The sequence below is a fragment of the Ammoniphilus oxalaticus genome, from assembly GCF_003609605.1.
Classification (GTDB): domain Bacteria; phylum Bacillota; class Bacilli; order Aneurinibacillales; family RAOX-1; genus Ammoniphilus; species Ammoniphilus oxalaticus.
The window spans coordinates 55,294-111,774 of the sequence record NZ_MCHY01000013.1 but is presented as its reverse complement, the minus strand read 5'-3'; the positions used below and the strand labels follow the sequence as shown (position 1 = coordinate 111,774).

The window sequence follows — 56,481 nt, the reverse complement described above, 5'->3', positions numbered from 1 at the left end:
CGTCGGTGACCCCCAAGACCCCACCTTTTATACGGGGCCTGTGATAGATCAGCAAGCGTATCAAAAAACGCTGGACTATATTGAGATCGGGAAGAAGGAAGGCGTGTTAGTCACAGGTGGCAAGCGTGGAGACGGTCCAGGATATTTCATTCAACCGACGGTCTTTTCCGATGTCCACCCTAAAGCGAGGATCATGCAAGAAGAAATATTTGGACCTGTCGTTGCCTTTACAAAAGCTCGCGATTTTGACCATGCTTTAGAAATTGCCAACCAGACAGAATATGGATTGACAGGATCTGTGTATTCAACCAATCGAGTACACTTAGAAAAAGCGAGGGAATCGTTCCACACCGGAAATTTGTATTTTAATCGGAAGTGCACGGGAGCGATCGTTGGCGTTCACCCATTTGGCGGATTTAATATGTCAGGGACAAACTCAAAAGCGGGCGGCCCTGACTACTTATCCCTCTTTACACAAGCAAAACTTGTTTCTGAAAGGCTTTAATCGATACAGGCTGGCCATCGAATCGTCTGACCTCCAAATTGAGGAAAGGCGATTCTTTTTATTTTTTTTGGTCACACTAAACACGAATAATAAATCTAAAAGGGCGCGGTATAGTATGATTTCGTATGTAGTCGTTTCCCTTTTTACGTTTATAGCCGTGTATCTGTTAATTCCAGTGACCAAAAGATGGGCTGAGCGATTGGGAGTCGTGGATCGACCGAATTCCCGCAAAATCCATAGTCGTCCGATCCCGTTATCGGGTGGGCTGGCTATTTATCTCGGAACCAATGTTACTTTGTTTTTGTTTTTTGACATCACGCCGCTTCATATCGCATTAAGTTGGGGCGGATTCATTTTGTTGTTGATTGGATTGGTTGATGATTGGTACAAATCAAAAGGACAAGACTTTCCCGCTTGGGCGAAATTAATCGGTCAAGTGGCAAGCGCGGCTCTTGTTTATATGATTGGTATCCGTTTTTTCGGAATTAGACAGTTTTGGACGGAAGAGGGGTTGTACCTGTTTCCCAATTGGCTTGCATTTATAGCGACGGTCATTTGGATCGTTGCTTTTGTCAATATGATTAATTTTCTAGATGGGATGGATGGGTTAGCCGGCGGGATTACGGTGATTTCTTCGCTGACGTTATTTACGATCGCGATACTGCGGCAACAAGCCGATGTCGCCGTCCTTGCGGTGATTTTAATCGGCGGTAGCCTCGCTTTTCTCAGACATAATTTTCATCCTGCAACCATTTTTTTAGGTGATGCCGGTTCGATGTTTTTAGGATATGCGATCGGGGTCACGTCTTTATACGGAGCGATGAAAAGCGCGACAGCTGTCACCTTTTTAGTCACCATTTTAGCGTTTGGCGTGCCTTTTTTCGATACGATTCAAGTCGTTTTCGCTCGGTTACGGGCGGGAATTCCCATTTATCACGCGGACAAGCGACACGTTCACCACCGCTTATTAAAAACGGGCTTAACGCAAACACAGGCCGTGCTAGTTATTTACGCGATTGGGATTGGTTTTTCTATCCTCTCATTAGCGTTGTACCTATTTTCCAGTTAAAACGAAACCTATTCGTTGGAACTAACGTAAAAAAGGTTAGCCTATACAGAGAGGGGAAAGTCGCGTGTTAATGACAACGACAAGCACGGTGCAAGGTAGGGAAGTTGAAACCTATATTTCTGTCGTTTCCAGTGAAGTAATCTTGGGAGCGAATGTGGTTCGGGATTTTTTAGCGGGGATTACGGATTTTATCGGCGGCAGAAGCGGAGCGTATGAGACTAAATTATCTGAAGGACGCGAAGTGGCTTTACGTGAGCTGGAAGAAAAAGCGAAGCGGTTTGGGGCCAATGCGGTAATCGGGATTGATCTCGACTTTGAAACGTTGCGTGAAGGAATGATGATGGTCATCGCTACGGGAACCGCTGTAAAAATTAAGTAATGGAACGCGGGCTTCGTCTAATTGCGAGGCCCTTTACTATTTGGTATGATTTAGATTGGTGTTAATTAATGGAGGTGGACGGAAATGAGCGGGATTACCAAAGAGCAAGTGGAGCATGTTGCTGATCTTGCGCGACTGAATCTTTCCGATGAGGAAGCAGAAAAGTACACGATCCAGCTGAATGATATTTTAACTTTCTTTGAAAAGCTTAAAGATGTGGACACAACTAACGTGGAACCGACGAGTCATGTCATGCCGATCTACAATGTGATGAGGGAAGATGAAAACAGACCTTCTGTCAAGCGTGAGGAAGCATTGAAAAATGCCCCGGATCATGATGAAGGACATTTTAAAGTTCCAGCGGTAATGGAAGAATAGAGGAGGCGCGGGGATGTCCATTTTTGATAAGAAGATTACGGAACTACATAATGCGTTAGAGCAAAAGCAAGTGTCTGTTTCAGAATTGATCGATGCCTCTTTTCAAAGAATTAAACAAACAGACGATCAATTAAAAGCCTTTTTGACGCTGAATGAAGAACAAGCGAAACAAAAGGCGAAACAATTAGATGAGCAAGGCAGTCTGCAAGGAGAACGAGGCCTCTTGTTTGGTTTGCCGATCGCCGTGAAGGATAACATTGTAACCGAACATGTCACGACAACGGCGGGCAGTAAAATGTTAGAAAACTACGATCCGATTTACAATGCGACGGTGATGGATCGAATTTGCGCCTCCGAATCCATTTTAATCGGAAAAACAAATATGGATGAGTTCGGGATGGGTGGTTCAACGGAAAACTCAGCTTTCCAAGTAACGGTGAACCCATGGAATAAGGAATATGTGCCCGGAGGATCGAGCGGCGGTTCTGCAGCTGCAGTCGCGGCCCGTCAAGCTTTCTTTGCGCTTGGATCGGATACAGGGGGATCGATTCGACAACCAGCCGCTTATTGTGGCGTTGTTGGATTAAAGCCAACTTATGGCTTAGTTTCTCGTTTTGGCCTTATTTCTTATGCTTCATCATTGGATACGATTGGACCCATCACGAAGAATGTGGAGGACGCGGCGTATCTTCTTTCTGTTTTGGCTGCTCATGATCCATATGATTCCACATCCGCGGACGTGGACGTACCCGACTATATTTCTGCTTTAAACGGGAATGTGAAAGGTCTCAAAGTGGGCGTGCCCAAAGAATTGCTTGGCGAAGGAGTCGACCAAGAAATTAAGGACAAGATTCAACAAGCATTAAAAACGTTGGAAGGGATGGGCGCGATCGTCGAGGAAGTTTCTTTGCCTCATACGGAATATGCTGTTCCTACCTATTATATTTTGGGCCCATCGGAAGCTTCGTCTAATCTTGCTCGTTATGATGGTGTTCGCTTTGGGATGCGCAGTGAAAGCGGAAACGACCTGATTCAGATGTATAAAGAGACGAGAAGTCAAGGTTTTGGAGCGGAAGTGAAGCGTCGAATTATGCTCGGAACGTATGCCCTTAGCTCGGGTTACTATGACGCCTATTATAAAAAGGCCCAGCAAGTTCGAACGTTGATCAAACAAGATTTTGACGAATTGTTTGCTAATTATGATGTGCTGATTGGACCGACAACGCCGACAACGGCTTATAAGATCGGGGAGAAAGTCGCTGATCCATTAAAAATGTATCTGAATGACATCTGCACGGCGCCAGTTAATTTGGCGGGAATCCCTGCGATTAGTGTACCTTGCGGTTTAACGAACGACGGATTGCCTGTTGGATTGCAAATTATGGGTAAACACTTTGACGAATCGACAGTCTTGCGCGTCGCTCACGCATTTGAACAGCAGACTGATCATCATTCAGCGCGTCCGCAGCTGTAAAAGGGGGGAAAAGAAAATATGAATTACGAAACGGTTATCGGTTTAGAAGTGCATGCTGAGTTATCAACGAATACGAAGATTTTCTGTGGGTGTCCAACTGAATTTGGGGCGCCGCCGAATACACATACGTGTCCGATTTGTTTAGGTCATCCTGGCGTATTGCCGTTGCTTAATAAACGAGCCGTAGAGTTTGCGATTAAAGCGTCGCTTGCCCTAAATTGTCAGATCGGTGAAATTTCAAAATTTGACCGCAAGAACTATTTTTACCCTGACTTGCCGAAAGCTTATCAAATCTCGCAACAAGATCAACCGATCGGTCAAAATGGTTGGATTGATATTGTCGTAAATGGAGAAACGAAACGGATTCGGATTAACCGTCTACACTTAGAGGAAGACGCGGGGAAATTGATCCACTCCGATTATGATGACGCCACGCTAGCTGACTATAATCGTTCTGGTGTGCCGCTGGTGGAAATTGTTTCAGAAGCAGATCTGCGCAGTCCCGAGGAAGCGCGCGCTTATTTAGAAAAAGTTCGTTCCATTCTGCAATATTGTGAAGTGTCTGATGTAAGGATGGAGGAAGGTTCCTTACGTTGCGACGCCAACATTAGTTTGCGCCCATTTGGACAAGCAGAATTTGGCACAAAGGCGGAACTTAAAAATATGAACTCATTCCGAAACGTGCAACGTGGACTTGAATATGAACAAATTCGCCAAGCGGAGTTACTCAACAAAGGGGAACTGATCGTTCAAGAAACGCGTCGTTGGGATGACGCCAATGCCCGCACACTATCGATGCGAGGGAAAGAAGAAGCGAACGATTACCGCTACTTCCCGGATCCGGACCTCGTTCATCTCGAAATTAGTCGCGATTGGGTTGAAGAAATTAAAACGACAATTCCTGAACTTCCGGATGCGAGACAAGCTCGATATGTTGAAGATTACGGATTGTCACAGACGGACGCGGCTATTTTAACAAGTTCAAAGGATATCTCTGACTTTTTCCAACAATCCGTGGAAACGGGCGCTGACGCGAGACAAGTGTCCAATTGGATTATGGGTGATTTAATGGGCTATTTAAACGCCGAACAAATCGAATTAAAAAACATTAAAATGACACCCGCTTCCTTTGCCGAAATGATCAAACTCATTGAAAAAGGCACGATCAGCACGAAAATCGCTAAAACCGTGTTTGGCGAAATGTTGGAAACGGGGAAAGCGCCTGAACAGATCGTCGAAGAAAAAGGATTGGTTCAAATTAGCGACGAAGGTGCGATCCGCGAGGCAGCGCTTGAAGCGATTTCGAACCATCCGCAATCGGTTCAAGACTACAAAGAAGGCAAGACCAAAGCGATCGGTTTCTTAGTGGGACAAGTGATGCGAGCGACCAAAGGGAAAGCAAATCCCGGCATGGTTAATCAGTTGCTTAAAGATGAATTGGACAAGCTATAAAATGAATTGACAGAGTAGAGGGGAGAGGACTCGATATGGGTTCCAAAAGTTCCCCTCTATTTTTTATATACAACTTCTTTCTTGCCTTTGGGTAGGATATTATGGAGAGAGACGGACAATAAAGGTGATGATAGAGAGATGAAACGCGCTCGTTTAATTTATAATCCTTCATCGGGTAGGGAAGAATTTCAAAGGAGATTGCCTGAGGTTTTAGATCTATTTGAGCAGGTCGGCTATGAAACATCTTGTCACGCTACAAAAGGAGCAGGGGATGCGTCCCTAGCGGCATCGCTAGCAATTGAACGAAACTTTGATTTAATCATCGCCGCGGGTGGAGATGGAACACTCCATGAAGTCGTTAATGGCATGGCTGAAAGAGACAACCGTCCGCCGCTCGGCATCATTCCCGCGGGAACAACCAATGACTTTGCGCGCGCGTTGGGACTGCCTTTGCGAAATGTACTCGGGGCTAGTCGCAGTATTATAGAAGGACAACCACGCGCCGTTGACATTGGTAAAATAAACAATCGTTATTTTATCAATATTGCTGGTGGCGGAGCCTTAACTGATTTAACCTATGAAGTGCCAACGAGATTAAAGACGCTGTTGGGACAGCTTGCTTATTACATAAAAGGAATTGAGAAACTTCCCTTTATTCGTCCGAGTCGGGTGCGAATCGAAACCGATGAGCAAATCATTGATGAAGAGATCACACTTTTTTTGATCTCAAACAGCAATTCGGTTGGCGGTCTTGAAAAGGTGGCGCCGCATGCGGATTTAACAGATGGATTATTCGACTGTATTATTTTACGAAAGACTTCGCTGCCCGATCTAGTTCGGATTGCGACGAATGTCATTAGAGGGGATCATATTAAAGATCCACAGGTAATTTATTTTCAAACGAAACAGTTGAAGGTGACTTCATCTTCACAAGTAATGTTAAACCTCGATGGGGAGTTAGGCGGACAACTGCCGATGAGCTTTTCGGTTTTACCCCAACACATTGAAGTGATCATGCCGCAGGAACAGGTGAAAATATGAGTAAAAAACAAGTGATTCCGGTAAAAAAAAATGAACAAATAGAACTAATAGTATCCGACCTCAGTCACGATGGACAGGGTGTGGGAAGGTTTGAAGGTTATACCTTGTTTATCCCGCAAGCATTGCCAGGTGAACGGATCAAAGCGCAAGTGATGCAAACAGGCAAAAAATATGGGTTTGCCAAAATGCTCGAGGTTTTACAACCGAACGAACATCGCGTTAAACCCGATTGTCCACTTTTCGATCAGTGTGGCGGGTGCGCTTTGCAGCATCTGAATTATGAAGAACAGCTAGCTCAGAAAAGGATACTAGTAGAGGACAATTTGCGGCGCATCGGGAAAATAGAACACGCCGTTGTTCATCCGACAGTAGGAATGGAGGACCCGTGGCGTTATCGAAATAAGGCGCAGGTGCCGTTTGGCGAGGAAGAAGGTGGGCTTGTCGCTGGATTCTATGCCCCTCGCAGCCATCAAATTATTAATATGGAATCGTGCTTAATTCAGCATCAAAAAAGTGATGAAATCATCGAGTTGGTAAAAGAAGTGGCTACCTCCCTTTGCATTCGAGCGTACGATGAGCAAACGGGAACAGGCCTGCTCCGCCATGTCATTGTGAGAGTCGGCTTCCAAACAGGGGAGATTATGGTTGTTTTGATCATCAACGATGATAAACTTCCAGAAAAAGACAAGCTAGTTAATCAACTGATTAATGAAGTGGACGGCTTAAAAAGCATTGTCCTCAATATAAATAAACGGAAAACGAATGTGATTATGGGCGAACGAACGAAAGTCATTTGGGGCGAACCGCATATACACGACTACATCGGCAACGTAAAATTTGCAATCTCCGCTCGCTCCTTTTACCAAGTTAATCCCGTTCAAACCGAAGTCCTTTACAATCAAGCGCTGGCTTTTGCCAATCTATCTGGAACCGAAACCGTGATCGACGCCTACTGTGGGATCGGCACCATCTCTTTGTTTTTGGCGCAAAAAGCGAGACAGGTATACGGAGTTGAGATCGTGCCAGAAGCGATTGCTGACGCGAAGCGCAATGCGCGCTTGAATGCGATGGACAATGTGGAGTTTGCCGTTGGCGAGGCGGAGAAGATTATACCTTGGTGGTACGCGCAGGGCATTGTCGCTGACGTCGTTGTTGTGGACCCGCCGCGCAAAGGCTGTGATCAACAACTGTTAGATACGCTGATCAAAATGAAGCCGCAACGCATCGTCTACGTATCGTGCAACCCCGGCACGTTAGCTCGGGATCTACGGATTTTGGAAGACGGTGGATATGTGACGAAAGAAGTTCAACCCGTTGATATGTTTCCGCAAACGATGCATGTGGAGTGTGTTGCGTTGGTAGAGTTAAGGGTATAGCCTTAAAATAAAATCTCGGCAAAAGCTCCTGATTGGTATTTTCATTACAAGCCCCCTAACAGACTTCTTTAATAAATAATTATATTACTGTTGACGGTAATGTAAATAGTTGGATCGGTTCTCCCCGATCTCGAAGGTAGTGGTTTTTAATAACCACTACCTTCGAGATTATTTAGCATGTGGATATAAGATGAATGTATCTGTTTTTAGTAGAATTGTTTGTCTTTTGCGCCCCCTCCTTTCTTTCGGGAAAAGGAATGCGGGGCTGATCTCGGTATAGCCAATATATTGTATCATCATTAAATGTGGAGGATATACATGAAACGGTTTGGAGTTATCTTGGGATTAACAGTAGCTATTGTTGCGGCGTTTATAATTGTAAATAAATCATACTATCCTCCTCTACCAATAAATAATTTATCAGCAAAAGAGGTAATTGGAAAATTAAAAAAATCGGATGAAAAGATAGTAAAGATAACAGAAAATGAGAATTACATTTGGTACATTACAAGAACTGAAAATGAAGGTATTTTAATAGCCAATGAAAATATAAAACAAATGATTGGATCAAGGGGATGGAAATTCAAAGAGCAAAATGGCGCTGGTCTGTTCTTTGAAAAAGAGGGAGAAGGATTAATTGTTACTACTCAAATGTGGACTAAAAAATATGTGCTTGTTCAGGCGCAAAATAAATTCATGGAACGGGAAGAATCTGTCCCCGCATATGTTTCGGGATACGTTTTGTAAGTGGATGTTAAAAGCAACGAGCATTGATTATAAAAAGAGTGCGACGATTGGCGGGTCACAGTAACATTACGACCACTTCCCGTTATTTGAAGGAAAGTTATGAGGATAAAGGAAACCTTGATTTCTAATATAAACAAAGAGGGGGTCGTTATCTATGAGCAAGGAAAGGCTCTTCGAGAGGCTGAATGATTATAAACGAGCGACGACTAGATTAAATGAAGCAACCAAGATTCAACCGATTGAGGATATTGTTTATGATGGTGTCATTCAGCGATTTGAATTCACTTTCGAACTGAGTTGGAAGTTGATGAAACAGTTCTTAGAATACAATGGAATTAGTGAAATAAGAAGTCCTCGCTCTACGATCCGAGAGGCATTTACTTATGGATTAATTAAAGATGAGGAACAGTGGATCGATATGATGGTAGATTGGAATAAGACTTCTCATCTTTATGACGAAGAGGAAGTTAAACTCATTTATGAAAAAATAAAAAGTTACTACAGCGATCTTTTATCCAACTTGTACGGGAGGATAGAGGAAGAGATGACAAAGGTAAAGTAAAGGTTTTATACCGCAAAAAGACAGCTTTATTAACGAGGAACTGCGGGAAAACTTTTCTGATTTACTTTTCGTTTACGGCGCCATACCTCTATCGAAATTTAGATCAACATGGGTCGAGCCTTTAAAGTGGAGTTTGGATTCTTCAGGTGCATTAACGAGTGGGAGATCTGAAGGAAAGATGAGTGATTGAAGCGGCTTATATATTTTTTTTCTAGAAAAAAGAACGAGGGATCTCGAAATGGGATTTTATAAATTCGATTATCTGATATGATTTCCTTAAATAAACAATTAGAAGGAGGAGGTCAGGAAATGTTTAAGACCTGGAAAGGGAGAAGGCTGCCATTTTTGGCGCTGGATATTTTGTTGATCATTTTCATTTTTCATGCGATTCTTATTACGCTTATGACTCCACTGTCTTTACTTCCTTTGGTATGGGGCATACTGGGCTTAGCATTTTTGAATCAGGGAGTAGAGATGTTTGTTACAAACAAACGACAGTATTTTGTTTTAACCCTATCGACATCGGTATTTTTAATTTTCGTATCCGTTTACCAATATTTTGGATCTGTTTAAGTAAAGAGATGAGGAATATTCTTTTCTAAAGTAGAGTTTTTTAAAAGATTACTTCTAATCCCGAAGGTGAAGATTTTTAAAATCGGGAATTTCACGGATTTATTTGGCATGCAGATGTACCGATTGATGGCAATCTTTTTTGGTGAGATAGTTCTTCCCTTCCCCGCGCTTTTGGTACAACCGAGGGGAAAACAGGGCTTATCTCGGTAACAGTGTTACTCAGTAACTACGATGGGGAGGTAAGGTTTTCACGAACATTGCTTGCCCAAGGCGGCATAAAAAAAGAGCATTGCCGTAATTGAAAGCGATAAAGCTAAAGCAAAAGATGCAATTAGAACTGTACAACAGGGAGCGAAAAAATATACAAGGCGGTACTTAATGCGTAAAAAATTTGGTAATTACGGTATCCCACATACACTCCAAAGATTAATAGATTTACAAAATATTCTTGGTGATCCTGAACAATTTTATCTTGGTCTAAATTTTTATCTTTGTCTTGGAAACTTCAGGTATTTTAATACACCAAGTGATGTGATCGTATTTGGAAATATTGGTGTAGACGGTATCCATTATGGATTTCTTACTGATTACAGTTCTGTAACTGATCTTGAGGTAGCCCCTATTGTTTGTGTTTGTCCAATGGATTTTGAACGTCCAGCTCGTATAGTGGCAAGAAATCTATGTGAATTTTTAAGGGTCAATCTGACTGACAGTGAATTGTTCTATAACCATTTTCAAGGTGAAGATAATTATTTAGCAACTAAAGAACAATGGATTGCAGAGGCATATCAACCATCTCAAAGTGAAAGATTAGTTCTTGAGAAAGTCAGAAGGTTCTTAATGGGAAATCTCCAAATCCCTATTATTGATAATCCGTATGGGTATGTTCAAAGGATTGGATTAGAAAGGCAAGCAAAAGTAAGTATACAAACACAGGATGGGATAGGAGTTATAACTCCACTTTCTCAACATGAAAAGCACATACCATTCCTAATTCAAAATGATACATATCCTGATTTAGAGTCGTTACAGGAATATCTTCAATCCTCACCGATTGCCTCAAGACTTGCATTATTTAGGGACATTCAGCTTAATTATCTTCCGCAAGATAACCAAGAACTATATAAGATAATGATTGACTCTATGTTTAATTTAGAACTTATTGATGAAGCCAACCGATTATCAGACGATATTTAAAACGTCTGTGGAACTAAAACCTTTAAACAAGCCAGACAAAACCGTTATGTTGTATGTGATTTATTAGAAAAGTCCATTAGTCACGCTTCAAGAACCAAGAATTAAATATTAAAACGAAGATTTATTTTTACAATCATTTCAATAATCGGCGGTGTAAAAGTTTCTGGAATCATCGGTGAGGGTAAATTTCCTGTATGATTTGTTAAGCCAAAGGAGGCTTCTTCTACGTCAATCCAATCTAATTCTGGGACATCTTGAATTTTACCGATAACGCTGAATAAAGGGGGAAAGATATGCTATACTCAGCGCATAAGATTCAAAAAAGATGGTTTTTAACGTTTTTTAAAATTTTTAACTCGGCGCATAAGTGAAAGGGGACGTTCTCATGATTTCAGACTACCTCAACGACCTTCGGCAAAGCGGCAGATCAGCTCATACAGTGAAAGCATATGAAAGAGATTTACATCATTTTTTTGAAGAAAGCCATCTTCAGCCGAACGATTGTATCACCGAGACCGATATTCACAAATGGATTCGGTGGATGATGCGGCCGACCGAAGGCAAGCCCCTAGCGATCGCGACGATCAACCGACGGTTAAACGCGTTGCGCGGTTTTTATGGATGGGCTGTTCGAAATAAAAAGGTGAGTCAGAATCCGATGCTCGACATCACGTATTTAAAATCGGCCGATGAAGATCACGAGAAGATTATGTGGCTGACGGAAGAGGAATTCGAAGATCTGTTGCGGAGGATGAGAGAAACGCCCGTAAGAAGTCGGGGTGTCGATTTTGAGGAAAAATATAGACGGGATCGGGCGATTGTGTATTTATTTACGTACACCGGGCTGCGTGTGGAAGAAGTTTCTCATTTGAATCTGACCGACTTGGACTTAGACATGAAGCGGATCCGCGTCTTGGGAAAAGGACAAAAGGCGCGGATGATTCCTATTTCAAACACCTTGTTTCTCGAATTGCAAGATTGGCTGCGGTTTCGAGCAGAGATAGCAACCAAAAAAGAGCATGTAGCTGAATCGCTGTACGTGTTTTATAGCCAACGGTCTTCTCAGTTTTCCATTCGCGGTATTCAAACGATGATTGAAGGTTACAGTACTTCAGAAAAGAAACTAAGCCCGCATATGTTTCGGCATACGTTTTGTAAATGGATGTTAAAGGCCACGGGGAATGATATTGAGAAAGTAAGGCGATTAGTCGGCCATAGTAATATTGCAACCACTTCGCGTTATTTAAAAGATAGTTATGAGGATCTTGCTGATGCTGTTGATTCGTTACCGTGTTTTTAAGAGGTATAGTCTATTCTCCAACGGGAAGGAATTAGAAGAATTGGAGCTAGTATAGATGTATGGACACCGTTTAGTTAAGTCTCTATCATAAGAAATAGAGAGGACGTGTCCGAAATGAAACCCAAGCATATGAATGCTAGTTTAATAGTAGGCCAATAAAGAGAAAAACGCTGGGAAAAAAGTAGACCACCATAATCAAATGGTGGAAAATTGCTGTGCAGAAACAACCTGAAAAATTATTCCTGGAATTTTAAGAACAAATAATCAGTCTTCCTTGATCGGTGATTGTGTAACCTATGTTTGAAAACTCGAGATACTATTGTAATTTACCTTGAAAGGTATTTTAAAAAATGCCTGAATAATCATATGCTTAGATAACAAGTTAACCAAGGTAACAGTATTATGAAATGTAACTATAGAAAAATGGAGGAAAGAAAAAAATGAAAATTGTAATCGTAGAGTCTCTAGGAATTAGTGAGAAAGAGTTCAATAGAATATCAAAACCATTAGCCGATAATGGTCATGAGTTAGTTGTCTATGATGATGGGAAATTAGATGATGAGACTCTTAAAATGAGGATCAAAGACGCAGAGATTTTAGTGCTCGCTAATACGCCACTGAGTGGTGAAGTGATCGATGTTGCAGAAAAATTAAAATATATTTCAGTAGCCTTCACTGGTTATAATCATATCGATTTAGAAAAGTGTAAAGAGAAAGGAATCCAAGTCTCAAATGCCGGAGGTTATAGCACAAATTCTGTAGCAGAACTTACTTTTGGGCTAATAATTTCCCTGTTACGTAGTATTGTACCTTTAGAAGATGTAGTCAGAGAAGGAGGTACAAAGGATGGCTACAGACAGACTGATTTAAAGGGCAAAACCTTGGGAATATTAGGTACTGGAGACATAGGTAGCGCAGTAGCTGAAATAGGTTTAGCTTTTGGCTGTCACGTCATTGCTTATAACAGAAGCGAAAAGCAAGAACTGATAGATAAAGGTGTAGAATATAAGTCGTTAGATGAAGTCTTAGAGACGAGTGATATTGTCACCATTCATATGCCACTAACAGATGAAACCAAAAGCTTAATTGATAAAGATAAGCTAGCATTGATGAAAGCTAGTTCAATCTTAATCAACACAGCAGTTGGACCAATTGTTGATAATGATGCATTGGCAGAAGCGTTGCGCAATGGGATAATCGCTGGCGCCGGTTTAGATAGAGTGGATATGGAACCACCCATTCCCGCAGATTATCCTATCCTAAATGCCCCGAATACTGTTCATGTTCCGCATATCGGATTTGCAACAGATGAAGCTATGATAAGAAGAGCCGAAATTACATTTAACAATATTATTAAATGGGAAAAAGGCGAACAAGAAAATATAGTTATTTAAAATAGCCCAAAACAAACCTATCGTCACGATAGGTTTGTTTTTTTAAAAATGCCATCTCAAAGACTGCGCTTGTATACTGACTGCCTAAATCGGTATACGCTAAATAAGAACCTCTCTTGGCAGTTGGACTTCAACCGCGTATCTATGGGTATATACGACTCCAAAAGGAATCTTTTTTTGTGGATTGGAACCAGTGAATACGGCCACGGGAGGAGAGGGAGCAGCGGCCCCGGTGGATATGATCGACAATTTCGATATATGGGCGACTACCGCTTTTTACGCTACGCCGGGTGCCATAGAGAAAATGAGTCCCTATTAGCCACCAGAGTATAGCCCAAATTTGCTAAAATAATTCGACAGAATGCGCTATGATAAGTCTAAATACCCAAAGTATGGTAGATATAACTGAAAAGCTAGTTGAAGATATGGAGAATTAACAAATTGATCTATGCTGATTATACGCTGCTAAGTAGTCCTGCAGCCTCGTGATCTTCGAATGGGGGAAGTGAAGAATTGCGACTATGGCACGAAGATTTATTAGACCGTTTACCGAGACAACAATTGTTGGGTCAACATCGAGAGTGTTGCGCGCTGCGTGGAAATGGGTGGATGAAAAAACATGCAACCGTAGATTATGTATTTGCATATTCGCCTTATAAATTATACCAGTACCATATGAAAGTCATTCAAGAAATGAAGCGAAGAGGCTATAACAATGATCCACTATGGGAAGACGCCTCGTATCGCGGAAAAAGCCGTGATCCGCATGAGCAACTAGATGAAATCGAATGGATGACTCCAATTTATAAGGAACATGATCAAGAATACCTAATAGAGTGTATTTTGAACTTACAAACAAAAGGAATTGTTTGTGAAAAGATAAGTCGTTAAATCACCAGCATAAATATAGTAGAATTGGAGCGCATGGCGCGCAAATGAATGTACGATACATATAGGGGAAGGGTACTAGATTTAATTGGTACTTTTCCCTTATATTTGTTTCCTCCCAAATAATCTTATAATAGACTGTAGGCTTAGAGAGTTGATAAGCAGTGGAATGGGTATCTTTACATAGATAGATTTAGAGGGAAAGGTAAAAAGTGGAGGAGATTTAGATGATTAAAAAAAGATTGTTGGCTGTGTTATTGATGAGTATTTTCATCAGTGTCGTTGTTGGTTGTGGAAATAGTGAAAACGAACCTGTCGAAGCTGAGGTGGATGAAGTCGGAGAAATGTCCGATCAAGAACAGAAGGAACAAACGAGCGAGATTCAAGAAAAGGGTGATGAGGATCAGGATCGCAATGATGCTCCGACTAGCGGGAGGTCGACCAGTAACAAGGGATTACCAAACGATCTGGAGGTCAATGAACGGATTAAGCATCCAACTGGCGTAATTATGACTCTTGAAAAGGTTTCTTTTGAAGACGATTATATCGCGGTCGATTTTATGATTCAAAATGGGTATAGCGCGTATGTAAAACTTGATTTAGAGGGTGTGGAGTTAGTAGATGATACGGGATTCGAATATTCTTTTCAGCCTGTTGATTTGAGAGTGGGTAAAAATGAACGAATGGAAGGGACCCTGATTTTTGTTGGGCGTCTTGATGATAAAGCCAACTCGCTTACCCTGTCTTTTAATTCACAATCCACAGAGTCTGATGAGGAAAACGCCAATACGCAGTATCCAAAAATAGTCTTCGATCAGATTCAGATTGAGCGATAGGGTGTAACAATGAAAAGATTATGGATGATGTTATTCATTATATTATTTGTTTCCGCTTGCTCTTCATCGACAGTAAAGGAAGATCTCCAAAAAGAACCCCAAAACGAAATGATTGAGCAAGACGTTAAAGAGGATAGAGCGCCCCCAGAATCTGTTACGTTTACATCCCAGCTGCCGAAAAGCTATGTGACCAAAAGTAGTGTGGACGTATCTGAAGCGGAAAAGACGGTAATCACCGCCTTAAATGAATTTAAAGCGGAGGAGATCGGTGGTAATACGAAGCTTACTTTACCAGAAGGTATTTTGTTCGATTTTGACTCTGAGCAACTACGCCCAGAATCTGGAGACGCCATTCAAAAATTGGCGCATGTCATCAGTCTGGGGGAAGGAGCCGTGGAAATCGTGGGCCATACAGATAGTAAAGGGGCTGATGATTATAATCAACAGCTATCAGAGAGACGAGCCCAAGCTGTTTTTAACGCATTAATCGAGCAGGGAATTCCTGAAAATCGACTGACTACGGCAGGAAAAGGAGCATCTGAGCCCGTCGCCCAAAATGCGCTTAGTAACGGTTCGGACAACCCAGAAGGTAGACAGAAAAACCGTCGTGTAGAAGTAACCATACATGATTTTAACCATTAAGATAAAAATATAAAAATGAAGCTAGCGCTTGTTCAAGCGTGAAACCCCTTGATCTAATCTGAGATTAAGGGTTTTTTTAAATCATGCGCTTGCATATCGATCGTGCAATATTGAAAGACTCATATTATGGTAAAAGGAGCGGGGAAATGAATGAATCGGAAAGGACGAAAAGATGTCGGCAAGAAATGATGAAATCATCTTAAAAGGACTTAAAGAAAATAATCTGAAAAATATTGATTTAACGATACCGAAAGAAAAAATCGTTGTATTTACGGGTCTGTCGGGTTCGGGAAAGAGCTCCGTCGCTTTTGATACGTTGGCAACGGAGAGCAGAAGGCAGATGACGTTGAATTATCCGCTCTATGTCCGCAATCAAATGCCAAGGTATGAGAGACCGCGCGCCGATTTGATGCAGAACTTAAGCCCCGTTGTTGTGGTTGAACAAAGATCGGTTGGAGGGAATTCCCGTTCAACAGTCGGCACGTATATGGATTTAGATCCGTTGATTCGACTGTTATTCTCGAGAATAGGCAAGCCAGCCATCGATTCCGCCACCGATTTTTCGAGCCACAGCTCCTTTGGCATGTGCCCAGATTGCAATGGATTTGGGGAGGTTGTTGCCCCCGATTTAGATAAGATGGTCGATTTCGAGAAGTCGTTGCGGGAGTATGCGGTGCGATTTAAGCCACTGTCTCCTTCGGGTTGGCAAGGCAATTGGATGATGACGGGCGGGTTATTCGATCCGGATCTGCCGATCAAGGACTATCCTGAAGAGAAACGGAATCTGCTCCTATATGGTCCACCTGAAGGCGAAAGGGTTTTTGCTCCATTTCATACGAAAAACGGACCGCAAGATCATGAGTGGGATGGATTGTTGCCAAGGTTTACGCGGCTCTATATTAATAGAGATATTTCCAAGTTGAAGCAAGTATCCCAGGAGGATGTTTTTGCCGTTTCGACGCGCGCGACCTGTCCAACGTGCCAAGGTTCAGGCCTAAATCCGATAGTGTTGGAATGTAGAATCGACGGCCTCAATATCGCGGAATACGGTCAATTAGAATTGACGGAATTGCTACTCGAGCTGAAGAAGATCATCGACCCGATGGGGGAATCGATTGCGTCTCAAGCAATTCCGCCGATTCAGCAGCTCGTCAAAATGGGCCTTGGTTATTTAAGTTTATCGAGAAAGATGGGTACTTTGTCTGGTGGGGAAGCGCAGAGGGTGAAAATAGCGCGTCATTTAGGGAGTAGTCTAAACAATCTTACCTACATTTTTGACGAACCAAGCGCGGGTCTCCATCCGGAAGAAGTGGATTTATTAATTCAGATGCTGAAAGGTCTGAAAGAACAACATAACACGATTATCTTAATCGAACACGATCGCTCCGTGATCAAGATTGCGGATGAAATCATTGAGATGGGACCAGAAGCGGGCGTTAATGGAGGGAAAGTTGTCTATCAAGGCAATCTAGCAGGATTAAGAGGATCTAGCGCCGCAACGGTCCTCGATCACAAGTTAGAAATAAATAAAAGTCCAAGGGAAATAAATGGGCATTTTACAATAAACAGAGCCAATAACAATAACTTGAAAAACGTAAGCGTACAAATTCCCAAGCATGTTTTAGTTTCTCTATGCGGGGTATCGGGTTCTGGTAAAAGTTCGCTCATGTTTGAAGCCTTTACAGCAAGATATCCAGAAACGATTATGGTTGGACAAGGCGCTATCGGACTCTCTAGTCGTTCGACATTAGCGACCTACATGGGGATTATGGACACAATTCGGTCCCTTTTCTCAAAAGAAACGAGACAACCCGCTGGTTTGTTCAGTTTTAATTCACTAGGCGCCTGTTCCGTTTGCAAAGGAAAAGGAGTATTGACGCCAGACGTAGCATTTGCCGATCCTATAACAGTCTCATGCGAAGCGTGTGGCGGCGCGAGATATTCGAACGAATCGCTCTCTTATCGATACCGAGATAAAAATATCGAAGAGATTTTAAAGTTAACAATCGACGAGGCGATTGATTTTTTTGATATTCAGCGGATTAAAACGAGAGCTCGGACGCTTCAAGACGTTGGATTAGGGTATATGAGTTTGGGACAGACGACAAGCTCGCTAAGTGGAGGGGAAGTTCAAAGGTTAAAACTCGCGAGCCACCTTCATAAAGAAGGACAAATCTATGTATTGGATGAGCCATCTTTGGGATTACACACAAAGGATAATCGAAAGTTGCTAGATTTGTTTCAAAACATTGTAAATAGAGGGAATTCGGTTATTATCATCGAACATAATCTGGATTATATCGCGGCAAGCGATTGGGTCATTGAATTAGGCCCAGGCGGAGGGAGGCGAGGCGGTCAGATTATCTTCGAAGGCCCGCCAGCGGAGATGTTAGAGGCGGAAACGTTGACAGCGAAATGGTTGAAGGCTGGAGTTAATGAACAATTTAGGACGTGACATCGATAGTGAGCGATCGATGTCACGTCTTTTTTATGCTCGTTATTGATATAAAGGAAAACGGAAGCTCATGTCGAATAAAAACTATTAATACGCTTACTATGGTTATGAATCGAGTGAAAAGGTGAATTTTACAAACAGGCATGTCAGGGATGACGGAAAATTCCATTTGGATACATTAGGCGGTACGTCGTATTTACATATGCTGGTTTTCGTTTTTGTCGGCATTGTGATGACGATCATCATGCAATCTTCCAGCGCGGCAATCGTGATTACATTATCGGCGTTGACAGCGCAGGCCCTATCTTTTGAGCAGGCAGCGGCGCTTGTGATTGGACAGAACGTAGGTACAACAGTAAAAGCTTTCATTGCTTCAATCGGAGGGGCGGTCCCTGCCAAGAGAACGGCGATGGCTCATATTTTATTCAATCTTTTTTGCGGGATGATTGCTTTTCTATGTTTGCCGTTGATGCGTTTGCTTATTTTTTGGTTGTTGAATTTATTTCAAAGTCAAGATTTGGCGATAGTGTTAACCGTTTTTAATACATTGATTTACGTTGTTGGGGTGTTGGTCATATTGCCTTTGTTACCGAGATTTACGCAATTGCTTGAGCGGCTTGTTCCCGGTCGAAGCGATACACTGACCCAATTTTTAGATCCGAGTGTAGCCACGATTTTACAAGTAGCCCTTGAAGCGGTGAGAAGAACGTTAATCGAAGTGACAAAAGTGATTGCCGCGGTTGGCGCGGAGTTATTTATGACGAAGCAAATGTCAACGAAAATGATGGGGAAGTTGGAAGAGGCCAGTCACGCATTAGCGGAAGTAAGAACATTTTTATCCCAAACAAATAACAAGTCATTAGCAGCGACGAACCAAGACTATGAAAGACAGGTTTCGCTTATTCACGTGATTGATCATCTGGCTCGGTTGTTAAGGGCGTTAGAAGAATCAAGCTCGGCTTCTTTTTGTAAATTAAATAAAGAAATAAATAACCTAGTCGCGAGAACGGAAAATGTGTTTAAGGAGTTTGACCGTTTATCGAACGAGGGCTTTATCGAGTTAGTGGAACAGGCGGAAAAAAATGCGCATGAAATGGCCGAGATGAGACGTAAAAATCGGAAAGTCATTATTGAAACAACGGTTCTTAGTCAGACGGACATTGATGATGCGATTCAAATTGTCCACACGATCCATTGGATTGATCGCATTGCTTATCACCTGTGGAGGACGATGCGCCACTTGAAACAGTCTCAAGAGGGTATAATGGAAGAAGAGGAAATCACTAGTGTGATATAAAATGGTTTGTTATTCGTCATGATGACCTAACGTAATCTGAATAAAATGGATGACGAGGTGAAAATATGATTATTCAATGTACAAGAGCCTTGCTTAATCAACTAGGCATCAAAGTAAGCGAGCTCGCTCCCGCAGAAGGGTATGAGGCGTTTCCGCAAAGTTTTATGGCTTGGCATGCTAACATGATTATAGATGACGACAACGAAAGAACGATTGTTTTGATGAACAATGAAACAAAGTTTCCAGCCGTTATCTGTCTCCCCAGTCATCGTGATCCTTCGCTTTCTGAAATAAGCCAGCTGATTCGTGAAACCATTACTGGGGTATTTCGAACGGAAGGGATTAGCCAGGAAGTCATTGACGCCTATTTTGAAAAAGCTGGCGAACTCTCATTTTCAAAGACAGCGAATAGAAGTTTGGTAGCCAGATTAAATCGCTCGGTTCAAGAGGTAGAAGTGATGTGGGAATATATAGACAAAGATGTGAGCGCGCAAAAGTATATTAGTATGATCACAGGTAGAATGATCCAAATGGCCGGGAAAAATGAAGGATTCTACCCCATTGAAAAAACCATCGCTCGTTTTCGTGAATTGTTCGGAGAGAACCAGGAAATTTTTGATGTGGATCTGTATCAATTGAAGATTCAACTTACTATTGGGAATCACGAGATTTGGAGAAGGGTGCTCGTTCCGTCAACTTATTCGTTTCAACATCTACATAATATTATCCAAACTGTATTCGATTGGCAGAACTCTCACATGCATGAGTATTTTGTCAGTAGACCAGTGGAGAAGAAGCTCAGAATTATGATGGATGATAATCCGGAAATGATGGACTTTGTAGATTTTGAAAGAACGGAAATTTGTTACGAACGATTTGTCGCTTTAGAAGAGATCTTACCTGAGTATAGCGGGCTTCTTTATGTGTACGACTTTGGCGATTCGTGGGAGCATACCGTCACATTTGAAAAAGTGGTGAAATCAAATCTCTTTCAAGCGACCTTTGTAGAAGGGATAGGGGAAAGACCTCCTGAAGACGTCGGTGGAGAAGGGGGTTTCCAGTACTACTTGGACATCATGGCGGATGAGAATGATCCAGAATACGAAGAAATGAAAGAGTGGGCCGAAGGGCAAAGAGAAAGAAAATTCAGTAAGGAAACGATTAACCGACGGCTTAACGATATTTACAAAAGTTACAGCTACCATGTTCCGACATATGAGTTCATAAACAATTAGCTATACTAAATGTCGAATAAACGATATAATGACCGCATTAGCGCAAATCAGGAGGTACTACATTGGAACTTACGATCGATATGTTAGATGAACATTATTTCGAAGGATTTTTCAGCCAGTATAATACCCTAAACGCAATTAGAGAAGCTCGCGTTTCAATGGAGGAAGAAATTAATAAAATTGACGCGCCGATCGATGAAAGACTCGACGCTATTTTTATGTTAGAGTGTGTGTTCAGAGTTTATGAAGATCGTATTGGGCGTATGTTTTAATAAAAAAAGTAGACCGTCGTATTCAATCGGTCTACTTTTTTTTATTTTGCTTTTGGGACCATTGCCTTAAATCCACAAGCTTTGCAAGCTTTGATTAATCGACTGCTGCCAAGGAAGCCTAGCAGGGCGCTAAGCGGCAGAGCGAGAATGCCAATACCTTTAATAATCGCCATTGTTGCCGCTGCTGGCGCATCGTCCAAGTCGCCATCAATCGTCTTTACGACTAAGATATCTGTTTTAATCCCGATATAATAAAATACAAGTAAAAATAACATAAGACCAATCATGTTTCCTAATGTTCTGAACATTGTAGGCAAGCTGAAGCCTCTTTTATTCATCTCCACTTGCTCCGATTTACATTTTTGACAAGCCACCGCCATGTAGGTGGTTGTTCCTATTGAACCTTGCACGAACCCAGCTCCCTTCTAACATAACTAACTAAGATATTTCGGCGGAATAACTGAAAATCCTCTTTTTATTACTAATTCAAAGTTTACAATGGTGTTTATATGCTAATTTTGATCTGAAAGCAGGTGATTTGTCAATTGAAAAAGCAGCCGGAGGAGTTCTCCGACTGCTTTCGTTTATAAATGAGCATTACTTTCCTAGGAAAGCGTTTAACATCCAAACATGCTTTTCTAGCGACGAGTGAATGGCTAACAGCATGTCGCCAGTGATTTCATCGTTAACCGATTCGGCAAGTTCCATGCCTTGCTTCAATTCGCCAATGATTTGGGTGAAGTCTCTAACTGTTTCTTGCACCATTTCTTCTGCTGTTTCAATACCTGCCGCATCTCTTACAGAAGATTCTTCTTGGAATCCACTCATAGTTGCTACAGGTTTTCCGCCAAGGGCTAGCAACCGTTCCGCTAATTCATCAAGGTGCGTGGCGGCTTCTGTGTAAAACTCTTCAAATTTTGTATGCAAAGTGAAAAATTGCTCCCCCTTTACATACCAGTGAAAGTTGTGGAATTTAATGTAAAGCACACCCCAGTTTGCGACTTGCTTGTTTAGCATTTCTGTTAGTGTCATAAAAAAATCGACTCCTTCACTAAAAGTTTTGGTTACCTATTTATTGTGCCCAATGAAACAATTACAATTTTAACAAAAGATAGTTAGACTCGACGCGGATATCGACAACTTTTGTTACAAGCAACAATGTTTCGTTACTTGTTTGTAATATTTAAACATAAACGAGAAATTTGTCAACAGGGATGGCTTTGGTTAAATGTCATTTATATGCTATAATCTTGAACAGCCTTACATACGGAAATGAAGTGAACAGGGGGATCGTCGATCATGACTGACCATAATAAATTACATGATGACGCGATGGACATGCTTCTACGCACGAGTAGAACATTTTTTATTCCGATCAGTCGTCTATCCGGAAAATTGCAGGGAGCTGTTGCCGCTGCTTATCTGTGTATGAGAGCGATCGATGAAATCGAAGATCACCCGCAGCTTTCAGCTGAAGTAAAGATGGATTTATTAAGAAGTGTTAGTGAGATGTTAACTTCTTCTCAACAAAAAAAACCGGACTTTCCCCGCTTGTTTGAACCCTATCAAGCTCAATTAGCCGAAGTGACTTTAAGGTTAGCGGATTGGGTCCAATTAATTCCTTTAGCTGCGGCCCCCAGTGTCTTGAAATCTACGGCCGTGATGGCAAGTGGGATGGCAGACTGGGTAGATAAAAATTGGGAAGTTCAGACTGAGTTCGATCTAGATCAGTATACGTATTATGTTGCGGGGCTAGTCGGAATTTTATTATCTGACTTGTGGCAATGGTACGATGGAACTGAGACAGATCGGGACCAGGCGGTTGCCTTTGGTCGGGGATTGCAAGCTGTTAATATTATTCGCAATCGACAAGAAGATTTGGATCGTGGGGTAGATTATTTCCCCGAAGGTTGGGATTATGAAGAGATGTTTGCTTACGCTAAACGAAATCTTGCGGTTGCTGACACCTATTCGAATCGTTTAGAAGCGGGCGAAATTCAAACATTCTGCAAAATCCCATTGATGCTTGCTCACGCGACGCTTCAGGCGATTGAAGACGGTCATGAGAAGCTAACCCGTCAGGATGTGACCGAAGTGGTGAGCCAAGTGGAGCAGGAAGCCACTCAGAAGTAATATCTATCGTCGTTTTCACCGTTTCGTCATTCTTTGTGTGACTTATGTCATAGTGGACAGAAAATTGTAATGTTAACATTGTATTAAGAGTTAATACATTACAATTTGTTTCACCGAGAAAGGATGAATGCAAATGACGATGGATTTATTATTGCCGATCTTTCGCTCCCTTCAAGATGATACGAGAAATCGTATTTACCGATATTTAGTGGAATCTCAAGAGACTTTTAATTGTCAAGAACTAGCAGGAGTGTTTTCAATCCATCCCAATGTGATGAGGGATCATTTGAAAACGTTGGAACATGCTAATTTAGTGATTGAAGAACGAAATGCGGTTAGAACAAACAAAACAGGCAGAAAGCCAATGCTCTACAGAGCGAATCTGAGTTTATCAACGGTTCTTTCCAAATGGAATCAAGAAGTGTACACGGCTGTAAGCTTATGAGCAGCGCCCTTGCGATGAAAAAGATGGTTTATCAAATCAAGCATGATGTTTGGTTTGAAAGCCATCTTTTTTTTGTTTAAAAAATAGGGACTTGGGTATAAATCGTAAGGGATAGCGCGCTTGGTGGGGGGGGGGACGGATCGCGAACGCGAAGGAAAGAGTACTCATTATTGAAGATGAAGAAAAGATTGCCCGCGTCTTAATGCTTGAACTCGGTCATGAAGGATATGAAGTCCACCATGTCGCAGATGGGCGGGAAGGTTGGAAAGTCGCCAAGTCAGAAAAGTGGGATTTAATTTTGCTAGATATTATGCTGCCGCAATTAAATGGGTTAGAAATATTACGCAGAATCAGACAAGTAGACTCGACGGTTCCGATTATATTGCTTACGGCGCGGGATTCGATCCCGGACAAAGTAAGCGGACTCGATTATGGCGCCAATGATTATGTAACTAAACCCTTTTCTATCGAGGAATTATTGGCGAGAATCAGGGGGCTCTTGCGCCAAACCAAAATAGTGGAATTAAAGACGTCTCCGACGCTGCATATTTCCAATCTAACACTGGATAGCCAAACAAGAATCGTGACGCGTGATCAACAATCGATCGAACTTACGACGAAAGAATACGAACTCCTTTATTTTCTGCTTCAAAACAAAGGAACGGTCATGTCCAGGGAGCAGATTTTATCTGACGTGTGGGGATATGAATTTATCGGAGACACCAACACAGTAGATGTGTACATTCGCTATTTGCGCCAGAAAATAGATCGCGATTTTGAACCTAAATTAATTCATACGGTTCGCGGCGTAGGCTATGTTTTACAGGATTCAAATCAATGAGTGTAAAAATTCGGTTAACCTTGCTTTCAACGTTATGGTTGTTGTTATTGCTTATTTTCCTAAATTCGTTTATTTACACGTATTTCGAAAAAATTACGACGCAAAGTGAGATCCAGTTGCTGCTAAATAAGGCGGATTCTATTTTGCAAAAAGAGAAGCTTCACGATACGACGGATTGGGATGATCCGTCGGTGCTGAAAGAATCTCTCATCTACAACGAGATGTTACGGATCATCGGTCATGATGGACATATTCGCAACGTAGTTTACTCCAATAAAGAGCTGTTAAAAATCAATGGAAAATTCACAACGCGCGCCCAATCGGATATTGTTGAAGCAGATGGTCACCGCAGCATTATCGTTCGCGTACCGATCTATAACGGGCAAGAGGTCGTTGGTACACTCGAAATTGCAAAGCAATTGGTTTCACTTGATTATTATGGATCCATTCTCGTAAAGGGCTTGCTGATTGCCTCGGGGATCGCTGTCATCCTCTCGTTTATTGGCAGTTACTTCTATACGAAGCTTGTTTTTAGACCTGTCAATCGCTTAGCGGACACGATGCAAGAAATTGAACAAAGCGGCAGTTTTCAGAAATTAGATTTAGGCAGTCATTCGATGCAACCAGATGAATTGGATAAATTGGGTCTGATCTTTAATAAAATGATCGGCAAGTTAGAAAAAAACTTTCATCGTCAACACCAATTTATAGCTGATGCCTCCCATGAACTCAGAACGCCGTTAACGATTATTGAAAGTTACGCCAGCTTATTAAAGCGTTGGGCGAGAAATGATCCAGCGGTGAGAGAAGAGGCGGTAGAAGCCATCTACTCGGAGTCGATCCGTTTAAAGGGGCTTGTGAAATCGTTGTTAACCTTAGCGGAGGGTCAAGAGGCGCCGCTACACTCTGAAACGTTTTCCTTCCTCCCATTAGTTCAAGGGATTACGAGTTCACTCCAACAAACGTATGGCAGAGTGATTGAAGTGGACACGGATCAGACAGAAATTTGGCTGGTCGCTGATGTGGAAAAGATGAAACAATTGTTGATTATCTTACTCGACAACGCCCTGAAGTATAGTGAACAAAAAGTGGAGATTTTCATCGAAGAAAGGGCAGATCAGGTTCGATTTACCATTCAGGACTATGGGATTGGTATTCGGGAACAGGACTTGCCCTATTTGTTTGAACGGTTTTATCGTGTGGATCAAGCGAGAAGCCGCAAAACGGGCGGGACTGGACTTGGGCTTTCGATTGCAAAACGAATCGTGGACCAGCACAAAGGGACGATTGAAGTAAACTCTCGTTTGAATGAAGGGACAAGAATCTGTGTGCAACTACCTAAACATCAGGGCTAAAAGCCCAATTTACAAAAAAAGGTTGATAATCTGACAGAAAATTAATATAATTGAAACTATTCCCCTAAAATACACTTCAGGAATGAGGAGAGGAGTGAGTGAAAATGACTACTTCACAACCAGTCGTCATTATAACAGGCGCGGGAACGGGCCTAGGAAAAGAACTGACTCTTCAACTCGCTAACGAAGGAGCGCGATTAGCCGTCTGTGGAAGAAGGCAATCGAAAATCGAAGAGTTAAAAGATAGTTTGTCCGACTATAGGGATCAGGTAGTTACCCTATCCCTCGATGTATCACACGAGATGGGCGCTAAACAACTTGTGCAAACAGCTGTCGATACGTTTGGACGAGTGGACGTGTTAATTAATTGCGCGGCGGTCTTTATTAATCATTCGATCGTGGAAACCAGTCTGTCAGCATGGGAGTACCATTTCCAGAACAGCTTAACGAACGCATTCCTCGTTAGTAAGGAATGTTTGCCTATTTTTCGGAGGCAGGGGAGAGGACAGATTGTAAATTTTACGTCCAGTTTAGCGCGGACAGGGGCTTCGGGATATGGCGCGTATAGCGCGACAAAAGCGGCTCTCGAGGCATTCACTTACACTTTGAACGAAGAAGAAAGAAAATACGGAATTCGCGCTCATGTGGTCAATCCTGGAGTGATGAAAACGGCTATGCATGCAAGGGGATGCAATCCAAGAGATGTGGCTGCAAAATTAAGCAAATTTATTCGAGAAAATCAGGATGTAGACGCGCAAGCAGTTTATTTAGAAGCATTATAATCGGATTTACGCACGGGAAAGAGAGGACCTCATTTGGATCCTCTCTTTCCCATGTTTAGTTAACTTCGACGAAAATACTATCAAAGTAACGATCCTTTATGTAAACACTTATTTTCCATAGCCCTGGCGAAGGTAACGATAACATGGATGGGAAATGATTATCGGCTCCGTTACTCGGCGCTGCGGGTAATATATAGACTTTTTGAATAAGGACAACGGTCTTTTTCACATCTTGTTGTTCTGCCATTACGGTTAATTTTCCTGTAACCTCATCTAGGTGACCCCAAAAGTGCCATGAGAAATCTTGTTCTTCGCCCGCTTTTAACGGCGTATCGATGATCGCTAACCGATCAGGAATTCCTCTCATGACGACGCCATTTGACTGAAAGGTCGGGCTCTCTTCCCATACGATCTCATCCGCGGGGGGCTTGTCCTGATTTACGCAACCTGTTAGAAGGAGAACAAGCGCAAACAGTGAGGTCAGTAACGATTTCAAATTTAGAATCCCCCTTTTTTTTATCATTCATCATCATATCAAATTGGTCCACCAAAGAGAATCTATACATCTATGTATAATTGGTTGGAAAACTAAGAGAATATGTGATAATGGTGGATCAGAAGGGGTTGCTATGGTTTTTAATATATCTGTCATTATTGTATTGCTGTTTATGATTTATGTGGTTTTCTTTCGACCGCGCTGCATTTTGAGATATTGGAACGGCAGTCACGAAGGATATTACTTCCGCATTACTCGTGACCCTTGGCCAGCTGCCGTTAGGCATGATTAGAAGCGTTGCTTACAAAGGACTAGGTAGGGATATCCATTTTATGGTATGATGGAACCTAGTAATTAAGATTTATAAGCAACCCTTGGGAGGTAAATGATAAGAGTGGCTATTCATTTTGACTATTCTAACGCGCTTTCATTTGTTACAGAGGAAGAAATTTACCAATTAACTCCATTTGCGCATGAAGCTCATCGGATGCTCCATGAGGGAACGGGAGTTGGCAGTGATTTTTTAGGGTGGGTTGATCTACCGACGCGTATTGATCAGGAGGAACTATCCCGTATTAAACAGGCGGCCCAGCGCATTCAAGGAAATTCGCAAGCTCTCGTCGTTATCGGAATTGGCGGATCCTATTTGGGCGCGCGAGCGGCGATTGAAATGTTGAACCATAGTTTTTACAACCAAACGACAACGAACACGCCACAAATCTATTTTGCGGGTCAAAACATGAGTTCTACCTATCTTACACACCTGTTTGAGCTGCTGGATGGCAAAGATATCTCGGTGAATGTCATTTCAAAATCGGGGACAACGACCGAGCCCGCCGTTGCTTTTCGACTCTTTCGAAATTATATGGAAAAGAAATATGGTAAGGAAGAAGCGAGAAAGCGCATTTATGCCACGACAGATCGCGCAAAAGGGGCGCTGAAGACATTAGCGGATGAGGAAGGCTATGAAACATTCGTTATTCCTGATGATGTTGGTGGAAGGTATTCCGTATTAACGGCTGTGGGATTGCTGCCAATTGCGGTCAGCGGTATAAATGTTGATGAAATGATTGCGGGAGCAGCCAACGCTTATCAGTCGTATAATAACCCAAATTTGGCCGAAAATGAATGTTATCAGTATGCCGCGATTCGAAATGTACTGTATCAAAAGGGAAAAACGACAGAAATCCTAGTCAATTATGAACCTGCCCTGCATTATGTAGCGGAATGGTGGAAGCAATTGTTCGGTGAAAGTGAAGGCAAGAACAACAAAGGACTGTTCCCCGCTTCCATGAGTTTTACGACGGATTTACATTCGATGGGTCAATATGTGCAAGAAGGAAGACGAAATTTGATTGAGACGGTGCTCCAAGTTGAAAAGCCGAAGGAGCAGATTACAATCGAAGCCGATCCTGATGATACGGATGGATTGAATTTTCTAGTCGGAAAAACAATAGATGAAGTTAATAAGAAGGCTTTTGAAGGAACGCTCCTCGCTCATATCGATGGCGGCGCGCCAAACCTCATTGTACGTTTGGATGAGATCAAGCCCTATACTTTTGGTGAGATGGTTTACTTTTTTGAAAAAGCATGTGGTTTGAGCGGCTATTTATTGGGTGTAAATCCTTTCGATCAACCGGGTGTTGAAGCGTACAAAAGAAATATGTTCGCTTTACTTGGAAAACCAGGTTTTGAAGAGGAGAAGGCGGAATTGGAAAAGCGATTAAGAAACTAATTCAGGTCGATCTAAATAGAATATAGAGGGGGAGGGTCCTCAATTGAAGAAAAGAGAGGTCCCCCTGTCTGTTTTTCCAATTTAAATAGGTGGAATCAGTCCCATATAGCAGGCCAGTTGCTGCGATCTTGAACGATAGTGTCTGCAAGAACGACGTACTGGAGAATGGGGTTGGGGCGGTATGATCGGTCCTTGTTGATAAGGTGGGGTTGGCTGTGGCGGGAGTGGCTGCGGTAGTGTGGGTCCTTGCTGATAGGGCGGAAGTGGACCGTAATAAGGGTTGACCCCTGTGAGGTCACTATAATGGTATTGAATAAATTCGCGCCGTCTACCGCCAGGTCGATAAACCCACAGACCGACCATTCCGTTGATGGGGTTAAAATCAGCGACATGGGCGACAATTGGCCCCATGTTTGGGATCGATGCTGTTATCCATTGTCCGACATAAGGCGAGGGCATATTTGGGGGCGGGTACTGCCATGCTGGCAGCTGCCTATGAGGGGAATATCCACGATTTTTGCTCATGGTTCACACTCCTTTACAATTAGTCTATCCGCAAATGGGGAGAACGGTCCTGATGCATTCACCCAATTATTTAAGGATCAACCGCGATAATTTGCGTCGATGTTGCGTATAGAATGGTAGTAAAGAAGTGACTGCGTTGACTATAAGGAGGCAGAATGAGTTATATTGAGAGAAGTAAACAAGTAATTCTATCTCATCAGGATGCTAGCGGCGCTTTTGTCGCTTCTCCTTCCTTCGAACATTATCGTTACAGTTGGTTGCGGGATGGAACATTTATTGCGTATAGTCTCGATTGCGTAGGCGAACAACAAGCGGCGGAGCGATTTTATCGGTGGTGCGCTGAATCGATCGAACGATACCGCGCGAAGGCAGAACAGGTCATTGCGTTGGCTGTCGCTGGTCAGGAAGTGCCACAATCGTTGTTGCTTCATACGCGATATACGGTAAAGGGAGAAGAAATTAACGCGGAATGGGGGACGTTTCAGCTCGATGGATATGGGGCTTGGTTATGGGGCTTGTCCGAGCATATTACGAAATGGAACAATCCTTCGTTGTTAGAGGAATGGAGACCGACGATTGAGCTGATCGTTGACTATTTAATGCCTTTGTGGAAGATGCCCAATTTTGATTGTTGGGAGGAATTTGGAGACGATACCCATCCTTCCACCATTGCGGCCATATACGGCGGGTTGCGCTCGGTAGCAGGGTGGATGGATGCTGCCCGTTCGGAAAAAATAAGCAGGACATTGGACGCGATCAAACGGTTTATGCAAGAGGAGGCAACGATCAACGGGCATTATATTAAAACGGTTGGCAAAGATGAAGTGGATGCGAGTCTGCTTTGGTTGCATGTTCCATACCGTTTGGCTGATGGTCATGATTCCATTATGCAAAACACTGTGAACTTAATCGAGCAAAAATTAGTCGTAGAGCAAGGTGTCCATCGTTACCCGCAGGATGTTTATTACGGGGGTGGGCAATGGGTGTTATTGACCGCCTGGCTCGGTTGGCATTACGCGGAGGTCGGTAATCAAGAGCGGGCCGAACAGATTTTAAGTTGGGTCCGAGCGCAATTTAACGATAGCGGGCACTTGCCTGAACAAACACCCGCGCGCTTGTTAGCTCCAGACCATTATCAACCGTGGCTGGATAGGTGGGGCCCGCCGGCTTGTCCGTTGCTCTGGTCGCACGCGATGCACCTTGTTCTAGAACAAAAGTTGGCAGAATCATAACGAAAGCAGAGGAGAAGGCTTCCGCGTGATAGTGGAGGCCTTTTTCGAAAATCGGGGAGGGAAGTCATTGTTTGACCCGACCATTTTTGATAATTTAAAAGTCGTGCTCGAAGGGGCCGTCTATGATCTGGACGCAATCGGGATGATCGGTGTTACAAATCGCTCGGATCGGGTCGATCTTGCCCATATGTCGCGGGATTACATGTTGCAGTTTCGCGAGCAAGCCGTTGAAGACGGCGGTTTGGCAGAGCTTCGACTGGCGGTCGACTCCACCGATCTGATGAACGAAATTCTTGAAAAGGGCGATCGGTTTACAGGATGTCGTTTGACGCTGACCGTTGAAATAGAGACGATGGACCCTGACCAATTGTGTCCGCGCATTCAGGAAACAATGCAAGAAATTTGGGAAAACAACCCGAAAATCACGCAACGGCTCACTTTTATTTTTGGAACACGTGTTTACCGTAATCGAGTTACGTTAGATTTTGAAAGAAAGATCAATGAGGATCTCGAAACCTTTGTTGACCACGCCCTTCTTTCTTTACAAAATATGAATCAGTTAAAGCAGAAGCTAGAGGGAGATTTATAATGAAAACGATGCAAACGTTACAGTCGTTCATACAGAAGGCTTGGAAAAAGGCGGGGTTTGACGGACTCACCGCTGTTCAAGAAGAAGCGATTCCGCTTATTCTTGAAGGAAAAGATGTGATTGTCGAGTCGGCGACAGGCACAGGTAAAACGTTAGCTTACCTGATCCCGTTGTTAGAGCGGATCGACCAAGATAACCGCAATCCACAGGTTGTTATTTTAGCGCCAACGCGTGAATTAGTGATGCAGATTGGACAAGTTGTTCAGGCGTTCAGCGCGGGAACGGAGATTGAAAGCATCACATTAATCGGCGGCGCGGATATGAGGCGACAAATCGAGCGTTTGCGAACTCGTCCTCAGATTATTGTTGGCACACCGGGGCGGATTAAAGAGTTGATTGAAGCGAGGAAATTGCGGATGCACGATGTGAAAAGCATCGTCATTGATGAAGCGGATCAGACGTTACAACCCAGATTGATTGAGACGTCGCAAGCAATCATTAAAACAACGTTGCGTGATCGTCAGCTCCTATTTTTTTCGGCAACGATTCCGGCGGAGGTTGAAAAGTTAGGCAAAGAGTGGATGGATGAGCCTAAGGTAATTCGAGTCAGCCGCGCCAATTTGCCAAAATCGCAGGTGGAGCACGTCTATTTAGTCTGCGATCGTCGCGATAAAATCGACCTGCTCAGAAGGATTGTCAGGATGGATGAGGGGAAGTATATCGCCTTTGTGAATGATTCCATCCAGCTAGACGAAATAGCCCAAAAGTTAGGTTATCGAGGCATCAAAGCGGGGACGCTGCAAGGCTCCGCTTGGAAAACGGAACGGGAAACAACCTTGAATCAATTTCGCGAAGGAAGAATCGATTTGTTGATTACGACGGACTTAGCCGCGAGAGGTCTAGATATCCAAGACGTCACCCATGTGATTCACTATGATTTGCCGGAAGATCCAGGCGCCTATATTCATCGCTCAGGAAGAACAGGGCGCATGGGCAAAAAAGGGATGGTCATCTCCCTTGTCACGAATCGCGAGCTAGGGGGAGTCAACCGATTATCTAAGGCGGTGGGCGCGCCGCTCAAAAGGAAATCGCTGTATATGGGACAGCTAACGGATGAAATACCAGCAGCGAAAGCGCCAGCTCCTAGGCAAGGGCGAAAGCAAAGGCAAACGCAAAGGAAAAGAGGCGCCAAAAGAACATAGCGCCGATGCGGGCGCTATAGGTCAACTATGTATAAACTTTTCAATTTGCTTAATTCGAACACGGATCAGGAAATCTTTTTGGAATAAAGCGATCATTTCATCTTTGCCTTGCGATTCGTACAGCCCCCTTTGCACCGATTCTAATGCGTTCTCTAAGACAGGTATACTGTTAATCGTAAAAATTTCATTCATATCCATATTCATTTGACCCAAAACTCCTTTTTCAATTCATCCTGCAATGTATTCTACGGATGAATAGTGGAATCCTTCTGGTAAAAAGTGACTAAAGCCATGGAATGTGTTTCATTCCATGGCTTTGTTGTTTTATGCGGCCCGTTGCGCATTGTTATCTTCAATCTTCTTCCAGATGTTTGCGACCAGGATCGTAATGATCAGGGCGACAATGAACCGAATTAGAAATAGCGGTAAAATATTAACCCCAAGCGGGATAAAGATCAGCGTATCTTCCACCACCGCATGACAAGCGACTAAAAAGATGGAGATCAGATAGAGGTCTCGCTTAGAGAGATCTTCTTCTTGCGCTGCTTGAATCATAACCCCCGCCCCGGACACCAGACCAAAAGTGAGTCCCGCCATTAAGGTAAACGATGTCTTTTCAGAAACTCCCAACAGGCGAGTGAGAGGTGTCAATGCTTTCGCTAAGTATGGAAGGGCTCGAATATCTTTTAACAATTCGATTGCGATCATAAGCGGGATGATGATGGCCGCGATTTGCAGGATGCCCCATAGGGATGTTTGAATCCCACTTAGCGCGATATCACTCCAGCGATCGATTTCTGGCGCTTGTTTTCCTGGCATCATGCCGTATTGGGCCATCGTTTGCCCACCTTTCCATAACCAGTTAATGAGCAGGGCCGACACAAAGGCGAGCGACAACCGAATCAATGCCATCAGCCACGCTTTGACCCCAATTTTAGAGGCAACAGCCGTTTCAATCGGCAAGGAGTGTGAGAAGCTGAGCATAACCGATAAAATAAAAACTTCTTTGACGGTCAAGTCCATGGTCAAAATGGCTCCGATCCCCGCATATAGATTCAGTAAGTTTCCGAGTGTCAAGGCGATCGCCGCGTCGCCGGGTAAGCCAAACCACTTCATAATCGGAGCAAAGAAGGACACAATGAGCTCAAGCAAAGGGGTATGTTGCAGGATCGTGACGACCAATGTAATCGGAAACACGATTTTCCCTAGTTGCCACGTTGTCCGTAATCCACTTTTTATTCCGTTAATCCAGGTGTTTTTAGTGATCATGTTGAACCTTCTTTCGTATGAGAAGACTAGTAAATGGTTAACTCTACTTGCTAGATTTGTGAGAGAAAGAAGAACGATTTGTATAAAAATAAAATAGTCCCTTGTCTATCGCAAAGGGACTGTATCGGGACTATTTTACGTTTGATTTAGTTTAATCTCTTTCTAAACATAAAACCAAGGCCCGGTGTCACCACAGCGCCAAACACACAAATTAAAATACCCGCCAAGTTCGCTTCAGCAATAAAAATACCGATTCCACTTAAAAATAAAGTAGTCACTATGGCAATAACGAGTGATATCTTTTTCCACTGAGTCATGACAGGCTCACCTCACATGCATTATATCACAGAATATGGAAGGGAGCAGGCGATACTTAATTTTTCTGTTCTGTTAAACTCTCGATTTTCAGTCCGATTTCGACGGCGAGCGCCTCAATTGAAGTGAAATCAGAGTCATCAAAAGCGATCGCGCGGCTGTTCGTCACAGTTAATTTTCCGTATAACTCCCCGCTGGAACTGCTAATTGGAACTTGAAGAATCGATTTGCGCGCCAGTGAATCGGGCGTTTGGTCTCCAGCTGAAGCCGTCAGCTTATATTGATTATCATGCAATAAATAAAGACCAACCCACTCAAAATGAACAACTTGCCTATGTAATCGTTCTACCAGTAGTTCATAAACAGATTGATCCATTACGGTAACTTGGTGAACAGCCGCAATTAATTCTAGTGTTGTAATATCCGCGGCTTTTGACATCTGATAACGCCCCCGTTCTCTTACAGTTTCATTAGTATGATTGTATCAGAAAAACGTTGAGAAATATTGTAGTAACTTAAGGAATAACAGTTAGAAACAAGCCAAAACGTGTGGAGAAATAGACAGAGCTGGAATTAACTAATCTGAAAATGGAGGATGGTGATTTCCGGTGGAAGCCCTATTCAAAAATTTCTTTTTAGCCTTATCATCGAATCGGATGTTAAACAAGATGGCCAAAAGGTGGGGGCTGAGGTTTGGCGCGCATCGTGTAGTAGCGGGCCAGACGATCGAAGAAGCGATTGCTACGGTAAAAAAGTTGAACGAGCAAGGTTTAGTATGCACATTGGACCATCTAGGCGAGTTTATTTTTTCCGAAGAAGAGGCGCAGCAGGCGACAGACGACTGCATTCGAACATTAGAGGCGATGGCCGCGTCGGAAGTGGACTGCAATCTCTCTTTAAAACTGACGCAGCTTGGCCTCGATATCAGTGAACAACTGTGCATGAACAACATGACCAAAATTTTAGAGATGGCGAGCAAACACCACAACTTTGTTCGGATTGATATGGAGGACTATGCCCACAATCAGATGACATTAGAACTTTTGCGGGAACTGCGAATTAAATACCGGAATGTAGGTACGGCAATCCAAGCTTACTTGTATAAAAGTGAACAAGATGTACGCGCGTTGGGCAGAGACCGTGTAAATTTGCGGCTCGTCAAAGGAGCATATAAGGAATCGCCAAAAGTGGCTTTTCCGAATAAGGCGGATGTCGACGAAAATTTTAAAAAATTAATTGCCTTGCAATTAAAGAGCGGTGTCTATACAGCCATTGCGACTCATGACGATCAGATCATCGCCTATGTAAAAGAGCTGGAGAAACAATTCGGATATTCTCGCGATCAGTTCGAATTTCAAATGCTTTACGGGATTCGAACGCAGACACAATTAATGCTTGCCAAAGAAGGGTATACGATGAGGGTTTATGTGCCTTTTGGGAATGACTGGTACGGTTACTTTATGCGCAGACTTGCGGAACGCCCAGCCAATGTCGCGTTTGTCCTTAAGGGATTAATAAAAAAATAACGACAGCGCTCGTGGATACCGATCCAGTATCAGAATCCTCTATTCCAAAGATTTACCTGGTATGGTATAGTAGAGGTGGCTATGCCAATCGATCTCAATTAAAAAATAAACGAGGGACCGATCATATTTATATCTTCTTACAGCCAAGCAAGCGAATATTCCTCTTTATAAGGGACCGCTTCACGTCTCCTGATAAAGTTTAGGGGATCCACATTTAAAACGACTAAAAAAGTTGAGGGGGTTTTTAAATATGCCTATGTATAGAACTCATAGTCAACCTGTAATTGATATTAAGGAATCAGTGAGTAAGCATCTAGCAGCTAAAATGGAGAATGGCGAGGAAATCACTGCTTTACTTTGTAAAATTATTCAACTAGATACGTTGTTACAAGCCTTCCCTTATAATGGAACCTATCGAACAGAGCTTAATCAGGCTCTTGAGGAACTTAATCCACATCTCTCTTCCAAAACGACATAAATCAAGTTCATCTCGTAAAACCGCGTGGTCTAATGAGAAAAGGGGATCGCTGTGTTTCTAAGCATGGCTTAAGCATGGGTGAAAGGGAACTTTAAATAATCGATCGACTTAGATGGCATTCATACTGTTTTTAACAAAAAGGCTGTCTGGAAAGTTCGTGATACTTGAACTTTTCAGACAGCCTATTTTTTTTCGACTAGATTAGTTAGTAGTTGTGGTGGTTTTCTGCTGCTTCCGCCTCTGCTTTTGTTCGTTGGACTGTACCGCGTGGATGATGTGGCGGCGCGTAAATGGTATATAATTTTAGCGGTTTATTTCCTGTATTAATTACGTTGTGCCATGTGCCGGCGGGGACCATAATCGCGGAGTCATCACGAACTTGTCTTTGAAAATCCAATCGATCTTTGTTTTTTCCCATTTGCACAAGACCTTGCCCATCTTCAACGCGAAGGAATTGATCTGTTGTCGGGTGTATTTCTAAACCGATATCATCTCCTACGTTAATACTCATCAATGTTACCTGAAGATGTTCGCCCGTCCAAATAGCAGTCCGATACGTATCGTTTTGTTTTGCGGCTTGATTAATATTGATTGTAAATGGATTAGGTCCATAATCCCTTAAAGTAGGAATCGATTCAGATCTTGAAGATTCGTTCCATGACTCTGTTGAGGTGTGATGGGAACATGGGAGATACTGCAGGCCATATGGATTTGCCCAATATGATTGAGGTTGGATCGGGTAAACATATGGGGAAGGAGCAACTGGATAAGGGTATGGATAGGGTCTATACGGATTATACAAAAAGAATCATCCTTTCATAGGCTTATGACCTTAGTGTATGTCGTGGTTATAAAAGTGTGCTTTTGCTATGGGAGAAAATACCCGGGGATGAACGCGCGCGTTGGCGCTTGATGGAACTGATCAGGAATCTAAGCCCTGCGATTCATCGGGGGCTGAGTTAAGTGGACTTTTGACATCTAAATAGAGTCAATCTGGCCTATCGATCGAAATAGATGGACTTTCGTCAACTATTCCCGCGCGCTGATTGGCTTATGAATTTATTTCGTATCTTTATTTCCTGTCAACCTGTGGATAAGTTCATAAAAGGTGATTCCGATTGAAAATATCGCATTTGATTTGTGTTAGCATTGTGGATAATCAGCCGCGTTCTGTGGATAACAGGAAGGAATAACTGAACAAAAAAAGAGTAGCGGGTCAATTTATGTCGACGCGCCACTCTTTTCTATCGTTGCCTCTTAAAATACTCTGAAGAAGCGCGGCAATCTACCAGTCCGTTGCAGGCGACGTACTTGCGCTTCGGAAATGTGGAAGTTTGCCATGACAAATGATTCCATGTCATCGATGTTTCTGATGTTTCGGTTGCCTCTGATGATTCTAAAGGATCCGTGGAAGTTTTTTTCTGAGAAAATGACGAGTGTGGCATTTGGATTGGTAGAGAAGAAGCGGAGACTATCGGTGTCGAAACGTCGTTCTAAATCGCGTACAGCGACAGCGCCTCGAACTGTGACGCTTCTGCCTCTATAGTTTTCTTCGGAAAACAATCTAAGGACGGGGAACACGCGGTGTTGTTTTTTCTTTGCCATTTTATATCATCCTCCCTTTTGCTATTATTCTATGAGAATATAGCGCGCGCGCTTGTTTGGGAGTCTAGCAAATCAATAAATGGTTGAAAACCATTAGTGGACTTAAATGGCGATAAAGAGAAGCAGGATCGATTTCCTTACTCCTCTTTACGCATGATTTTTAAATTAGTCGTTTTCTTGCTCGACCTTGATTACTTGGCCTGTATTGGCGTTAATTTCTACTTCGTACACTTGATCTTTATCTGTTAAAATGATGACCTCGTATTTCAGAACCCCATCGTCTCGATCCAAATCCACGTAAAGTACGCGTCCTTTTACTTGTTTCTGCGCAATTTCTTTTGCTTCTTCCTTGCTAATTGTTTTTTGTGCGGTAAGTTGTTGATCTACGGCGGCATGGCCAATCTCAGGGGGTGTGAAAGCCATAGTTGATAAGCATAAAGCGGTTAATGCAAAAATGGTAGTCCATTTCTTTTTCATTTTGGATCCTCCCGAATCGTATTAGGGCGTAGAGTCCCATGAGATAGTTTGCAAAGAATCTGAATATATATACATTCAGATAAAAAGGACCATAAAAGGGTTCTCCTTTTATGGTCCTTTAGGGAATTAATGCGGATTTCCACGGCCGAATCGGATCCCGCTTTTGCGAAATATTCTGCTTAATTCGGGAATCATTCGGGTACCGCTACTCATGTGAGATTGACACAAAGGACATGCTGGCGAAGAGTCGAAAGAATACTCTTTTCTCATCCATCCGTTACACAAATCAGATACACATTCCCATGTTTCAGTTGGGAGTAGCTCACCTTCTTGCGGCGGTTTGATGATTACAGGCTGTTTTTCAACAGTCGTGTCCAGCTGCTCAGTCATGAAGATCCCCCCTTTTTATCCTCCATGCTAATTAGGAAGACATGCCATAGTATGCCCGAGTTGAATGGAACTTTTCATGAAATGACGCAGTTGATCGGATCGGATTAGCGTAATCGCTTAGCCCAAAATCCGCCGCGAAAATACCGCGGGTCATAAGAGATCGTAAAGGCTCTTGGCGCGAGTTCTTCTAGCGTCTTCAAAAGCTTCTTTTCATTGCTGCGTTTTACTAAGACAAGCATGACCAAGCGTCCGCCTTGACGCCCTTCCGCAAACCAGCTGGTGACGCCAAATCCTTCTTGGCGCAACGTTTCCGCTAAGCTGCCTTCGGTGGAATCGACGACAATTTGGAATGTTGTGTAGCCCAATGCTAACCACTCTTCAATTTTACTTCCTAAATAAACGCCTGAACCCCATCCTAAACAGTAGGCGAGTAAATTTATTGGTTTATCGATATTAGCTAACGCAATATTTAACCCCATTAAATAAATGAATACTTCAACCGTGCTTATAACAGAGGCGAGTACGCGTTGGCCCTTCATAACGAAAATGAGCCTAATGGTAAACAGGGAAACATAGATAATGTTGATTACAATTATGGTAAGTATGATTCCAATACCATCCATGGAGAAAATCCCCCTTCCCATCAGGAATCGTATCATAGTTAATTGTCTTTGCCAAATATAGAATTAGAGTTATACACATGAAGTGTTTATAAGATGTTAGTTACTTGTGGGTATGTGGATGTGATTGTTGATAACTTTGGGGATAACGATGGGCCTGTTTAGAACACGGGGGTATAGCAGGATAAGAATTTGGCATGGTATGATATGGATGAAAGTTTTTAGGGATGATAGGGGTGAGAAGATGAATAAAATTTTTGTCTTAATCGGTAGTTTGAATATGCTTATTTCAGTGGCGTTGGGGGCATTCGGAGCGCATGGTTTGAAGGAAAAACTTTCAGCTGATTTGTTGGAAATTTATCAAACAGGTGTTCAGTATCATATGATCCACGCTGTTGGCATTTTGCTCATTGCGATTTTTTCAGAAAAATTCCAGGGAACCTCACTTGTTGCATGGTCGGGTTGGTTATTGTTTATTGGTATCATTATTTTTTCAGGAAGTTTGTATGCTTTAAGTATGACTGGAATCCGAATGTTAGGCGCAATCACCCCGTTTGGAGGGGTCGCCTTTATTATCGGTTGGTTACTGTTAGCGATCGCTGCTCTGAAAGCATAAGCGCAGCCATCTGATGACCCATTTTGTCAAAAACAGGAGGAACGATTTGTTTCTCCTGTTTTTTTATGTTTAAATATCCCGAAAGGTGGGAGTTAGTTAATGGACTAATGAAGAGTATCGTGATAAGAAATGACCTCATGATCCAGTCCCTGACCGTCTGTTCCGAACAGCTGGTCATATAAATAACTTTCTGCTTCCGCTTCACTGTCAAAGGTGAGGACATCCTTATCAATCCAGTCTGGAGCGGCTAAATAACCTTCCATATCAAGTAAATCCCCAGTAGGGCTATATTGAATAGCAAATTTATCCATTGCTGGCATCCTCCTTTCTTACTTCCTCTACATCATTATTTCCTTCATAAAACGATTTTTATGTAGATGTTTTCGAACTGGATAAACATTCATTAGAAGTGTTATAGTATCATGTAAGAAATAGCTTGTTGAGATTAAAAATTGAGGTGGGATTATCGTGGATTTATCTATGATTCAAACATTGTTGGAGACGGTCGGAGACGCGCTGCCGAAATATATGCAGACGATAGAACAAGAATTTGAGCAAGAGCATGGAGAAATTACGGAAGAACAACGCAAGGTTTTTGAGTTCGTTCAGAAAAAGGCGAAAGATTTTATCTCCCAAGTAAATCCGTTGGGATAAAGGGGGTTGAGGACTGTCCATCGCGTGTGGGGAGTCCTTTTTTATTAGGTTTGAACCTGTCCTTCACTTTCATCATGCGTTAAGGGTGATAAATGTTTGTGGGTGTTCATATTATCAACGTAGATGCTCGAAACATTATGATGAAAAAGGTGATAAAGTGGATCAGAACAGGCCCAATAAACCAGGTGATAGGGATCGTAAAGAGGAACAGATGGACCAGTATAAACATAAGAACACGGGTCCCGGAAAAAAGATGACAAGTGATTCTGGATTTAAGGTTTCTAATGACCGCTGGAGTTTAAGAGCGGGAAGGCGGGGACCGACATTACTCCAAGATTTCCACTTCTATAGGAAGCAATCTCGTTTTAACCGAGAAAGAATTCCCGAAAAGGTGGTTCACGCGAGAGGATTTGGACTGTATGGCGATTTCGAAGCTTACAAGTCGATGAGTCACGTCACCAAAGCGCGCTTCTTGCAAGAGGCTGGCTGTAAAACACCTGTATTTTGTCGGTTTTCTAACTTTATCGGAAGTAAAGGTTCGAAAGATACAGCGGTAGATATTCGCGGTTTTGCCGTTAAATTTTACACGCAAGAAGGAAATTATGACATGCTGTCACTTCAATTTCCCGTCTTCATTCTTGCTGATGCCATGAAATTCATGGATGTTACACATGCCGTTAAGCCAAATCCGACGACAGATGTTCCGCAAGCGACGGTCGCCCACGATCGCTTTTGGGATTATGTCGCAAGTAATCAGGAATCCGCTCATATGACGATGTGGCTGATGTCGATGCGCGGTCGTCCGAGAAGTTGGCGAATGATGGCAGGCTGGCCAATCAATACGTTTATATTCATGAATGAACAAGGTGAAGGAACCTATGTCAGATTTAAATGGACGCCTAAACTTGGTGTTCATTCCTTGTTGTTGGACGAAGCCAATATCATTGGGGGAGTTGATCCAGACTTCCATCGTCGCGATATCATCGAAGCGGTTGAAAAAGGGGCCTACCCAGAATATGAACTTGGCGTACAGTTAATTTCTGTAAAGGATGAATGTAAGTACGATTTTGACGTATTAGACGCTACGAAACTTTGGCCTGAAGAAGAAGTTCCTGTTGAAATTATCGGAAAATTAACGCTAAATCGACTTGTTGATGATTTCTTTGCGGAGGAAGAGCAGTCGTCGTTTGATCCGGCTACACTTGTTCCAGGTATTGATTTTTCGAATGATCCTGTTTTGCAGGGCAGAGCTTTTGCATACAGAGATACAGATTATCATCGGCTTGGCAGCACAGGTAATATAAATGAAATCCCCGTTAACAAACCAATCTCAGAGGTAAACACGAATCATCGGGATAGCTATTCAAAATATCGCATTGATGTCGATTCAATAACCTACCATAACAATTCATTAGCTGGAAATACTCCTGCAGAGACCCCACCAGAACAAGGCGGCTATAGCCACTATCCCGAAGAAGTGGAAGGACAGATTACGAGGGAGCGCCCTAGCGAATCATTTTTCGATTATTTTACGCAAGCCAGATTATTTTGGAACAGTTTGTCTGGACCTGAAAAGCAAGACCTTGTCGACACATTCATTTTTCATCTCCAATCCGTTAAAAGCAAATCGATCAGGCAAAAAAATGTCGATATGTGGGTGAATGTAGATCAAGAGATGGCCTGTATTATCGCTGATAATATCGGTGTAGATCGTCCAAAAGGGACTCATGTTCCCGTTACAAAAAAGTCCGCGGCGATTAGCCAGCTTCATACACCAAGTTCTGCCTATACGCAAAAAGTGGCTGTGTTAATAGGCAATGGATTTAATGGAAAAGAAGTAAAACGAACGCTTGATTCATTGCATAAAAATGGCGTTTTTATAGATATTATCAGTGAGAAACTTGGGACTGTCACGGGAGATGACGGGACAAAAATTAACATAGAAGAGACGTTTATGACAAAATATCCCGTCTTGTATGACTCCATTTATGTCGTTGGTGGAAGCGCGGATAACCAACAAAAATTCAATCAAAACATTCAAGAGTTTATTCATGTTGCCTATAAGTACTACAAACCGATTGGAGTTGCAACGACGGGACAGTCGTACATTCAAAAATCTAGCAGTAATAACTTGGCGGGGGTCGTTTTTGCGGCAAATAACCAGAATTTTGAGCAAGAATTTGTTAAAGCGATTGCCCATCAGCGTTTTTGGGATCGGACATAAGTAGGGAGAGATGCGAATTTAAAATGTGTCTATATTACTTAAGCAGGAAGTGAGGGATGGGACATGAATGAATGGAAAGTTCATGTCCTGTCTGCTTTCTTAACTTAAGGGAATAAGGTTTTTGTTTGTTGGTCGATTTGTTATAATGATTACAAATAAGTCGTTGAAAAGGGAGAGAAAACAAGATGCGATATTTTGCCGCAATTTTATACATGTTGGATGAAAGCATTAACCAAAAATACCGACCACAACACCTTGCTTATCTAGAAAATTTGGAAAAGGGAGGAAAAATCCATATAAGAGGTCCACTTGCTGGGGGGGCTGGCGGGCTGGTCATTTATAAAGCGGATTCTTTTGAGGAAGCGAAGGAAGTCGCTGAGAATGATCCATACATTATTCATGGCGTGCGACGTTTGGAATTACACGAATGGTTGATTGATTAATTGGGACAAGCGCCTTCAAGATAGAGGCGCTTTTTAATTTGTCGAAAAGGGGAGGAAAATGAAACCAATTGCTGATCTGAAACGTCCTAATAGATAGAGAACACATCAGACAGTGACAATACATAAATAGAGAGGAGAACCCATGAAAAAACAAACATATTGGATAGCGTTGGCCTTAATCCTGTTGTTGGTCGGGCAAACTGTCGCTTATGCCTTGTCAAGTTCAAAGCTTCAACTTGGCGATGATTTACTCATTCCAAAATACCATCATTTAATAGATGGGAAAAGAGTGGGTGTGATTACGAATCAAACGGGCGTGAACAGTCAAGGCGTACATATTATTGATGAGTTAAAACGGTATCCCGAAGCCGCGTTAACCGCCATTTTTGTTCCCGAACATGGGCTGGATGGCAAAGCGAAAGCGGGGGAATATGTGCAATCGTATACGCATCCAGAGTTAGGGATTCCTGTTTTTAGTCTTTATGGGAAGACAAGAAAGCCTTCTAAAGAGATGCTGGATACAGTTGATGTGTTAGTTTACGATATTCAAGATATCGGGGCTAGAACGTATACTTATATTTCGACATTGAATTATTGCATGATTGCAGCCCAGCAACATGGTAAAAAGGTGATTGTTCTAGATCGTCCAAATCCTTTGGGAGCGGAGATTGTCGATGGACCTGTGCTGGAGGAAGGTTACCAAACGTTTGTTGGTGTCGATTTGTTACCGATGGCTCATGGGATGACAGTCGGGGAACTTGCTCAATTTTTTAACCGAAATATACATGCTGATTTAACGATCGTGCCGATGGAAGGGTACGAGCGGGGTATGTTGTTTGAAGAGACGGGCTTGCGCTGGATTGCGAGCTCGCCAAATATTCCAGATTTGACTTCATTAAAAGGTTACATGGCTACAGGACTTGGGGAAGGAACGGGAATTGTTCAGCGGGATCAATTTAAGTGGATCGGCGGTAAGGGGATTGATTCTGTTCAGTATGCGCAAAAGATGAATGGCTTGCTATTGCCTGGAATTGAATTTATCGCTGAGACCCACGGGTCCTACGGCGGAGTTCGCCTTCAGATTACCAATCGTAAATTGTTTAATCCCGCTAAGACAGGGATTTATGCTTTAGCTGTCGCTAATCAGCTGGGCTCATTCGAAATTCCGCAAAGCGGCAACCAACTGGTTATGTTTGACAAGATTATGGGAACTCGTTTAATTGGAGATTCTTTGCGTTTGAAATTAGCGCCGCAAGAAATTGAGCAAAAATATGCGGAAAGCTTAAACCAATTTAAAAAACAACGGGAAGAGTATCTCATCTATGGCAACGGAAAGCAAGCGTCTCCCGTTCTTCAACCACAACTTAAAAAAATAAGCATGCAAGGCGGTCTGGTCTATAACGGGAAGTATTTTGCGCCGCTGCGTCCTGTTATTGAAGCGTTAGGTTATACCGTAGGGTGGGAAGAAACGACGAAAACAGTCATGGTCAAGGCTGAGGGACGGGAAATCCCATTACAACCGGGCAGTGACCCGACTCAGGACGATGCGTTTATAAAAGATGGTATTACCTATATTCCAACAGATATGATTATGACAATTGTTCCGGATACAAGTGTTCAGCTTAAGGAAGATCAAGTAATTATAACAAGACCGTTGCTCGAATTGTCCATCCATGTTGTTCCTTATGTCCCTCCTGTTGTGAAACCCGTTGGAAAAATAGCTTATTTAACGTTTGATGATGGCCCGTCTCCGTTAACGAGTCAAGTTTTAGATATATTGATGGAAAATGATGTTAAAGCGACTTTTTTCTTAGTGGGTAATCAAATTACGGGGCATGAAGCCGTTGTAAAACGGATGTATGACGAAGGCCACAGTATAGGAGGCCATTCATACTCTCATGACTATGGTCATATTTACCGGAACTCAACTGTTTTTTTCGAGGATCTAGATAAAGGATACGATGCCATTGCTCGTGTGATTGGGGTTCGCCCGACCATTTTTCGATTTCCAGGCGGTAGTAACAACCTTGTTAGTAAAAGGGCTCAAGATCGCAACTTATATCGCTCTGATCAGTGGATTATGAAAGATTTAGTGAAGCAAGCGAAGCAAAGAGGAGAAGATTATTTCGATTGGAATGTATCAAACGGGGATGCGTCGGGATCGTCTTACACGGTTCGCAGCGCTGTAAATAAAGTCATAGAAGGGGCGTCGGGAAAGCAAGAAATTGTGATCTTAAGCCATGATTCCGCGCCAAAAGTAAACACAGTCAAAGCGTTGCCAGAGATCATTGAATATTTGCGGCAAGAAGATTATTCGTTTCACACATTGGACCAGCAAGTTGAAGGTTTTAAATTTTTACAGTAAAAAGGGGGGCAGGAGGCCCCTTTTTTTTATTTCCTAAATGGGAAGACACTTCGCCAATCCATGTTCTTCTTCGGCTCTGTTTTATATTCGTTAGAGGGAGGGGGAGGGGGAGTTTGATAGACGAGTGGAATCCCCGTAACTTTACTAGTTACTTCATCTAATGCGATCAGATCCCCTGTTTGTACTGCATGTATACTGTCTTTGCCAAGAGAGCGGATGGCTACCTTCATTTCTTCCACGTAGGAGTTAAAGAAGTTTTCAAGACATTTTGCAGATTTATCAATGTCTAATTCTTTTGTTAAAGAGCCGGGATAAAAAGCGAGCTCGGTAGGAGGTTCCCATGGCGCTGCTTTAGTTACCTGATCATGAGTCATTGCCCACAGTGGAATTGTCCCCATAAATACGGCATCCGCGCCGAGAGAAATGGCTTTTAAGCATTGGCCTGGATTGCTAAAACCGCCGCCAATCAACAAACTGATTTTATTTTTAACGCCACGTTGCTCCAAATAACGAACCGCCCGACAGAGCGCAAAAATTGTTGGTATCCCGAAGTCATCCTCTAGGATCGGCGGCGCGCCCTTTGTTCCTGCTTGACCCCCATCAATACTTATAAAGTCGATTTTTGCTTGAATTGCAATTTCGAGATCATCCTCTAATTTGCCGCTAGGCGAAATCTTGATCCCGATGGGTACACCATCGGTTATTTTTTTTAGTTTTTCGACTAAAGGTTTTAAATCCCTAGGTTTTTGAACCTGTCTATGTTTTGAAGGGATCACGAGTGTCTCCCCTGGTTTCACATTAAGTATCTCACGGGCTTTTCCTTGTAAAAATTCAGGGGGAATTCGACTTGCCGTAGCTGCGGAAGCCCCTTGTCCAAAATGGATTTCAATCGCATCTGCTTGACGTAAAATATTGGGATCTTTGTTCCAGTGACCTGAACCATATTGCATGATCATGTATTTCGACAGCTCGCGATCCTCGGGTAAAAACCCGCCTTCGCCCGTGTTTGTCGCCGTTCCGACAGCTGCGGTTCCCTTTGCTGCGGCGAGTTTGATCTGCTCGCTCACCCCAATCCCGTAGCCCCAGCCTCCGAGTAATAAGGGGATCTCAATCGTTAGAGGTTTTTTAGCTTTGGGCCCGATCGTAACTTTCATATCGACTTCTGTGTCTTCATGGGCCGGCATCACGGCAATTTGAGCGGGTGAAAAAACTAATCCATCAAAATTTAAAAACTTGCGCGGACTACCAAACGGCCTTTCTAATAATTGACCGTCTGCGGCGCGAATGCTATTTTCAACCACCGTAATTGGGCTTGTTCGGGTTAAAGCGGTGACCATCTCCCAAATGTTTTCGGGATATCTTTTGTTCATAATTCGTTTCGTAAACAACCCAACCACTAATTTTACAAAGGGTTTAAAAAATAAAATGATGAGCGCGCAAATAAGGAGTAGGGCTAGGAGAGCGCCAGAAAATGAACCAACGATAAATAAGATCCATGTTTTTTCCATGTCAAGCCAACTCCCCTTTCGTATTCATAGTATTTTTCCTAATACCTGGTTTTTATTCCAAGTAATTATGAGCATACTAGTTAGCACTAGTGTAAATATAGGTGGGATTGGAATGTTTCGGTTCATACAAAGAAGATTAAAGACGGATTCAAGCGATGATGTTGAAACGAAGAAATCTAACGAGTTTCCAATTGAATTGTTTACCTCGGTTCAAATGAATGTGGAAAATATTAAAAATCTGCTTCAATCTCCAAGCGATCTTGTCGTTCGCGAATTTACCTTGGGGAATACAACACATCCATGCGCGGTTATCTGTATCGATGGTTTAGTCGACATGAATTTAGTTAACGATAAAATAATAAAAAATATTCAAATAGGGATATCGACCGCTAATAAACCAATTTCCTTCTTTGGGGATGAAGTTCTAACTGAGTTGGAACGAGGCGTCTTGTCGACGAGCGAATTAAGTAGGACAGATTCGCTAGATGAAGCGGTTTTGGGTATTTTATCTGGAGATACATGTGTTTTTGTGGAGGGGATAGATGAGGTTTTAATTATTGGCTCTAAAGGGTGGGAGAGTCGAGGTGTAGAAGAACCGGTTACCGAGGCGCTTGTGCGCGGACCGCGCGATGGATTTATAGAAAATCTGCGGACCAATACAGCCCATATTCGTCGTCGTGTGCGCGACCCTAACCTTCGCATCGAAAATCATAAGGTTGGTCGACGGTCTAAGAAAGATCTGGTTGTTATTTATGTCGATGGAATTGTACATCCAGAACTGGTAAAAGAAGTAAATCGTAGACTAAAGACAATTGATCTTGATGATGTCCAAGAAACAGGCTACATCGAAGAGTGGATCGAGGATAGTTTTTTATCGCCGTTTCCGCAACTACAATCGACTGAGCGACCTGACAAAGTTGCGGCCAATGTTTTGCAAGGAAGGGTAGCAATCTTGCTTGATGGAACTCCGTTTGCTTTATTGGCTCCAACGACACTGATTTCTTTATTACAATCGCCAGAAGATTATTATGAGCGCTGGCAAATTGGGACGTTGTTGCGTCTTTTGAGATTCTTTGCCGCTTTTATTACTCTTTTTTTGCCGGCTCTATATATTGCTCTTGTTTCTTATCATCCAGGAATGATTCCTTCTAAATTAGCATTCTCGATTGCTTCCACCCGAGAGGGAGTGCCTTTCCCAGCAGTGGTAGAGGCTTTAATTATGGAAGCGACCATCGAATTATTACGGGAAGCAGGGGTGAGATTACCAAAACCCATTGGACAGACGATTGGGATTGTTGGCGGTTTAGTAATCGGTGATGCGGCAGTATCTGCAGGCATAGTAAGCCCTGTCATGGTCATCGTCGTAGCGGTGACGGCCATTGCCTCCTTTGCTCTACCGCATTATAGCGTCTCGATTTCGTTGCGAATGTTACGTTTTGTTGTGATGATTGGCGCTGCAATATTTGGTCTTTACGGAATCATTCTCGTTTATATAGGGATCAATATTCATCTTGCAAATTTAAAAAGTTTTGGGGTGCCCTATACGACCCCATTCGCTCCGATGTTCTCAAGGGATTGGAAAGATGTCTTGGTGCGCGCTCCGTTGACCATGATGAGAACGCGACCCGCATTTCTAAAAACAAAGGATGAGGACCGAATGAATCGAGGGAGGAGATCATGAAGTCTTTTGACTATGGAGATAAGATGATTGGCTCCAAAGAAATGGCTGTTGCTGTCGCATCGATGATTCTTGGAGGCGGAATCATTACTTTGCCGCGTGTATTAGCGGGCAAAACGTTCGGAGCTGATGGCTGGCTATCCATTTTAATTGCGGGAATCTTTGTCTGCTTATTCACGCATATCGCTGTGAAGCTTGCCATTCGGTTTCCTCATCAGAGCTTTTTTCAGTATACGTCGTCGATTGTGTCGAAGCCGATTGCTTATGCGCTCGTATTCGTGTTTGGTGTATACGCAATGAGCATTGTCGCATTTGAAATCAGATTAATGGGCAATATCGCCAAACTGTATTTGTTTAGTAGGACACCGACTGAGGTGCTCACGCTCAGCTTCTTATTGGTCATTGCTTATGCTGTTGCGGGGACAAGAGCGGCGATTTTCCGCTTAAATTTAATGTTTTTTCCGATCGTCATGATCGTGGCCGCTGTCGTTGTGGTGATGAATTTGGGGGCCTTTGATTTTAAAAATTTATTTCCTATTTTTACAACAGATTGGAAAGGATTATACTCAGGAGTAAAAGAGACGGCTTATAAAATGTTAGGATTTGAAATCGTGCTTTTTTACATCATGTACATGACTCGACCCCAGCAAGCGTATAAAGCAAGCAGGATTGGCGTCGGGCTCGTGGTTATGCTATACATCCTGATTTACATAACATGTATAGGTGTATTTGCCAACGAGGTGACGCAAACGATTGTTTATCCCGCGGTTGAGTTGGCTCGACAAGTGGAAGTGCCTGGTGAGTTTTTCGAACGATTTGAATCTATCTTTTTTACGGTTTGGATTATGACGATCTTTAATACGAGCGCGATGGCTTACGACATTGCGTTAATCTCTGTTCGTTCTATGTTCAAACAAGGAGGAAAGCTTGTTTATTTGTCTTTTATGTCCCCTATTATTTACTTGATGGCAATGTATCCACCTACACATGTCGATGTGATTCGGTATGGACGATATATCAGTTATACGGGGTTAACGCTTGGGGCGGCCTTGCCTGCTTTATTATTGCTAATTGCCGTATTGAGAGGGGTGAAAGGCGATGGGTAAAGTTTGGTGGAAAGCGCTTTGGATGCTGACTGTGCTATTGGCAGCCACAGGATGTTGGGATCGCGTGGAAATTGAGCAGCGCGGTTTCGTTGTCGGGGCGGGGATTGAATTGCCTGATGAAACGGATCAAGAGGAAGAAGACTCGGAAACGCCCGACAGACCGAAGGGAAAGCAACGGTATGCATTGACCTATCAATTTGTTATGCCAGGGACATTGGGTGGGCAAGGCGAGGAAGGCAATCAGTCGCAATCATTTTTCAACTTTACATCAACGGGAGAATCCTTGCTAAAGATTACAAGGGAATTTGCGACAAGAACGGGGCGTTCCCCATATTTAGAACATCTAAAGGTTATCCTTGTATCCGAAGAGTTAGCGAAGCGGAGGGGTGATTTCGCAAATGCGGTTGATTTTTTTATTCGTTTTCACGAGTCAAGGCGCAACACGAAAATATTCATCGTAGAAGGTTCACCATTAAAGGCGTTTGAAATTAACCCTAGGACAGAAAAGCTGAATGTCAATTATATTGAATCTATTTCGAAAAACCACTTAAAAACGGCGCGCATGTTAGAGCCATATGCTATTGATCAATTAGAAGAAAAGCTATTACTTGAAACGAGCTATACGATTCCACGCATCGTCGTTCGCAAGGGTGATGTAAAGGATGCCGGGGCAGCCGTCTTTCACGCAAGAGGAAATTGGATGCTTGGCTGGTTAGATGAGGAAGAGACGCAAGGACTAAATTATTTGCGCAATGAAGTGAAGGAAGACGTCATTACGGGGCAGGTTCGGGACAATCTCATTGTTTACGATGTCACGCGAGTTGATCGGAAGATAAAGGTGGACAGTCGTGACCTGGATCACATTAAGTTTACGATTGAGTTAGATGTGGAGGGAGAAATAGGCGAATCGCTAGAAACAATGAATTACATGCAAAAGGCCGCGGTAAATCAAGCAGAGGAAAGTATAAAAAATGAAATCATCCGCCTCTGCAATGCTACTTTGCATAAATTACAGAAAGAGTTTGAGGTCGATGTGGTCGGATTAGGAAATCATCTTAAGCGCTATTACCCTAAGGTTTGGGCTAAGGTTCGAAAAGACTGGGATACTGGGGAGAATCATTTTGCTAAAAGTATAGTTGAAGTAAGGGTCAATCCGATTATTCGCAATCCGGGTGTAGTCACGGAATCGGAGTCCCGTTATTGAGGACGGATAACGAACAATGAAGTCTTTCCAAAGCGGAAATCATGAGGTTAGTCCGAAGGTCATTGCGATCGCCGTCGCTTCAACCACCTTAGGGATCGGGATTATTACCTTACCTAGGACATTAGCGGAGGCAACATCCGCGGGAGATGGCTTGCTTTCTATTTTTATAGCGGGGATCGTCATTTGCATATTTGCGGCTATCGCCGCTAAATTAGCAAGTCGATTCCCAAGACAAACATTTATTCAGTATGTATCTCAGGTTGTTCCCAAACCGTTTGCCAATGTCATAACCTTCCTTGTGGGAATATATGCTCTGATCAATGTCGCTTTTATAGTGAGGTCTGTTGGCAATATTTCCAAAATGTATTTATTCGCCACAACGCCCATCGAAGTGATTATGTTGTTTTTTCTACTTGTCGTCATTTATGCTGTTTTTGGGAAAAGAATCGCTATTTTACGTCTAAACATGATGTTTTTTCCAATCATCTTAACAGTAGTGATGGTGATCGGGGTCATGAACTTTCGTTTTATTGATGCTGAAAGGCTAAGACCCTTTTTAATGTCGGACTGGCAAGGAATTTTAACGGGGGCAAAAAGCGCTCTGTTCTCGTTCCTCGGCTTTGAGATTGTTTTGATTTATGTTATGTATATGAAAAAACCGAAACAGGCTGCGAAAGCAAGTGTGTTCGGGGTGTTTCTCGTTACTTTTTTATACTTGTTTATCTATTTTTTTAGTATCGTCGTGTTTGGCAATGAGGTAATAAGAACGTTTGTTTATCCGACGATTGAACTGGCAAGGCATGTCGACATTCCGGGTGGGTTTTTTGAGCGATTTGAATCGATCTTTTTTACAATATGGGTTATGACCCTCTTCAATACGGCAACAATGTCTTATGATATTGCGCTGCTTACGTTTCGCTCTGTTTTTAAGAAAGGAAAAAAGATTGTCTACCTATCTATTTTGTCACCGCTTATTATTTTGTTGGCCAGGGTGCCGGCGACACATGTTGACTTAGCAAAACTTAGCGCAATCTTCAGTTTGTATGGGTGTTTTATCGCTATGATTGTTCCATCTATATTGTTTCTAATTGCCAAAGCTAGAGGAGTTAGGGCGGACAAATAATTTAATGCGATACTAGGAAGGAAGTGGATAGGATAGATGGGGGAATTCGCTAAAGCATGGGGTTACATTCCGCCAATTGGGATTATTTTTGCGGCGATTGGTTCTTCTGTTATTCCATTGGGCATTTATTTCATCAACCAATGGCTTCATAAAATCGGGGATCCTCCTTGGAAGACAAGCGAGGAGCAAGATGAGCGGGAAAAGTAACCAACTAAAACGATAGGCGGGCGAAGTAAGTAATGAACGATTACATCTTCGCCGACTATCCTATTTTATGAACTTAGCATAGGCGCAAATGACAACATCCTCAAATACTTGCTCTCGTCTAATCTGGTTGCGGGTCAGGATGCCGATTGTTCCCTCATTTTTATGAATATTTGCGCCATTTGCCCAGCGGTCAATCACGGTACCTAATTCATGTCCCTTGCGCAGTTCTTTCGCGATTTCTTCAGGTAATTGCAGCCGATGTCCGCCGCTCACCCCAATTTCCCCTATTTGATCGATAATAGCCCCCCAATTGCATAAAAAAAGGCCATATGGCGGTGTTTCAACAACGCCTCCTTCTAGTCCAATCGCAAAATCATATCCGTTGCTTATCGCAGCTTTTGCTCTATTTATCGCGCCCGTTAATGTTTCATTGTCAGAGAACGGTTGAGAGGAAACGCCTGAAGGAACGGTGACTCCCACGACCTCCGCCGCAATTCCCATTCTTCTAAACGCCGCTTCTACTGCTCGCAATTTTGCTGGGTTTTTTGATCCTACCGCGACACGTATCATCATGAGTCGCCTCCTATACCTTACTGTTTAAGCTAGTGTATCCATTTTAGAAAATATATCAATATGCTTGATTGGGAATAAGATGGTATGATTGAAGGTAGATGTGGAGCTAGGTAACAGTATATCGCTCGGGGGAAATTTGAAATGTTAGATACGTTGATGATTTTTTTTAGCGAGATCGGCAATGGGGGAGCTGTATGGTTTTTGCTCGTTGGACTCTTACTGTTGTTTAAATCGAGTCGCAAGGCGGGAATTTATACGGCTGTCGCGATTTTAACCGCTGCCTTGGTCCAGTATGTCTTGAAAATTTTGTTCGCTAGACCACGACCGTTGGTGGACCCGATTGATCTTTTGATCGAGATGCCAACATCGTATTCGTTTCCATCTGGACATACGTTGATTTCCTTCAGCGCGGCGGCGGCGCTTGCCTTGTTTTTTCCGCGAATGGGCGGCGTGGCTTTGGTAATCGCTTTGATAATTGGGATTTCGAGGGTCTATCTGCGGGTTCATTTTGTTAGCGATGTATTTTTCGGGGCGTTGTTTGGACTCGCGATCAGCTACGGGTTAGCTAGACTTAAAAAGTGGGACGAAGCGAGGCGGGGAACCGTCTTATAAATGAATAGCAAGTAACAGTGACGCTTCACTTCGACGAGGGGTCACTTTTTATGTTAAATGGGGTGATGAAATGATTAAAGTATTTATGGAATATAAAATTAAACCAGAATATAGAGCGGCGTACGAAGCGATTATGCCAGAAGTTAAAGAGTGGATGGCGCAACAAAAGGCGCGTAACTATCAACATTTTGAAGGTATTCACCAGCCTTTATTGTTTGTGGAGATGTTCGATGTAGAGAGTATTGAAGAGTACAACCGTTTTAAAAAGTTGCGTTGCGAGGAAAAAACGTTTTTTGCGGAATGTATAAGTGGCGGCGCGCAAAAAATCAACATGTGGGCTTTTGCGGAGACATCCAATGATACGTAATTTCGATGTCAAAACGTTTCAAGATCAATTATTGCATTGGTTCGAAAGGAACTTGCGTGATTTGCCCTGGCGCAAGGATAAGGATCCGTATAAAGTGTGGGTTTCGGAAATCATGTTGCAGCAAACGCGGGTGGATACTGTGATTCCGTATTTTGAGCGATTTGTGGAAAGGTTTCCGACGCTAGACGCGCTAGCGGCTGCCGAAGAAGAGGATGTCTTGAAAATGTGGGAAGGCCTCGGCTACTATTCAAGGGCTCGAAATTTGCATACCGGGGTGAAAGAAGTTCAGGCCACATATGGTGGCCATGTGCCGAATGATCCTACTGAAATTATTAAGATAAAGGGAATTGGTCCGTATACGGCAGGGGCAATTTTGAGTATCGCATATGACCAGCCTGAACCAGCTGTCGATGGCAACGTGATGAGAGTGCTCTCGCGTTTATTGAATATAAAAGAAGATATCCAAAAGGTAAGGACGCGGCGTCAGTTTGAAGAGATCATTAGAGAGATGATTGCCGCGCATAATCCGTCTTATTTTAATCAAGCGTTAATGGAACTCGGGGCTTTGATTTGCTCGCCAAGATCGCCGAGTTGCCAACAATGCCCTGTTTCTTCTCATTGCGAAGCGAAGCGGTTGGAAATTCAAGAGGAATTACCTGTAAAGGGGAAAGCGAAACCACCTCGACCCGTTGATCTGTCGGTTGCATTCATAAAATATAATGAACAAATCTTAATTCGCCAACGTCCTGATCAAGGGTTATTGGCTAGCCTTTGGGAATTGCCAAATGCGGAGGGGAATCAACACGATTTACAACACCATCTAAAGCAACAAGGTCTTAGGGTTCTTTCACTCATGCCCATTTTAGAGCAACAACATATCTTTTCACACTTGATTTGGAATATGGTTATTTTTTATGTAGAGGTGGAGCAGATGGAGGAACAGGCAGGCCATTGGGTGGATTGGGGTCAATTGGATGACTATACGTTCCCTGCTTCCTATCAAAGGATTTTTTTTAGATTGACTGATTTTTTTACTTAAATTGGATAATACTTAGAGTTAGACGGTTCAAACGTTGTTCAACGATCTGTCACCGTTAATTTAATTCCTTATTGAAATAAAAAGGGCTGTCCATGCGGACAGCCTCTCTTATCTATTATTTCGCAGCAGCGTAACGCTTGCTCACTTCATCCCAGTTAACAACGTTCCAGAATGCGGAAACGTAGTCAGGGCGCTTGTTTTGATACTTTAAGTAGTAAGCGTGCTCCCAAACGTCTAAACCTAGGATTGGCGTTTTGCCTTCCATGATTGGGCTATCTTGGTTTGGAGTGCTTGTAACAGCTAGCTTGCCGTTATCAACGATCAACCATGCCCAACCAGAACCAAAACGTGTTGCAGCAGCTTTTGCGAATTCTTCTTTGAACTTGTCAAAGCTCCCAAAAGTACTGTTAATATCGTTAGCTAAATCTCCAGTAGGAGTTCCGCCGCCGTTTGGACTCATGATTTCCCAGAAAAGCGCGTGGTTAGCATGTCCGCCACCATTGTTGCGAACTGCCCCGCGGATGTTCTCAGGTACTGCGTCTAAATCAGCAATTAGATCTTCAATACTCTTGCTGGACAAGTTGTCATGTCCTTCTAAAGCAGCGTTTAGGTTATTTACATAAGCTTGGTGATGACGACCATGGTGAATATTCATTGTTTCTTCATCAACGTGCGGCTCAAGCGCGTTTGCCGCGTAAGGTAGAGCTGGTAATTCATACTTAGCCATAATTAAATTCCTCCTTCATTAATATGTATATTGCTTCCATTTCTAATTATAGCCAATATTGAATACTAAATCAACTAAAAAGTATCATAAAGTTGTTTTTTAGTATATCAAAATTGTAAATGAGCGGTGATTTCGATTTATTCGGGCGACACTAACGGATGTTCATTCGACAAAACCTCTTACCCTTCTTCAAGACGCTTTCATGTATAATGAGGGATGCCACGTTTACAAATCGGAAACTTTTGCATAAAAGGGAATACTCGTTTAGAAGGCAGACAATTGGTGACTAAATAGTGTAAAATTGAGAAAAGATCAATCAAGATAGGGAGGTCGAAGCCGTGAGAATCAGATCTTTTCGATTAGGCGATTACGCTGCGATCACCTTTATATGGAGAGAGACAGGCTTAGAGGCAAATAAGGAGACAGTGTCTCTTGACGATCTAGCTAAGCAAGTTGCGTGGGATAGTGAACTGGTGTTAGTTGCCGAAGTAGAAGAAAAAGTCGTCGGAGTGATTGTCGGTTCATTAGATGGCTCCAAGGCCTACTTTTATCGTTTGGCCGTGGATCCTACATACCAAGGACATGGTGTTGGCAAACAATTGGTACAAGCTTTGGAAGAGCGTTTCAAACAAAGAGGCGCGACAGAAATTATTATTATGATCAATCAGGATAATCAGCAAGTGATTCCTTTCTATCACAGTTTGGGATATGAAGCGCAAGAGTATATTACACTTTCCAAAAAACTTTCGAATCATGATTAATCATGTGGAAGGAGGAAAACAGTGGCTACCCAAGGCGCATGCGTGCGAGTAGAGAGTTATAAGCATAACAAGATGTTGCATCGAGCATGGGATCAGACAATGGTTCTTCATTTGAGTGATTCAGTTTTAATCGGCGCAAACGATAATGTCAAAGTCACAGAATCGGATGGCAGGGAATGGCGCACGA

Annotated in this window: 64 protein-coding genes and 1 pseudogene (2 of these 65 cut by a window edge); 48 read left to right on the top strand and 17 right to left on the bottom strand. The window is 42.8% G+C overall.

Features of this window, described 5'->3' with window-relative positions:
- The 22 genes and pseudogenes from pruA to BEP19_RS16910 form a co-directional block, all read left to right on the top strand.
- On the top strand, positions 1-505 hold the end of the coding sequence (gene pruA, locus BEP19_RS17015; RefSeq protein ID WP_120191145.1) for an L-glutamate gamma-semialdehyde dehydrogenase. It extends 1,043 nt beyond the left edge of the window; only the last 505 of its 1,548 coding nucleotides appear in the window; its start codon lies off the left edge, out of view; its stop codon occupies positions 503-505.
- A gap of 115 nt (positions 506-620) precedes the next feature.
- On the top strand, positions 621-1,574 hold the full coding sequence (locus BEP19_RS17010; protein WP_120191144.1) for an MraY family glycosyltransferase: 954 nt from the start codon (positions 621-623) through the stop codon (positions 1,572-1,574).
- Between the two features lie 64 nt (positions 1,575-1,638).
- Entirely contained in the window at positions 1,639-1,953 is a 315-nt protein-coding gene (locus BEP19_RS17005; protein ID WP_120191143.1) for a YbjQ family protein, read from the top strand.
- An 84-nt stretch (positions 1,954-2,037) separates the two neighbouring features.
- Positions 2,038-2,331, top strand: coding sequence for an Asp-tRNA(Asn)/Glu-tRNA(Gln) amidotransferase subunit GatC (gatC, locus tag BEP19_RS17000; protein ID WP_120191142.1), 294 nt, complete (start codon positions 2,038-2,040; stop codon positions 2,329-2,331).
- A gap of 13 nt (positions 2,332-2,344) precedes the next feature.
- Positions 2,345-3,805: an Asp-tRNA(Asn)/Glu-tRNA(Gln) amidotransferase subunit GatA gene (gene gatA / locus BEP19_RS16995; protein ID WP_120191141.1), complete on the top strand. Its 1,461-nt coding sequence runs from the start codon at positions 2,345-2,347 to the stop codon at positions 3,803-3,805.
- An 18-nt stretch (positions 3,806-3,823) separates the two neighbouring features.
- Positions 3,824-5,257: an Asp-tRNA(Asn)/Glu-tRNA(Gln) amidotransferase subunit GatB gene (gene gatB, locus BEP19_RS16990; RefSeq protein ID WP_120191140.1), complete on the top strand. Its 1,434-nt coding sequence runs from the start codon at positions 3,824-3,826 to the stop codon at positions 5,255-5,257.
- Between the two features lie 138 nt (positions 5,258-5,395).
- On the top strand, positions 5,396-6,298 hold the full coding sequence (locus BEP19_RS16985; RefSeq protein WP_120191139.1) for a diacylglycerol kinase: 903 nt from the start codon (positions 5,396-5,398) through the stop codon (positions 6,296-6,298).
- A complete protein-coding gene (gene rlmD / locus BEP19_RS16980) occupies positions 6,295-7,674 on the top strand; it encodes a 23S rRNA (uracil(1939)-C(5))-methyltransferase RlmD (RefSeq protein ID WP_120191138.1) in 1,380 nt (459 codons plus the stop codon). The genes BEP19_RS16985 and rlmD overlap by 4 nt, the downstream gene beginning before the upstream one ends.
- A 318-nt stretch (positions 7,675-7,992) precedes the next feature.
- A complete protein-coding gene (locus BEP19_RS16975; RefSeq protein ID WP_120191137.1) occupies positions 7,993-8,421 on the top strand; it encodes a hypothetical protein in 429 nt (142 codons plus the stop codon).
- A pseudogene (locus BEP19_RS18060) lies at positions 8,381-8,549 on the top strand (tyrosine-type recombinase/integrase); the annotation flags it as partial. The gene BEP19_RS16975 and the pseudogene BEP19_RS18060, both read left to right, overlap by 41 nt.
- 26 nt (positions 8,550-8,575) lie before the next feature.
- Complete coding sequence (locus tag BEP19_RS16965) at positions 8,576-8,983, top strand: nucleotidyltransferase substrate binding protein (RefSeq protein WP_120191136.1); 408 nt, start codon at positions 8,576-8,578, stop codon at positions 8,981-8,983.
- 309 nt (positions 8,984-9,292) lie between these two features.
- Positions 9,293-9,556: a hypothetical protein gene (locus tag BEP19_RS16960; protein ID WP_120191135.1), complete on the top strand. Its 264-nt coding sequence runs from the start codon at positions 9,293-9,295 to the stop codon at positions 9,554-9,556.
- 378 nt (positions 9,557-9,934) lie between these two features.
- Positions 9,935-10,753, top strand: coding sequence for a hypothetical protein (locus BEP19_RS16955; RefSeq protein ID WP_120191134.1), 819 nt, complete (start codon positions 9,935-9,937; stop codon positions 10,751-10,753).
- Positions 10,754-11,138: 385 nt separating this feature from the next.
- Complete coding sequence (locus BEP19_RS16950; RefSeq protein WP_120191133.1) at positions 11,139-12,053, top strand: tyrosine-type recombinase/integrase; 915 nt, start codon at positions 11,139-11,141, stop codon at positions 12,051-12,053.
- Positions 12,054-12,493: 440 nt separating this feature from the next.
- The gene (locus tag BEP19_RS16945) at positions 12,494-13,447 is read left to right on the top strand and encodes an NAD(P)-dependent oxidoreductase (RefSeq protein WP_120191132.1); all 954 of its coding nucleotides are present in this window, start codon (positions 12,494-12,496) and stop codon (positions 13,445-13,447) included.
- A gap of 513 nt (positions 13,448-13,960) precedes the next feature.
- Entirely contained in the window at positions 13,961-14,338 is a 378-nt protein-coding gene (locus BEP19_RS16940; protein ID WP_120191131.1) for a TIGR02328 family protein, read from the top strand.
- A 224-nt stretch (positions 14,339-14,562) separates the two neighbouring features.
- Positions 14,563-15,171: a hypothetical protein gene (locus BEP19_RS16935; RefSeq protein WP_120191130.1), complete on the top strand. Its 609-nt coding sequence runs from the start codon at positions 14,563-14,565 to the stop codon at positions 15,169-15,171.
- Between the two features lie 9 nt (positions 15,172-15,180).
- Entirely contained in the window at positions 15,181-15,813 is a 633-nt protein-coding gene (locus tag BEP19_RS16930) for an OmpA family protein (RefSeq protein WP_120191129.1), read from the top strand.
- A 172-nt stretch (positions 15,814-15,985) separates the two neighbouring features.
- Positions 15,986-18,268 (top strand): ATP-binding cassette domain-containing protein, encoded by a 2,283-nt coding sequence (locus BEP19_RS16925; RefSeq protein ID WP_120191128.1) that lies wholly within the window; start codon positions 15,986-15,988, stop codon positions 18,266-18,268.
- Between the two features lie 124 nt (positions 18,269-18,392).
- Positions 18,393-19,565, top strand: coding sequence for a Na/Pi symporter (locus tag BEP19_RS16920; RefSeq protein WP_147393820.1), 1,173 nt, complete (start codon positions 18,393-18,395; stop codon positions 19,563-19,565).
- Positions 19,566-19,630: 65 nt separating this feature from the next.
- Positions 19,631-20,800: a plasmid pRiA4b ORF-3 family protein gene (locus BEP19_RS16915; protein ID WP_120191126.1), complete on the top strand. Its 1,170-nt coding sequence runs from the start codon at positions 19,631-19,633 to the stop codon at positions 20,798-20,800.
- A 62-nt stretch (positions 20,801-20,862) separates the two neighbouring features.
- Entirely contained in the window at positions 20,863-21,072 is a 210-nt protein-coding gene (locus BEP19_RS16910) for a hypothetical protein (protein WP_120191125.1), read from the top strand.
- A 41-nt stretch (positions 21,073-21,113) separates the two neighbouring features.
- Here the strand turns inward: BEP19_RS16910 and BEP19_RS16905 are convergent, their stop codons facing one another.
- Both BEP19_RS16905 and BEP19_RS16900 read right to left on the bottom strand, forming a co-directional pair.
- Positions 21,114-21,482, bottom strand: a complete 369-nt coding sequence (locus tag BEP19_RS16905; RefSeq protein WP_120191124.1) for a hypothetical protein — start codon at positions 21,480-21,482, stop codon at positions 21,114-21,116.
- A gap of 187 nt (positions 21,483-21,669) precedes the next feature.
- On the bottom strand, positions 21,670-22,104 hold the full coding sequence (locus BEP19_RS16900; RefSeq protein WP_120191123.1) for a Dps family protein: 435 nt from the start codon (positions 22,102-22,104) through the stop codon (positions 21,670-21,672).
- 267 nt (positions 22,105-22,371) lie between these two features.
- Between BEP19_RS16900 and BEP19_RS16895 the strand changes: the two genes are divergently transcribed.
- The 5 genes from BEP19_RS16895 to BEP19_RS16875 all read left to right on the top strand — a co-directional run bounded on the left by BEP19_RS16895 (position 22,372) and on the right by BEP19_RS16875 (position 26,628).
- Positions 22,372-23,205 (top strand): squalene/phytoene synthase family protein, encoded by an 834-nt coding sequence (locus BEP19_RS16895; RefSeq protein WP_120191122.1) that lies wholly within the window; start codon positions 22,372-22,374, stop codon positions 23,203-23,205.
- Positions 23,206-23,338: 133 nt separating this feature from the next.
- On the top strand, positions 23,339-23,650 hold the full coding sequence (locus tag BEP19_RS16890; RefSeq protein ID WP_170145420.1) for a helix-turn-helix domain-containing protein: 312 nt from the start codon (positions 23,339-23,341) through the stop codon (positions 23,648-23,650).
- Positions 23,651-23,852: 202 nt separating this feature from the next.
- Complete coding sequence (locus tag BEP19_RS16885) at positions 23,853-24,491, top strand: response regulator transcription factor (protein WP_120191120.1); 639 nt, start codon at positions 23,853-23,855, stop codon at positions 24,489-24,491.
- Positions 24,488-25,846, top strand: a complete 1,359-nt coding sequence (locus tag BEP19_RS16880) for a sensor histidine kinase (protein ID WP_120191119.1) — start codon at positions 24,488-24,490, stop codon at positions 25,844-25,846. Before BEP19_RS16885 ends, BEP19_RS16880 begins: the two co-directional genes overlap by 4 nt.
- A 104-nt stretch (positions 25,847-25,950) precedes the next feature.
- Positions 25,951-26,628: an SDR family NAD(P)-dependent oxidoreductase gene (locus BEP19_RS16875; RefSeq protein WP_120191118.1), complete on the top strand. Its 678-nt coding sequence runs from the start codon at positions 25,951-25,953 to the stop codon at positions 26,626-26,628.
- Between the two features lie 55 nt (positions 26,629-26,683).
- Here the strand turns inward: BEP19_RS16875 and BEP19_RS16870 are convergent, their stop codons facing one another.
- Positions 26,684-27,124, bottom strand: a complete 441-nt coding sequence (locus tag BEP19_RS16870; RefSeq protein ID WP_170145419.1) for a DUF4871 domain-containing protein — start codon at positions 27,122-27,124, stop codon at positions 26,684-26,686.
- A 394-nt stretch (positions 27,125-27,518) separates the two neighbouring features.
- Here BEP19_RS16870 and BEP19_RS16865 point away from each other — a divergent pair, with 394 nt between their 5' ends.
- Positions 27,519-28,859 (top strand): glucose-6-phosphate isomerase, encoded by a 1,341-nt coding sequence (locus BEP19_RS16865; protein ID WP_211329381.1) that lies wholly within the window; start codon positions 27,519-27,521, stop codon positions 28,857-28,859.
- 81 nt (positions 28,860-28,940) lie between these two features.
- On the opposite strand, the gene BEP19_RS17420 is transcribed toward BEP19_RS16865, so the two are convergent.
- Positions 28,941-29,384: a hypothetical protein gene (locus BEP19_RS17420; protein WP_147393819.1), complete on the bottom strand. Its 444-nt coding sequence runs from the start codon at positions 29,382-29,384 to the stop codon at positions 28,941-28,943.
- Positions 29,385-29,539: 155 nt separating this feature from the next.
- On the opposite strand from BEP19_RS17420, the gene BEP19_RS16860 reads away from it, so the two are divergent.
- The 3 genes from BEP19_RS16860 to BEP19_RS16850 all read left to right on the top strand — a co-directional run bounded on the left by BEP19_RS16860 (position 29,540) and on the right by BEP19_RS16850 (position 32,407).
- Positions 29,540-30,616, top strand: coding sequence for a glycoside hydrolase family 15 protein (locus BEP19_RS16860; protein WP_120191116.1), 1,077 nt, complete (start codon positions 29,540-29,542; stop codon positions 30,614-30,616).
- A gap of 67 nt (positions 30,617-30,683) precedes the next feature.
- Positions 30,684-31,205 (top strand): hypothetical protein, encoded by a 522-nt coding sequence (locus tag BEP19_RS16855; protein ID WP_147393818.1) that lies wholly within the window; start codon positions 30,684-30,686, stop codon positions 31,203-31,205.
- An 8-nt stretch (positions 31,206-31,213) separates the two neighbouring features.
- On the top strand, positions 31,214-32,407 hold the full coding sequence (locus BEP19_RS16850) for a DEAD/DEAH box helicase (RefSeq protein WP_425452801.1): 1,194 nt from the start codon (positions 31,214-31,216) through the stop codon (positions 32,405-32,407).
- 21 nt (positions 32,408-32,428) lie between these two features.
- On the opposite strand, the gene BEP19_RS16845 is transcribed toward BEP19_RS16850, so the two are convergent.
- From BEP19_RS16845 to BEP19_RS16835, 4 genes are all read right to left on the bottom strand, one after another.
- Entirely contained in the window at positions 32,429-32,611 is a 183-nt protein-coding gene (locus BEP19_RS16845; protein WP_120191113.1) for a hypothetical protein, read from the bottom strand.
- 120 nt (positions 32,612-32,731) lie between these two features.
- Positions 32,732-33,676 carry a nucleoside recognition domain-containing protein gene (locus tag BEP19_RS16840; RefSeq protein WP_120191112.1) on the bottom strand — a complete coding sequence of 315 codons (945 nt, stop codon included), beginning with the start codon at positions 33,674-33,676 and terminating at the stop codon, positions 32,732-32,734.
- A 146-nt stretch (positions 33,677-33,822) separates the two neighbouring features.
- Positions 33,823-33,993 (bottom strand): DUF5325 family protein, encoded by a 171-nt coding sequence (locus BEP19_RS17795; protein WP_170145418.1) that lies wholly within the window; start codon positions 33,991-33,993, stop codon positions 33,823-33,825.
- Between the two features lie 56 nt (positions 33,994-34,049).
- The gene (locus BEP19_RS16835) at positions 34,050-34,430 is read right to left on the bottom strand and encodes a hypothetical protein (RefSeq protein WP_120191111.1); all 381 of its coding nucleotides are present in this window, start codon (positions 34,428-34,430) and stop codon (positions 34,050-34,052) included.
- Positions 34,431-34,659: 229 nt separating this feature from the next.
- Between BEP19_RS16835 and BEP19_RS16830 the strand changes: the two genes are divergently transcribed.
- A complete protein-coding gene (locus BEP19_RS16830) occupies positions 34,660-35,517 on the top strand; it encodes a proline dehydrogenase family protein (RefSeq protein WP_245983670.1) in 858 nt (285 codons plus the stop codon).
- Between the two features lie 250 nt (positions 35,518-35,767).
- Complete coding sequence (locus tag BEP19_RS16825) at positions 35,768-35,995, top strand: hypothetical protein (RefSeq protein ID WP_120191109.1); 228 nt, start codon at positions 35,768-35,770, stop codon at positions 35,993-35,995.
- A 205-nt stretch (positions 35,996-36,200) separates the two neighbouring features.
- Here the strand turns inward: BEP19_RS16825 and BEP19_RS16820 are convergent, their stop codons facing one another.
- The 5 genes from BEP19_RS16820 to BEP19_RS16800 form a co-directional block, all read right to left on the bottom strand.
- Positions 36,201-36,797, bottom strand: a complete 597-nt coding sequence (locus BEP19_RS16820) for a cupin domain-containing protein (RefSeq protein WP_120191108.1) — start codon at positions 36,795-36,797, stop codon at positions 36,201-36,203.
- Positions 36,798-37,252: 455 nt separating this feature from the next.
- Positions 37,253-37,600, bottom strand: a complete 348-nt coding sequence (locus BEP19_RS16815) for a hypothetical protein (RefSeq protein ID WP_120191107.1) — start codon at positions 37,598-37,600, stop codon at positions 37,253-37,255.
- Between the two features lie 165 nt (positions 37,601-37,765).
- Positions 37,766-38,077: a PepSY domain-containing protein gene (locus BEP19_RS16810; protein ID WP_120191106.1), complete on the bottom strand. Its 312-nt coding sequence runs from the start codon at positions 38,075-38,077 to the stop codon at positions 37,766-37,768.
- 126 nt (positions 38,078-38,203) lie between these two features.
- On the bottom strand, positions 38,204-38,467 hold the full coding sequence (locus BEP19_RS16805; RefSeq protein ID WP_120191105.1) for a cold-inducible protein YdjO-related protein: 264 nt from the start codon (positions 38,465-38,467) through the stop codon (positions 38,204-38,206).
- A gap of 104 nt (positions 38,468-38,571) precedes the next feature.
- Positions 38,572-39,090 (bottom strand): DUF2179 domain-containing protein, encoded by a 519-nt coding sequence (locus tag BEP19_RS16800; protein ID WP_120191104.1) that lies wholly within the window; start codon positions 39,088-39,090, stop codon positions 38,572-38,574.
- 241 nt (positions 39,091-39,331) lie between these two features.
- Here BEP19_RS16800 and BEP19_RS16795 point away from each other — a divergent pair, with 241 nt between their 5' ends.
- Positions 39,332-39,703, top strand: coding sequence for a DUF423 domain-containing protein (locus BEP19_RS16795; protein WP_120191103.1), 372 nt, complete (start codon positions 39,332-39,334; stop codon positions 39,701-39,703).
- A 104-nt stretch (positions 39,704-39,807) separates the two neighbouring features.
- On the opposite strand, the gene BEP19_RS16790 is transcribed toward BEP19_RS16795, so the two are convergent.
- The gene (locus BEP19_RS16790; protein ID WP_120191102.1) at positions 39,808-40,014 is read right to left on the bottom strand and encodes a hypothetical protein; all 207 of its coding nucleotides are present in this window, start codon (positions 40,012-40,014) and stop codon (positions 39,808-39,810) included.
- 157 nt (positions 40,015-40,171) lie between these two features.
- On the opposite strand from BEP19_RS16790, the gene BEP19_RS16785 reads away from it, so the two are divergent.
- The 4 genes from BEP19_RS16785 to BEP19_RS16770 all read left to right on the top strand — a co-directional run bounded on the left by BEP19_RS16785 (position 40,172) and on the right by BEP19_RS16770 (position 45,389).
- Positions 40,172-40,357 carry a hypothetical protein gene (locus tag BEP19_RS16785; RefSeq protein ID WP_120191101.1) on the top strand — a complete coding sequence of 62 codons (186 nt, stop codon included), beginning with the start codon at positions 40,172-40,174 and terminating at the stop codon, positions 40,355-40,357.
- A gap of 211 nt (positions 40,358-40,568) precedes the next feature.
- A complete protein-coding gene (locus BEP19_RS16780; RefSeq protein ID WP_120191100.1) occupies positions 40,569-42,581 on the top strand; it encodes a catalase in 2,013 nt (670 codons plus the stop codon).
- A 185-nt stretch (positions 42,582-42,766) separates the two neighbouring features.
- Positions 42,767-43,024: a YciI family protein gene (locus BEP19_RS16775; protein WP_120191099.1), complete on the top strand. Its 258-nt coding sequence runs from the start codon at positions 42,767-42,769 to the stop codon at positions 43,022-43,024.
- Positions 43,025-43,166: 142 nt separating this feature from the next.
- Complete coding sequence (locus BEP19_RS16770; RefSeq protein ID WP_120191098.1) at positions 43,167-45,389, top strand: exo-beta-N-acetylmuramidase NamZ domain-containing protein; 2,223 nt, start codon at positions 43,167-43,169, stop codon at positions 45,387-45,389.
- A 26-nt stretch (positions 45,390-45,415) separates the two neighbouring features.
- Here BEP19_RS16770 and BEP19_RS16765 read toward each other — a convergent pair whose 3' ends face one another.
- Entirely contained in the window at positions 45,416-46,897 is a 1,482-nt protein-coding gene (locus BEP19_RS16765; RefSeq protein WP_120191097.1) for an FMN-binding glutamate synthase family protein, read from the bottom strand.
- Between the two features lie 112 nt (positions 46,898-47,009).
- On the opposite strand from BEP19_RS16765, the gene BEP19_RS16760 reads away from it, so the two are divergent.
- Genes BEP19_RS16760 through BEP19_RS17790 form a run of 5 tightly spaced genes read left to right on the top strand, consistent with a single transcriptional unit; the run spans position 47,010 to position 52,215 of the window.
- On the top strand, positions 47,010-48,578 hold the full coding sequence (locus tag BEP19_RS16760) for a spore germination protein (RefSeq protein WP_120191096.1): 1,569 nt from the start codon (positions 47,010-47,012) through the stop codon (positions 48,576-48,578).
- Positions 48,575-49,681, top strand: a complete 1,107-nt coding sequence (locus tag BEP19_RS16755; RefSeq protein ID WP_120191095.1) for a GerAB/ArcD/ProY family transporter — start codon at positions 48,575-48,577, stop codon at positions 49,679-49,681. The genes BEP19_RS16760 and BEP19_RS16755 overlap by 4 nt, the downstream gene beginning before the upstream one ends.
- Positions 49,674-50,885 carry a Ger(x)C family spore germination protein gene (locus BEP19_RS16750; protein ID WP_120191094.1) on the top strand — a complete coding sequence of 404 codons (1,212 nt, stop codon included), beginning with the start codon at positions 49,674-49,676 and terminating at the stop codon, positions 50,883-50,885. Before BEP19_RS16755 ends, BEP19_RS16750 begins: the two co-directional genes overlap by 8 nt.
- A gap of 16 nt (positions 50,886-50,901) precedes the next feature.
- Entirely contained in the window at positions 50,902-52,008 is a 1,107-nt protein-coding gene (locus BEP19_RS16745; RefSeq protein ID WP_120191093.1) for a GerAB/ArcD/ProY family transporter, read from the top strand.
- A gap of 36 nt (positions 52,009-52,044) precedes the next feature.
- Positions 52,045-52,215, top strand: coding sequence for a hypothetical protein (locus tag BEP19_RS17790; protein WP_170145417.1), 171 nt, complete (start codon positions 52,045-52,047; stop codon positions 52,213-52,215).
- 60 nt (positions 52,216-52,275) lie between these two features.
- Here the strand turns inward: BEP19_RS17790 and yjjX are convergent, their stop codons facing one another.
- On the bottom strand, positions 52,276-52,788 hold the full coding sequence (yjjX, locus tag BEP19_RS16740) for an inosine/xanthosine triphosphatase (RefSeq protein ID WP_245983668.1): 513 nt from the start codon (positions 52,786-52,788) through the stop codon (positions 52,276-52,278).
- Positions 52,789-52,929: 141 nt separating this feature from the next.
- Between yjjX and BEP19_RS16735 the strand changes: the two genes are divergently transcribed.
- The 3 genes from BEP19_RS16735 to mutY all read left to right on the top strand — a co-directional run bounded on the left by BEP19_RS16735 (position 52,930) and on the right by mutY (position 54,806).
- Positions 52,930-53,400: a phosphatase PAP2 family protein gene (locus tag BEP19_RS16735; protein WP_120191092.1), complete on the top strand. Its 471-nt coding sequence runs from the start codon at positions 52,930-52,932 to the stop codon at positions 53,398-53,400.
- A gap of 70 nt (positions 53,401-53,470) precedes the next feature.
- Entirely contained in the window at positions 53,471-53,767 is a 297-nt protein-coding gene (locus tag BEP19_RS16730) for an MFS transporter (protein ID WP_120191091.1), read from the top strand.
- On the top strand, positions 53,757-54,806 hold the full coding sequence (mutY, locus tag BEP19_RS16725; protein WP_120191090.1) for an A/G-specific adenine glycosylase: 1,050 nt from the start codon (positions 53,757-53,759) through the stop codon (positions 54,804-54,806). Before BEP19_RS16730 ends, mutY begins: the two co-directional genes overlap by 11 nt.
- Positions 54,807-54,921: 115 nt before the next feature.
- On the opposite strand, the gene BEP19_RS16720 is transcribed toward mutY, so the two are convergent.
- Positions 54,922-55,533 (bottom strand): superoxide dismutase, encoded by a 612-nt coding sequence (locus BEP19_RS16720; RefSeq protein ID WP_120191089.1) that lies wholly within the window; start codon positions 55,531-55,533, stop codon positions 54,922-54,924.
- A gap of 338 nt (positions 55,534-55,871) precedes the next feature.
- Between BEP19_RS16720 and BEP19_RS16715 the strand changes: the two genes are divergently transcribed.
- Positions 55,872-56,294 carry a GNAT family N-acetyltransferase gene (locus BEP19_RS16715; protein ID WP_120191088.1) on the top strand — a complete coding sequence of 141 codons (423 nt, stop codon included), beginning with the start codon at positions 55,872-55,874 and terminating at the stop codon, positions 56,292-56,294.
- Between the two features lie 21 nt (positions 56,295-56,315).
- A protein-coding gene (locus BEP19_RS16710) for a DUF402 domain-containing protein (protein WP_120191087.1) crosses the window boundary here: on the top strand, positions 56,316-56,481 show its beginning. 362 nt of this gene lie beyond the right edge of the window; the window shows 166 of its 528 coding nt (coding positions 1-166); the start codon lies at positions 56,316-56,318; the stop codon falls past the right edge of the window.

What these genes read in the sequence shown, in the direction of transcription:
- BEP19_RS17010 (WP_120191144.1), top strand. Translation starts at nt 621, where the DNA reads ATGATTTCGTATGTAGTCGTTTCCCTTTTTACGTTTATAGCCGTGTAT.
- gatC (WP_120191142.1), top strand. Translation starts at nt 2,038, where the DNA reads ATGAGCGGGATTACCAAAGAGCAAGTGGAGCATGTTGCTGATCTTGCG.
- gatA (WP_120191141.1), top strand. Translation starts at nt 2,345, where the DNA reads ATGTCCATTTTTGATAAGAAGATTACGGAACTACATAATGCGTTAGAG.
- gatB (WP_120191140.1), top strand. Translation starts at nt 3,824, where the DNA reads ATGAATTACGAAACGGTTATCGGTTTAGAAGTGCATGCTGAGTTATCA.
- BEP19_RS16985 (WP_120191139.1), top strand. Translation starts at nt 5,396, where the DNA reads ATGAAACGCGCTCGTTTAATTTATAATCCTTCATCGGGTAGGGAAGAA.
- rlmD (WP_120191138.1), top strand. Translation starts at nt 6,295, where the DNA reads ATGAGTAAAAAACAAGTGATTCCGGTAAAAAAAAATGAACAAATAGAA.
- BEP19_RS16975 (WP_120191137.1), top strand. Translation starts at nt 7,993, where the DNA reads ATGAAACGGTTTGGAGTTATCTTGGGATTAACAGTAGCTATTGTTGCG.
- BEP19_RS16965 (WP_120191136.1), top strand. Translation starts at nt 8,576, where the DNA reads ATGAGCAAGGAAAGGCTCTTCGAGAGGCTGAATGATTATAAACGAGCG.
- BEP19_RS16960 (WP_120191135.1), top strand. Translation starts at nt 9,293, where the DNA reads ATGTTTAAGACCTGGAAAGGGAGAAGGCTGCCATTTTTGGCGCTGGAT.
- BEP19_RS16955 (WP_120191134.1), top strand. Translation starts at nt 9,935, where the DNA reads ATGCGTAAAAAATTTGGTAATTACGGTATCCCACATACACTCCAAAGA.
- BEP19_RS16950 (WP_120191133.1), top strand. Translation starts at nt 11,139, where the DNA reads ATGATTTCAGACTACCTCAACGACCTTCGGCAAAGCGGCAGATCAGCT.
- BEP19_RS16945 (WP_120191132.1), top strand. Translation starts at nt 12,494, where the DNA reads ATGAAAATTGTAATCGTAGAGTCTCTAGGAATTAGTGAGAAAGAGTTC.
- BEP19_RS16935 (WP_120191130.1), top strand. Translation starts at nt 14,563, where the DNA reads ATGATTAAAAAAAGATTGTTGGCTGTGTTATTGATGAGTATTTTCATC.
- BEP19_RS16930 (WP_120191129.1), top strand. Translation starts at nt 15,181, where the DNA reads ATGAAAAGATTATGGATGATGTTATTCATTATATTATTTGTTTCCGCT.
- BEP19_RS16925 (WP_120191128.1), top strand. Translation starts at nt 15,986, where the DNA reads ATGTCGGCAAGAAATGATGAAATCATCTTAAAAGGACTTAAAGAAAAT.
- BEP19_RS16915 (WP_120191126.1), top strand. Translation starts at nt 19,631, where the DNA reads ATGATTATTCAATGTACAAGAGCCTTGCTTAATCAACTAGGCATCAAA.
- BEP19_RS16900 (WP_120191123.1), bottom strand. Translation starts at nt 22,104, where the DNA reads ATGACACTAACAGAAATGCTAAACAAGCAAGTCGCAAACTGGGGTGTG.
- BEP19_RS16895 (WP_120191122.1), top strand. Translation starts at nt 22,372, where the DNA reads ATGACTGACCATAATAAATTACATGATGACGCGATGGACATGCTTCTA.
- BEP19_RS16890 (WP_170145420.1), top strand. Translation starts at nt 23,339, where the DNA reads ATGACGATGGATTTATTATTGCCGATCTTTCGCTCCCTTCAAGATGAT.
- BEP19_RS16885 (WP_120191120.1), top strand. Translation starts at nt 23,853, where the DNA reads ATGCTTGAACTCGGTCATGAAGGATATGAAGTCCACCATGTCGCAGAT.
- BEP19_RS16880 (WP_120191119.1), top strand. Translation starts at nt 24,488, where the DNA reads ATGAGTGTAAAAATTCGGTTAACCTTGCTTTCAACGTTATGGTTGTTG.
- BEP19_RS16875 (WP_120191118.1), top strand. Translation starts at nt 25,951, where the DNA reads ATGACTACTTCACAACCAGTCGTCATTATAACAGGCGCGGGAACGGGC.
- BEP19_RS17420 (WP_147393819.1), bottom strand. Translation starts at nt 29,384, where the DNA reads ATGAGCAAAAATCGTGGATATTCCCCTCATAGGCAGCTGCCAGCATGG.
- BEP19_RS16860 (WP_120191116.1), top strand. Translation starts at nt 29,540, where the DNA reads ATGAGTTATATTGAGAGAAGTAAACAAGTAATTCTATCTCATCAGGAT.
- BEP19_RS16850 (WP_425452801.1), top strand. Translation starts at nt 31,214, where the DNA reads ATGCAAACGTTACAGTCGTTCATACAGAAGGCTTGGAAAAAGGCGGGG.
- BEP19_RS16845 (WP_120191113.1), bottom strand. Translation starts at nt 32,611, where the DNA reads ATGAATATGGATATGAATGAAATTTTTACGATTAACAGTATACCTGTC.
- BEP19_RS16840 (WP_120191112.1), bottom strand. Translation starts at nt 33,676, where the DNA reads ATGATCACTAAAAACACCTGGATTAACGGAATAAAAAGTGGATTACGG.
- BEP19_RS17795 (WP_170145418.1), bottom strand. Translation starts at nt 33,993, where the DNA reads ATGACTCAGTGGAAAAAGATATCACTCGTTATTGCCATAGTGACTACT.
- BEP19_RS16835 (WP_120191111.1), bottom strand. Translation starts at nt 34,430, where the DNA reads ATGTCAAAAGCCGCGGATATTACAACACTAGAATTAATTGCGGCTGTT.
- BEP19_RS16830 (WP_245983670.1), top strand. Translation starts at nt 34,660, where the DNA reads ATGGCCAAAAGGTGGGGGCTGAGGTTTGGCGCGCATCGTGTAGTAGCG.
- BEP19_RS16825 (WP_120191109.1), top strand. Translation starts at nt 35,768, where the DNA reads ATGCCTATGTATAGAACTCATAGTCAACCTGTAATTGATATTAAGGAA.
- BEP19_RS16815 (WP_120191107.1), bottom strand. Translation starts at nt 37,600, where the DNA reads ATGGCAAAGAAAAAACAACACCGCGTGTTCCCCGTCCTTAGATTGTTT.
- BEP19_RS16810 (WP_120191106.1), bottom strand. Translation starts at nt 38,077, where the DNA reads ATGAAAAAGAAATGGACTACCATTTTTGCATTAACCGCTTTATGCTTA.
- BEP19_RS16805 (WP_120191105.1), bottom strand. Translation starts at nt 38,467, where the DNA reads ATGACTGAGCAGCTGGACACGACTGTTGAAAAACAGCCTGTAATCATC.
- BEP19_RS16800 (WP_120191104.1), bottom strand. Translation starts at nt 39,090, where the DNA reads ATGGATGGTATTGGAATCATACTTACCATAATTGTAATCAACATTATC.
- BEP19_RS16795 (WP_120191103.1), top strand. Translation starts at nt 39,332, where the DNA reads ATGAATAAAATTTTTGTCTTAATCGGTAGTTTGAATATGCTTATTTCA.
- BEP19_RS16790 (WP_120191102.1), bottom strand. Translation starts at nt 40,014, where the DNA reads ATGGATAAATTTGCTATTCAATATAGCCCTACTGGGGATTTACTTGAT.
- BEP19_RS16780 (WP_120191100.1), top strand. Translation starts at nt 40,569, where the DNA reads ATGGACCAGTATAAACATAAGAACACGGGTCCCGGAAAAAAGATGACA.
- BEP19_RS16775 (WP_120191099.1), top strand. Translation starts at nt 42,767, where the DNA reads ATGCGATATTTTGCCGCAATTTTATACATGTTGGATGAAAGCATTAAC.
- BEP19_RS16770 (WP_120191098.1), top strand. Translation starts at nt 43,167, where the DNA reads ATGAAAAAACAAACATATTGGATAGCGTTGGCCTTAATCCTGTTGTTG.
- BEP19_RS16765 (WP_120191097.1), bottom strand. Translation starts at nt 46,897, where the DNA reads ATGGAAAAAACATGGATCTTATTTATCGTTGGTTCATTTTCTGGCGCT.
- BEP19_RS16760 (WP_120191096.1), top strand. Translation starts at nt 47,010, where the DNA reads ATGTTTCGGTTCATACAAAGAAGATTAAAGACGGATTCAAGCGATGAT.
- BEP19_RS16755 (WP_120191095.1), top strand. Translation starts at nt 48,575, where the DNA reads ATGAAGTCTTTTGACTATGGAGATAAGATGATTGGCTCCAAAGAAATG.
- BEP19_RS16750 (WP_120191094.1), top strand. Translation starts at nt 49,674, where the DNA reads ATGGGTAAAGTTTGGTGGAAAGCGCTTTGGATGCTGACTGTGCTATTG.
- BEP19_RS16745 (WP_120191093.1), top strand. Translation starts at nt 50,902, where the DNA reads ATGAAGTCTTTCCAAAGCGGAAATCATGAGGTTAGTCCGAAGGTCATT.
- BEP19_RS17790 (WP_170145417.1), top strand. Translation starts at nt 52,045, where the DNA reads ATGGGGGAATTCGCTAAAGCATGGGGTTACATTCCGCCAATTGGGATT.
- yjjX (WP_245983668.1), bottom strand. Translation starts at nt 52,788, where the DNA reads ATGATGATACGTGTCGCGGTAGGATCAAAAAACCCAGCAAAATTGCGA.
- BEP19_RS16735 (WP_120191092.1), top strand. Translation starts at nt 52,930, where the DNA reads ATGTTAGATACGTTGATGATTTTTTTTAGCGAGATCGGCAATGGGGGA.
- BEP19_RS16730 (WP_120191091.1), top strand. Translation starts at nt 53,471, where the DNA reads ATGATTAAAGTATTTATGGAATATAAAATTAAACCAGAATATAGAGCG.
- mutY (WP_120191090.1), top strand. Translation starts at nt 53,757, where the DNA reads ATGATACGTAATTTCGATGTCAAAACGTTTCAAGATCAATTATTGCAT.
- BEP19_RS16720 (WP_120191089.1), bottom strand. Translation starts at nt 55,533, where the DNA reads ATGGCTAAGTATGAATTACCAGCTCTACCTTACGCGGCAAACGCGCTT.